The sequence below is a fragment of the uncultured Tenacibaculum sp. genome (genome assembly GCF_947502995.1).
In the GTDB taxonomy this organism is placed as follows: Bacteria; Bacteroidota; Bacteroidia; order Flavobacteriales; family Flavobacteriaceae; genus Polaribacter.
On record NZ_CANNBW010000002.1, the window covers coordinates 1 to 55,465 of the forward strand.

At 29.5% G+C, this 55,465-nt stretch carries 71 protein-coding genes and 1 tRNA gene (1 of these 72 cut by a window edge); 13 read left to right on the plus strand and 59 right to left on the minus strand.

What is annotated here, in order from left to right; all coding sequences use genetic code 11:
* Window positions 1–91: 91 nt before the first annotated feature.
* On the minus strand, window positions 92–2,056 hold the full coding sequence (locus Q1A46_RS01275; protein WP_299673187.1) for a putative porin: 1,965 nt from the start codon (window positions 2,054–2,056) through the stop codon (window positions 92–94).
* 70 nt (window positions 2,057–2,126) lie between these two features.
* On the opposite strand from Q1A46_RS01275, the gene Q1A46_RS01280 reads away from it, so the two are divergent.
* Window positions 2,127–2,732 (plus strand): ribonuclease HII, encoded by a 606-nt coding sequence (locus tag Q1A46_RS01280; protein ID WP_299673189.1) that lies wholly within the window; start codon window positions 2,127–2,129, stop codon window positions 2,730–2,732.
* Window positions 2,733–2,868: 136 nt separating this feature from the next.
* On the opposite strand, the gene Q1A46_RS01285 is transcribed toward Q1A46_RS01280, so the two are convergent.
* Both Q1A46_RS01285 and Q1A46_RS01290 read right to left on the minus strand, forming a co-directional pair.
* Window positions 2,869–3,396 (minus strand): hypothetical protein, encoded by a 528-nt coding sequence (locus Q1A46_RS01285; protein ID WP_299673191.1) that lies wholly within the window; start codon window positions 3,394–3,396, stop codon window positions 2,869–2,871.
* A 9-nt stretch (window positions 3,397–3,405) separates the two neighbouring features.
* A complete protein-coding gene (locus Q1A46_RS01290) occupies window positions 3,406–3,921 on the minus strand; it encodes a hypothetical protein (RefSeq protein ID WP_299673193.1) in 516 nt (171 codons plus the stop codon).
* Window positions 3,922–3,986: 65 nt separating this feature from the next.
* Between Q1A46_RS01290 and Q1A46_RS01295 the strand changes: the two genes are divergently transcribed.
* Complete coding sequence (locus Q1A46_RS01295; RefSeq protein ID WP_299623382.1) at window positions 3,987–5,036, plus strand: nucleoid-associated protein; 1,050 nt, start codon at window positions 3,987–3,989, stop codon at window positions 5,034–5,036.
* Between the two features lie 37 nt (window positions 5,037–5,073).
* On the opposite strand, the gene Q1A46_RS01300 is transcribed toward Q1A46_RS01295, so the two are convergent.
* Window positions 5,074–5,652, minus strand: a complete 579-nt coding sequence (locus tag Q1A46_RS01300; RefSeq protein ID WP_299673195.1) for an alkylphosphonate utilization protein — start codon at window positions 5,650–5,652, stop codon at window positions 5,074–5,076.
* A gap of 44 nt (window positions 5,653–5,696) precedes the next feature.
* Window positions 5,697–6,122, minus strand: a complete 426-nt coding sequence (locus Q1A46_RS01305; RefSeq protein ID WP_299673197.1) for a DUF4440 domain-containing protein — start codon at window positions 6,120–6,122, stop codon at window positions 5,697–5,699.
* A gap of 66 nt (window positions 6,123–6,188) precedes the next feature.
* On the opposite strand from Q1A46_RS01305, the gene Q1A46_RS01310 reads away from it, so the two are divergent.
* Genes Q1A46_RS01310 through Q1A46_RS01325 form a run of 4 tightly spaced genes read left to right on the plus strand, consistent with a single transcriptional unit; the run spans window position 6,189 to window position 7,983 of the window.
* Entirely contained in the window at window positions 6,189–6,692 is a 504-nt protein-coding gene (locus tag Q1A46_RS01310; protein ID WP_299673199.1) for a GNAT family N-acetyltransferase, read from the plus strand.
* A gap of 2 nt (window positions 6,693–6,694) precedes the next feature.
* Window positions 6,695–7,081 (plus strand): VOC family protein, encoded by a 387-nt coding sequence (locus Q1A46_RS01315; RefSeq protein WP_299673201.1) that lies wholly within the window; start codon window positions 6,695–6,697, stop codon window positions 7,079–7,081.
* A gap of 17 nt (window positions 7,082–7,098) precedes the next feature.
* Complete coding sequence (locus tag Q1A46_RS01320) at window positions 7,099–7,521, plus strand: cytochrome c (protein ID WP_299673203.1); 423 nt, start codon at window positions 7,099–7,101, stop codon at window positions 7,519–7,521.
* An 18-nt stretch (window positions 7,522–7,539) separates the two neighbouring features.
* A complete protein-coding gene (locus tag Q1A46_RS01325) occupies window positions 7,540–7,983 on the plus strand; it encodes a cytochrome c (RefSeq protein WP_299673204.1) in 444 nt (147 codons plus the stop codon).
* 27 nt (window positions 7,984–8,010) lie between these two features.
* Here Q1A46_RS01325 and rimM read toward each other — a convergent pair whose 3' ends face one another.
* From rimM to Q1A46_RS01355, 6 genes are all read right to left on the minus strand, one after another.
* Entirely contained in the window at window positions 8,011–8,541 is a 531-nt protein-coding gene (rimM, locus tag Q1A46_RS01330; RefSeq protein ID WP_299673205.1) for a ribosome maturation factor RimM, read from the minus strand.
* 15 nt (window positions 8,542–8,556) lie between these two features.
* On the minus strand, window positions 8,557–9,057 hold the full coding sequence (locus tag Q1A46_RS01335; RefSeq protein WP_299673206.1) for a 30S ribosomal protein S16: 501 nt from the start codon (window positions 9,055–9,057) through the stop codon (window positions 8,557–8,559).
* A 189-nt stretch (window positions 9,058–9,246) separates the two neighbouring features.
* The gene (locus Q1A46_RS01340) at window positions 9,247–9,438 is read right to left on the minus strand and encodes a cold-shock protein (RefSeq protein ID WP_095069748.1); all 192 of its coding nucleotides are present in this window, start codon (window positions 9,436–9,438) and stop codon (window positions 9,247–9,249) included.
* 90 nt (window positions 9,439–9,528) lie between these two features.
* Window positions 9,529–10,626 carry a DUF4407 domain-containing protein gene (locus Q1A46_RS01345; protein ID WP_299673207.1) on the minus strand — a complete coding sequence of 366 codons (1,098 nt, stop codon included), beginning with the start codon at window positions 10,624–10,626 and terminating at the stop codon, window positions 9,529–9,531.
* A 67-nt stretch (window positions 10,627–10,693) separates the two neighbouring features.
* Window positions 10,694–12,952 carry a M56 family metallopeptidase gene (locus Q1A46_RS01350; RefSeq protein WP_299673209.1) on the minus strand — a complete coding sequence of 753 codons (2,259 nt, stop codon included), beginning with the start codon at window positions 12,950–12,952 and terminating at the stop codon, window positions 10,694–10,696.
* A gap of 73 nt (window positions 12,953–13,025) precedes the next feature.
* Window positions 13,026–13,400 carry a BlaI/MecI/CopY family transcriptional regulator gene (locus tag Q1A46_RS01355; protein WP_095069754.1) on the minus strand — a complete coding sequence of 125 codons (375 nt, stop codon included), beginning with the start codon at window positions 13,398–13,400 and terminating at the stop codon, window positions 13,026–13,028.
* A 140-nt stretch (window positions 13,401–13,540) separates the two neighbouring features.
* On the opposite strand from Q1A46_RS01355, the gene Q1A46_RS01360 reads away from it, so the two are divergent.
* Together Q1A46_RS01360 and Q1A46_RS01365 are read left to right on the plus strand one after the other, a co-directional pair.
* Complete coding sequence (locus tag Q1A46_RS01360; protein ID WP_299673212.1) at window positions 13,541–14,062, plus strand: hypothetical protein; 522 nt, start codon at window positions 13,541–13,543, stop codon at window positions 14,060–14,062.
* Window positions 14,062–14,709, plus strand: a complete 648-nt coding sequence (locus Q1A46_RS01365; protein ID WP_299673214.1) for a DUF2490 domain-containing protein — start codon at window positions 14,062–14,064, stop codon at window positions 14,707–14,709. The genes Q1A46_RS01360 and Q1A46_RS01365 overlap by 1 nt, the downstream gene beginning before the upstream one ends.
* Before the next feature lie 24 nt (window positions 14,710–14,733).
* Here Q1A46_RS01365 and Q1A46_RS01370 read toward each other — a convergent pair whose 3' ends face one another.
* The 4 genes from Q1A46_RS01370 to Q1A46_RS01385 form a co-directional block, all read right to left on the minus strand.
* On the minus strand, window positions 14,734–16,674 hold the full coding sequence (locus tag Q1A46_RS01370; protein ID WP_299673216.1) for a DUF3858 domain-containing protein: 1,941 nt from the start codon (window positions 16,672–16,674) through the stop codon (window positions 14,734–14,736).
* A gap of 7 nt (window positions 16,675–16,681) precedes the next feature.
* Window positions 16,682–18,694, minus strand: a complete 2,013-nt coding sequence (locus Q1A46_RS01375; protein ID WP_299673219.1) for a transglutaminase domain-containing protein — start codon at window positions 18,692–18,694, stop codon at window positions 16,682–16,684.
* A 12-nt stretch (window positions 18,695–18,706) separates the two neighbouring features.
* Window positions 18,707–20,608, minus strand: coding sequence for a DUF3857 domain-containing protein (locus Q1A46_RS01380; RefSeq protein ID WP_299673221.1), 1,902 nt, complete (start codon window positions 20,606–20,608; stop codon window positions 18,707–18,709).
* A gap of 61 nt (window positions 20,609–20,669) precedes the next feature.
* Window positions 20,670–22,058, minus strand: a complete 1,389-nt coding sequence (locus tag Q1A46_RS01385; protein WP_299673223.1) for a dipeptidase — start codon at window positions 22,056–22,058, stop codon at window positions 20,670–20,672.
* 171 nt (window positions 22,059–22,229) lie between these two features.
* Between Q1A46_RS01385 and Q1A46_RS01390 the strand changes: the two genes are divergently transcribed.
* Both Q1A46_RS01390 and Q1A46_RS01395 read left to right on the plus strand, forming a co-directional pair.
* Window positions 22,230–22,311, plus strand: a tRNA-Leu gene (locus Q1A46_RS01390).
* A gap of 54 nt (window positions 22,312–22,365) precedes the next feature.
* Entirely contained in the window at window positions 22,366–23,649 is a 1,284-nt protein-coding gene (locus Q1A46_RS01395) for a site-specific integrase (RefSeq protein ID WP_299673225.1), read from the plus strand.
* Window positions 23,650–23,779: 130 nt separating this feature from the next.
* On the opposite strand, the gene Q1A46_RS01400 is transcribed toward Q1A46_RS01395, so the two are convergent.
* The 28 genes from Q1A46_RS01400 to Q1A46_RS01535 all read right to left on the minus strand — a co-directional run bounded on the left by Q1A46_RS01400 (window position 23,780) and on the right by Q1A46_RS01535 (window position 44,755).
* A complete protein-coding gene (locus Q1A46_RS01400) occupies window positions 23,780–24,442 on the minus strand; it encodes a hypothetical protein (RefSeq protein WP_299673227.1) in 663 nt (220 codons plus the stop codon).
* A gap of 216 nt (window positions 24,443–24,658) precedes the next feature.
* Window positions 24,659–24,799, minus strand: coding sequence for a hypothetical protein (locus Q1A46_RS01405; protein ID WP_299673229.1), 141 nt, complete (start codon window positions 24,797–24,799; stop codon window positions 24,659–24,661).
* 3 nt (window positions 24,800–24,802) lie between these two features.
* On the minus strand, window positions 24,803–25,636 hold the full coding sequence (locus Q1A46_RS01410) for a hypothetical protein (RefSeq protein WP_299673231.1): 834 nt from the start codon (window positions 25,634–25,636) through the stop codon (window positions 24,803–24,805).
* Between the two features lie 5 nt (window positions 25,637–25,641).
* Complete coding sequence (locus Q1A46_RS01415) at window positions 25,642–26,757, minus strand: AAA family ATPase (RefSeq protein WP_299673233.1); 1,116 nt, start codon at window positions 26,755–26,757, stop codon at window positions 25,642–25,644.
* Window positions 26,758–26,926: 169 nt separating this feature from the next.
* Window positions 26,927–27,346, minus strand: a complete 420-nt coding sequence (locus tag Q1A46_RS01420) for a hypothetical protein (protein WP_299673235.1) — start codon at window positions 27,344–27,346, stop codon at window positions 26,927–26,929.
* A 235-nt stretch (window positions 27,347–27,581) separates the two neighbouring features.
* Entirely contained in the window at window positions 27,582–27,908 is a 327-nt protein-coding gene (locus Q1A46_RS01425; RefSeq protein WP_299673237.1) for a hypothetical protein, read from the minus strand.
* A 272-nt stretch (window positions 27,909–28,180) separates the two neighbouring features.
* Window positions 28,181–28,681, minus strand: a complete 501-nt coding sequence (locus tag Q1A46_RS01430) for a hypothetical protein (protein WP_299673239.1) — start codon at window positions 28,679–28,681, stop codon at window positions 28,181–28,183.
* A complete protein-coding gene (locus Q1A46_RS01435) occupies window positions 28,682–28,927 on the minus strand; it encodes a hypothetical protein (protein ID WP_299673241.1) in 246 nt (81 codons plus the stop codon).
* A gap of 103 nt (window positions 28,928–29,030) precedes the next feature.
* Complete coding sequence (locus tag Q1A46_RS01440) at window positions 29,031–29,816, minus strand: toll/interleukin-1 receptor domain-containing protein (protein WP_299673243.1); 786 nt, start codon at window positions 29,814–29,816, stop codon at window positions 29,031–29,033.
* Window positions 29,817–30,100: 284 nt separating this feature from the next.
* Window positions 30,101–30,397 (minus strand): hypothetical protein, encoded by a 297-nt coding sequence (locus Q1A46_RS01445; protein ID WP_299673245.1) that lies wholly within the window; start codon window positions 30,395–30,397, stop codon window positions 30,101–30,103.
* 17 nt (window positions 30,398–30,414) lie between these two features.
* Window positions 30,415–34,902, minus strand: coding sequence for a zincin-like metallopeptidase domain-containing protein (locus Q1A46_RS01450; RefSeq protein WP_299673247.1), 4,488 nt, complete (start codon window positions 34,900–34,902; stop codon window positions 30,415–30,417).
* Between the two features lie 66 nt (window positions 34,903–34,968).
* Entirely contained in the window at window positions 34,969–35,538 is a 570-nt protein-coding gene (locus tag Q1A46_RS01455) for a glycosyl hydrolase 108 family protein (protein ID WP_299673249.1), read from the minus strand.
* 11 nt (window positions 35,539–35,549) lie between these two features.
* On the minus strand, window positions 35,550–36,035 hold the full coding sequence (locus tag Q1A46_RS01460; RefSeq protein WP_299673251.1) for a hypothetical protein: 486 nt from the start codon (window positions 36,033–36,035) through the stop codon (window positions 35,550–35,552).
* 1 nt (window position 36,036) lies between these two features.
* Entirely contained in the window at window positions 36,037–36,540 is a 504-nt protein-coding gene (locus Q1A46_RS01465) for a hypothetical protein (RefSeq protein WP_299673253.1), read from the minus strand.
* A complete protein-coding gene (locus Q1A46_RS01470) occupies window positions 36,527–36,862 on the minus strand; it encodes a hypothetical protein (RefSeq protein ID WP_299673255.1) in 336 nt (111 codons plus the stop codon). Before Q1A46_RS01470 ends, Q1A46_RS01465 begins: the two co-directional genes overlap by 14 nt.
* Complete coding sequence (locus Q1A46_RS01475) at window positions 36,855–37,364, minus strand: carboxypeptidase-like regulatory domain-containing protein (protein ID WP_299673257.1); 510 nt, start codon at window positions 37,362–37,364, stop codon at window positions 36,855–36,857. The genes Q1A46_RS01470 and Q1A46_RS01475 overlap by 8 nt, the downstream gene beginning before the upstream one ends.
* Window positions 37,365–37,377: 13 nt before the next feature.
* Entirely contained in the window at window positions 37,378–37,965 is a 588-nt protein-coding gene (locus Q1A46_RS01480; RefSeq protein WP_299673259.1) for a hypothetical protein, read from the minus strand.
* A gap of 9 nt (window positions 37,966–37,974) precedes the next feature.
* Entirely contained in the window at window positions 37,975–38,133 is a 159-nt protein-coding gene (locus tag Q1A46_RS01485) for a hypothetical protein (RefSeq protein ID WP_299673261.1), read from the minus strand.
* Window positions 38,123–39,022 carry a hypothetical protein gene (locus Q1A46_RS01490; protein WP_299673263.1) on the minus strand — a complete coding sequence of 300 codons (900 nt, stop codon included), beginning with the start codon at window positions 39,020–39,022 and terminating at the stop codon, window positions 38,123–38,125. Before Q1A46_RS01490 ends, Q1A46_RS01485 begins: the two co-directional genes overlap by 11 nt.
* On the minus strand, window positions 39,015–39,317 hold the full coding sequence (locus Q1A46_RS01495; RefSeq protein WP_299673265.1) for a hypothetical protein: 303 nt from the start codon (window positions 39,315–39,317) through the stop codon (window positions 39,015–39,017). Before Q1A46_RS01495 ends, Q1A46_RS01490 begins: the two co-directional genes overlap by 8 nt.
* Window positions 39,318–39,321: 4 nt before the next feature.
* Window positions 39,322–39,798 (minus strand): hypothetical protein, encoded by a 477-nt coding sequence (locus Q1A46_RS01500; protein WP_299673267.1) that lies wholly within the window; start codon window positions 39,796–39,798, stop codon window positions 39,322–39,324.
* Between the two features lie 68 nt (window positions 39,799–39,866).
* Window positions 39,867–40,469, minus strand: a complete 603-nt coding sequence (locus tag Q1A46_RS01505; protein ID WP_299673269.1) for a hypothetical protein — start codon at window positions 40,467–40,469, stop codon at window positions 39,867–39,869.
* 49 nt (window positions 40,470–40,518) lie between these two features.
* Window positions 40,519–40,917: a hypothetical protein gene (locus tag Q1A46_RS01510; protein WP_299673271.1), complete on the minus strand. Its 399-nt coding sequence runs from the start codon at window positions 40,915–40,917 to the stop codon at window positions 40,519–40,521.
* Between the two features lie 6 nt (window positions 40,918–40,923).
* Window positions 40,924–41,400, minus strand: coding sequence for a hypothetical protein (locus tag Q1A46_RS01515; RefSeq protein WP_299673273.1), 477 nt, complete (start codon window positions 41,398–41,400; stop codon window positions 40,924–40,926).
* 11 nt (window positions 41,401–41,411) lie between these two features.
* Window positions 41,412–42,122, minus strand: a complete 711-nt coding sequence (locus Q1A46_RS01520; protein ID WP_299673275.1) for a hypothetical protein — start codon at window positions 42,120–42,122, stop codon at window positions 41,412–41,414.
* A gap of 5 nt (window positions 42,123–42,127) precedes the next feature.
* On the minus strand, window positions 42,128–43,699 hold the full coding sequence (locus Q1A46_RS01525) for a hypothetical protein (RefSeq protein ID WP_299673277.1): 1,572 nt from the start codon (window positions 43,697–43,699) through the stop codon (window positions 42,128–42,130).
* A gap of 136 nt (window positions 43,700–43,835) precedes the next feature.
* Window positions 43,836–44,105 (minus strand): hypothetical protein, encoded by a 270-nt coding sequence (locus Q1A46_RS01530; protein ID WP_299673279.1) that lies wholly within the window; start codon window positions 44,103–44,105, stop codon window positions 43,836–43,838.
* Between the two features lie 23 nt (window positions 44,106–44,128).
* Complete coding sequence (locus tag Q1A46_RS01535; RefSeq protein WP_299673281.1) at window positions 44,129–44,755, minus strand: hypothetical protein; 627 nt, start codon at window positions 44,753–44,755, stop codon at window positions 44,129–44,131.
* A gap of 171 nt (window positions 44,756–44,926) precedes the next feature.
* Between Q1A46_RS01535 and Q1A46_RS01540 the strand changes: the two genes are divergently transcribed.
* Window positions 44,927–45,178 (plus strand): hypothetical protein, encoded by a 252-nt coding sequence (locus Q1A46_RS01540; RefSeq protein WP_299673283.1) that lies wholly within the window; start codon window positions 44,927–44,929, stop codon window positions 45,176–45,178.
* 345 nt (window positions 45,179–45,523) lie between these two features.
* The gene (locus Q1A46_RS01545) at window positions 45,524–45,661 is read left to right on the plus strand and encodes a hypothetical protein (protein WP_299673285.1); all 138 of its coding nucleotides are present in this window, start codon (window positions 45,524–45,526) and stop codon (window positions 45,659–45,661) included.
* An 848-nt stretch (window positions 45,662–46,509) separates the two neighbouring features.
* Here Q1A46_RS01545 and Q1A46_RS01550 read toward each other — a convergent pair.
* The 12 genes from Q1A46_RS01550 to Q1A46_RS01605 form a co-directional block, all read right to left on the minus strand.
* A complete protein-coding gene (locus Q1A46_RS01550; RefSeq protein ID WP_299673287.1) occupies window positions 46,510–46,887 on the minus strand; it encodes a hypothetical protein in 378 nt (125 codons plus the stop codon).
* Window positions 46,888–46,892: 5 nt separating this feature from the next.
* Complete coding sequence (locus Q1A46_RS01555) at window positions 46,893–47,141, minus strand: hypothetical protein (RefSeq protein WP_299673289.1); 249 nt, start codon at window positions 47,139–47,141, stop codon at window positions 46,893–46,895.
* A gap of 39 nt (window positions 47,142–47,180) precedes the next feature.
* Window positions 47,181–47,747 carry a hypothetical protein gene (locus Q1A46_RS01560; RefSeq protein WP_299673291.1) on the minus strand — a complete coding sequence of 189 codons (567 nt, stop codon included), beginning with the start codon at window positions 47,745–47,747 and terminating at the stop codon, window positions 47,181–47,183.
* Window positions 47,748–47,754: 7 nt separating this feature from the next.
* Window positions 47,755–48,027, minus strand: coding sequence for a hypothetical protein (locus Q1A46_RS01565; protein WP_299673292.1), 273 nt, complete (start codon window positions 48,025–48,027; stop codon window positions 47,755–47,757).
* 33 nt (window positions 48,028–48,060) lie between these two features.
* Window positions 48,061–48,294: a hypothetical protein gene (locus Q1A46_RS01570; RefSeq protein WP_299673294.1), complete on the minus strand. Its 234-nt coding sequence runs from the start codon at window positions 48,292–48,294 to the stop codon at window positions 48,061–48,063.
* Between the two features lie 11 nt (window positions 48,295–48,305).
* Window positions 48,306–48,494: a hypothetical protein gene (locus tag Q1A46_RS01575; protein ID WP_299673296.1), complete on the minus strand. Its 189-nt coding sequence runs from the start codon at window positions 48,492–48,494 to the stop codon at window positions 48,306–48,308.
* 223 nt (window positions 48,495–48,717) lie between these two features.
* Window positions 48,718–48,954 carry a hypothetical protein gene (locus Q1A46_RS01580; protein ID WP_299673298.1) on the minus strand — a complete coding sequence of 79 codons (237 nt, stop codon included), beginning with the start codon at window positions 48,952–48,954 and terminating at the stop codon, window positions 48,718–48,720.
* 140 nt (window positions 48,955–49,094) lie between these two features.
* Window positions 49,095–49,805, minus strand: a complete 711-nt coding sequence (locus tag Q1A46_RS01585) for a hypothetical protein (protein ID WP_299673300.1) — start codon at window positions 49,803–49,805, stop codon at window positions 49,095–49,097.
* On the minus strand, window positions 49,798–50,139 hold the full coding sequence (locus tag Q1A46_RS01590) for a hypothetical protein (protein ID WP_299673301.1): 342 nt from the start codon (window positions 50,137–50,139) through the stop codon (window positions 49,798–49,800). The genes Q1A46_RS01585 and Q1A46_RS01590 overlap by 8 nt, the downstream gene beginning before the upstream one ends.
* 312 nt (window positions 50,140–50,451) lie before the next feature.
* On the minus strand, window positions 50,452–52,335 hold the full coding sequence (locus Q1A46_RS01595; protein ID WP_299673302.1) for a hypothetical protein: 1,884 nt from the start codon (window positions 52,333–52,335) through the stop codon (window positions 50,452–50,454).
* 84 nt (window positions 52,336–52,419) lie between these two features.
* Window positions 52,420–52,734, minus strand: a complete 315-nt coding sequence (locus Q1A46_RS01600) for a hypothetical protein (RefSeq protein ID WP_299673304.1) — start codon at window positions 52,732–52,734, stop codon at window positions 52,420–52,422.
* 286 nt (window positions 52,735–53,020) lie between these two features.
* Window positions 53,021–53,263 (minus strand): hypothetical protein, encoded by a 243-nt coding sequence (locus tag Q1A46_RS01605; protein WP_299673306.1) that lies wholly within the window; start codon window positions 53,261–53,263, stop codon window positions 53,021–53,023.
* A 153-nt stretch (window positions 53,264–53,416) separates the two neighbouring features.
* Here Q1A46_RS01605 and Q1A46_RS01610 point away from each other — a divergent pair, with 153 nt between their 5' ends.
* Complete coding sequence (locus Q1A46_RS01610; RefSeq protein ID WP_299673308.1) at window positions 53,417–53,881, plus strand: hypothetical protein; 465 nt, start codon at window positions 53,417–53,419, stop codon at window positions 53,879–53,881.
* Here Q1A46_RS01610 and Q1A46_RS01615 read toward each other — a convergent pair.
* The 4 genes from Q1A46_RS01615 to Q1A46_RS01630 form a co-directional block, all read right to left on the minus strand.
* Window positions 53,878–54,111 (minus strand): hypothetical protein, encoded by a 234-nt coding sequence (locus Q1A46_RS01615; RefSeq protein WP_299673310.1) that lies wholly within the window; start codon window positions 54,109–54,111, stop codon window positions 53,878–53,880. The genes Q1A46_RS01610 and Q1A46_RS01615 overlap by 4 nt on opposite strands.
* 53 nt (window positions 54,112–54,164) lie before the next feature.
* The gene (locus Q1A46_RS01620) at window positions 54,165–54,863 is read right to left on the minus strand and encodes a hypothetical protein (protein WP_299673312.1); all 699 of its coding nucleotides are present in this window, start codon (window positions 54,861–54,863) and stop codon (window positions 54,165–54,167) included.
* Window positions 54,835–55,020 (minus strand): hypothetical protein, encoded by a 186-nt coding sequence (locus Q1A46_RS01625; protein ID WP_299673314.1) that lies wholly within the window; start codon window positions 55,018–55,020, stop codon window positions 54,835–54,837. Before Q1A46_RS01625 ends, Q1A46_RS01620 begins: the two co-directional genes overlap by 29 nt.
* A gap of 66 nt (window positions 55,021–55,086) precedes the next feature.
* Window positions 55,087–55,465: the 3' portion of a response regulator transcription factor gene (locus tag Q1A46_RS01630; RefSeq protein ID WP_299673316.1), read on the minus strand. It continues 254 nt past the right edge of the window; 379 of the gene's 633 nt are visible here — the last part of the coding sequence; the start codon falls outside the window, past its right edge — the gene reads right to left on this strand; its stop codon occupies window positions 55,087–55,089.

The window sequence follows — 55,465 nt, forward strand, 5'->3', positions numbered from 1 at the left end:
ACAATAAAAAACCAGAGAAGCTAGCTTCTCTGGTTTAAATAATACTTTTTAAAACTGTCAACCTATTTTAGGACGACACAGATTTTTTATATTATATAAACCAGTTCCAAACTAATCCGAAACGGATAGACATGTCTCTATATGGATAATTTGGAGCAGAGAAGAAGTTTCTACTTGGTAAAAAGTTAGAACTGATATTGTCTATTTTAAAGAAAATACGCGTTCTTTTAACTCGTGCGTTAAAAAATAAATCTAAAGAAGGGAAGCCAATTTCAGAATCATTTTGAACAGTAAATTCATTAATCACAGGATTAAATGCATTGGCTTTGTATTTGGTGAAGAAATTAAAAGTTCCACCAATTTGGACTTTTATTGGCTTTCCTTTAAACCATTCTCCTGTGTAATATAATGTGTTTCTAGTTACAAATTCTGGAACTCTAAAAACAGCATTACCACTAGATACGTTTTGATACATTAAAGTATTATCAAAAGCAAAATTTCTAAAGAATTTAAACTCTTTATTTACTTTCACTTTTAAATAGGTGATCGATTCATCAAATTGTTTCGGCAAATTATCTGAATCAAAATAAACATAATCTTCAATATTAGTAAAATCTAAACTAGCATTTCCCCATTTAGAATTAAAAGAAAAACCAATATTCCTAGTATCAACATTCTTAAAATTATTATCCCAATTATAATCATTATATGTGCTTTGAAATAATTGAGTGTTAAATCTTGGGGCTTTAGAAACTAAAAGTAAACTTCCTTTAACGGTAAACAAACTATCTTTTTCGTAGATGGCTTCTCCGCTAAAATGATTACCAGCTAAGTAACCACTTCCGGGAGTAAGATTTGCACTAGCATTTACTTTGAAGTTTTTTATACGACCATTCCAATCTGCACCAAGGGTAACAGCATCACCACTTAATTTACTTCTATTTATTAATACATTACCGTTGTATATGGTATCATAGCCATAATTAACTGTTGTATAATTTGCTTTTACTTTAAACTTACCTAGAATGTATTTTGAATTAAATTCTAAATAACCTTGGTTGTTAATTAATTTATAATCTACTCTTTCGTCTATTCCTCCTGATGCTTTACTAGCCTCTCCTAAAAAGTCAGTAGTTAAACTAGCCTGTCCAAATCTATATTCTTTATTTTCATAATGCAGAATATGTCCCACTTTTAAGTTTGTGAAGTTTTTGGTATTAGTAGAATCTTTTTTGCTAGAAAAAAGTTTAAAGTTTTGATCAGCGTAAATACGAATACCTTCAAAATTACTTTCAGCATCATTTAAATTAACATCTAGTCGAGATCTATTACTAAAGTTTGGATCTTCAGATATATAGTTTTCTAAAGCTTGAGTTGTTAATCCTCCATTTTCTTGATTAACAAAGTCTTGTGCTGTTACTTGAGCGCGGATACGATATTGATCTTTTCTAGTTCGATACGATAAAGTTGATCTAAAATTACCTGAACTAGAAAGTGAACGTCTGTACTGACCTAAGGAACGTAATCCTCGGTAAGCAAAACTTAAATTTAAACGTTTAGAAAGGTTAAAAGTAAATAAAGCATCTAGAACTTGGCCCTGTTCTTGTCCAGTTCTATACATAATAATTGTAGTTGGAGTAGGAACTTGATAGTAATCAATATCCTCAATTTTCATGTAGTTAAATTGCTTTGCATTAAAACCTATATCAGGATATTGAGAAATACTTCTAAATGAATAGCCTAGGTTATTGAATGTTTGTCCTTGGTTTTGAAAAGGTAATAATTCGAAGTTGTCCTTTCTTCTGAAGTTAAATTTATATTCTTTTCTAATTGTTAATGTAGTATCAACATAACTTGTGTCTTTTTTAAAACTAATAATTTTATAATCTGTAAACTTAGTTTTACCACTTAGTTTTACATTGATTTCATCGTTGGAAATTGTGTCTAATCTATTAATGCCTTGATTAAATCCGCCTACACCACTTCCTAATGATCTTATTTGAGCATTTATAGTAAAAGAACTAATAACGAAAAGAATACCAATGATATATTTCATAAGGGCAAATGTAAAATAATAAAACGAAAATTTATGTGAATAATATCTATGAAAACTGTTAATTTGTTTTATGTTACAAATGAATTTTAGTGGTTTTGTTTTAGAAGCAGGAACAGACGAAGCGGGTAGAGGTTGTTTGGCTGGACCTGTTGTAGCAGCTGCAGTTATTTTACCAGAAGATTTTCATCATGAATTATTAAATGATTCAAAACAAATCTCTGAGAAAAAGAGAAATATTTTACGTCCTTTTATAGAAGAGAATGCAATTGCTCATGCTGTTTGTTTTATCGATAACGAAGAAGTAGATAAATTAAATGTTTTACAATCTTCTATTGTTGGAATGCATCGATCTTTAGAGAGATTAAAAACACAGCCAGAGTTTATTATTATCGATGGAAATAAATTCAAACCTTACAAAGAGATTCCTTATGAAACTATTGTAAAAGGTGATGCTAAATTTATGAGTATAGCGGCAGCTTCTGTGTTAGCTAAAACTTATCGTGACGATTTTATGGAGAAAATTCATAAAGAATTTCCAGAGTATAATTGGAAGAAGAATAAAGGATATCCTACTAAAGAACATCGAGAAGCAATAAGGAATTTTGGAGCAACAAAGTACCATAGAAAATCATTTCGATTATTACCAGAACAAATAAAAATTGATTTTGAAAAGTAACTTTTTGTTAACTTAAAATAATTACAATGATTACTTACAAGAGTTAATTTTACATTGTAATTAGCCCGTAGGTTAAATCCCTTTTTTCCCTCAAAAAGTGCGAAGAATTAAATAAATTCAATCGCACTTTTTTGTTTTACTTAGATTTTACACCAACAAAATTGTCTGATTTCAATTTAAATAAGACATTAAAGGTTGTTAAACTTCCGTAGATTCTTGTAATATATTGTTGTAAATCAATTTTATCTTGATCGTCTAATGTTTTACTAGAGTTAATCTTTTGTTCCATAACACGTATTCTATCACGTACCATTACGATTTTATGAAAAAAAGTATCGATTGGAATTTCTTTAGAAGCCAAGTTAGCGTCTGAAGGTTCAATAATAAGTTTACCACCTTTAAACTTATCAGCAATAGGTACTACTTCAGAAACATCACTCCATTTCTTTAAAATGTTTCTAAGTGTACTTTCTACCTCATAAAAACTTATGGTATCTACTTCGTCTTCTACGGCTTCAATAACTTCAAAATCTGAGTCAAATTCTATAGTTTCTAATCCATTTTCCTGAAAAGTTACCCAATATTGTTTGCTGTCTACATTAGTAACAACTCCAAAACCATATTCAGAATGATTAATTCTAGATCCAATTCCTAATAATTTCATATTGTGATTTTATTGTATTATAATTTCATAATCCTCTGCCGGTATTCCATTCAAAACCTCAGTTTGTTGTGTACAGGTTATATCAGTTTCTGTTAAAAATATTTCATACTCTTCAATTGTATTAGTACCTGTAAAAACACCATCTTCTTCATAAATAAATTGTATAAAAAGCTTTTTGTTATTATCAATTGTTATAATAAAACAACCTAAATCACCATGCTCTTTTAAGAATTTGGAATACTCTAATGACCAATTTAAAGATTTTCCTGAACTTACTTCTGTAAAGTCATTGTTTTCTTTTGGGAGAATAGTATTTATTTCTTGAGAATATTCAACGAATATTTGATGTTCAGAAATTTTTCCTACAGCTACATTTATATTGTCATATGTGTTTTGTGTATAGTTTTTAAATTTAAATTCTATATTTTTTCTGAAGCCAGTAAAGCTATTTACATAAATTTCTTCTGCAACATCACAAGAACTAATTAAGAAAAGAGTACACAAAAAAATAAAGATTTTTTTCATAAGTTTTTTTTTAGCAAATTTCAATGACGAAAATACGTATTTTTGTGATCTAATTTTTTGAAAAAATGATTAAAAGAACTCGTGCAGAACTTACAAAGTGTATTATTCACAAGGTAGCTAATAAATACAATAGTGGTAAAAATTCATTATCAGAAAGTTTAGTTCGTTTTGATGAAGAAAGTTATGAATTGTTAATGCCTTTTTTGTTAAAACCTTTCGGAACTGTAACACAGAGTTATCGTTTTAATCATCATGCAGATGTTCGATTAAATGAAATTAATAACTATGCTTCTAAGATTTTCGAAGATGAAGAGACTTTTATAGAGCATTCAAAAAATATTGTTAACCATTTGTATGAACAGTCAAATTCAGCACAAATTAAAACAGGTGATGTTTTAGTAGTGTTGTTTGAAGGTTTAGAATATAAAGATGTCTTAACAGAAGCTGTTGGAGTTTTTAAAATTGAAAATAAAGTTGATTTCTTTCAAACGTATTTAGATGATGATAGTTTTGATGTGGTTGTACAGAAAGGAATTTCTACCAAAAAATTAGATAAAGGTTGTTTAATCTTAAATTCTTCTGATACAGAAGGAACAGTCGTGTTATCTGTAGATAATAATAATTACGATGCACAATATTGGATTAAGAATTTCTTGAATGTAAAATATGCCGATGATAGAAATTTACACACCCAACATTATTTAGAGTTATGTAGAGATTTTTCTGAAGAGATTATTAAACCTGAATATGGTAAACATGAACAAGGAAACTTCTTAGCAAATACAGTTGATTATTTTAAAGAACATGAAAGTGTAGATTATCATACTTTTAAAGATGAAATCTTTGAAGATGAAAAGCATAAAGATATGTTCGAAGATTATAAAAAACACTTTGAGAAATTAAACGATGTATTGGTAAGAAATAACTTCGAAGTTTCTGATATTGTATTAAAGAAAGAAAAAGGAAAGCTTAAAACAGAAATTAAGTTAGATACAAATATTCAGATTAAAATAGATATTGATGCACCAGATGCAGCTTCAGAATATTTAGAAAGAGGTTACGATGAGGATAAAAAAATGAAGTTTTACAAAGTATATTATAACGCAGAGAAATAATAAAAAAAGCAGCTTTTATAGCTGCTTTTTTTTTGAGTTATAATTTTTTCACATACTTAGTTACGATCACAATATTTTGTCCGTCAACTTTTCCTTCTATATATTCTGCGTTTTCAGCATCAAGAGAAATTCTTCTAACGGCAGTACCTTGTTTACAAACCATACTAGAACCTTTAACTTTTAAGTCTTTAATTAATACGACAGAGTCGCCAGCTTGTAAAATAGCTCCATTACTATCTCTATGAATTACTTTTTCACTTTCATCTAAATGCTCACCAGTTGCTTCGGCGAATCGAAGTTCATCAACTTCTAAATACATCATGTCAAGCAAATCTTGAGGCCAACCTTCTTTTTTCAGACGATTTAACATTCTCCAAGCAACAACTTTTACAGCAGAAAATTCGCTCCACATACTATCATTTAAGCAACGCCAGTGATTCGGGTCAGTTGTTTCCGGATTGTTAATTTGAGATATGCAGTGTGAACAAGCCAAAATACTTCCATCTACACCACCAGTAGAAATTGGTGGAACCTCATAAATATTCAAATCAGTTGTAGCTGCGCATAATTCACATTTATGTCCGCTTCTATCTTGTAATTCTTTTAGTAAACTCATCAATTCGCTTTATGTTTGCGAAAGTAAACTTTAATTTGAATAAGTTAGCACGAAGTATCAGCAATAATCTTCCATTCTCCTTTTATTTTTTTGAAAATCACCATAAATATTCCGTCTAATTTTCCAGTTTCTCGAGTTAAATGATACTCACCCATAACATAATAACTATTACTTTCAATTTTAGAAATCGCTCTAATTTTGAATTTTAGTTTACCTGAATCTTCGGCATATGGATAACTTTTCTTATAATTATCTAGTGTTTTTTTCCACCCATAAGTCACACCATTTTTACCTTGAAATTTTAAAGAATCCGATTTCCAATATCCTAGCATAAAACAATCTAAATCATGTCTCGACCAGTCTGATTCTTGATGTTTCATAAGTGCGATTATTTCTTTTTTATCTTGTTCTTCATTCGAAGTAGCACAAGAATAAATAATTACGATAAAGATGAGTAGTAGTTTTTTCATGATAAAAAATTAGGCTCTCAAGATATAACCTTTTTTTAAAATCGTATTATTGAGAAAAATAATAGTATGATATTAGAAAGTAAACGGTTAATTATTAAAGAAGCTGAAGTTAATGAAGCTCCTTTTTATTTTGAATTATTTAACGATTCTGATTGGATAAAATATATTCATGATAAAGGATTAAAATCTGTAGAGGCAACAGAAGTGTACTTGAAAGATATTTTAGCAAAGAATGCTAAGCTAAACGGGTTAGGTTTCTTTTCGGTATTATTGAAAGAAACAAATGAGTTTATAGGAATGTCTTCTGCTATTCAGCGTGAAAAGTTAGATTTTGTTGATGTAGGTTACGGATTTTTACCTAAAGCAAGAGGAAAAGGATATGCGAGTGAAGCTACTTTGTTAATGATAGACTATATAAAGGAAAAGTTTCAACAAGAAAAAGTACTAGCTTTTACAGCTCCAGAGAATGAAAAATCACAACAATTATTGAAGAGATTAGGCTTTGAATATGTTGGGTTAGAAACTGTTTTTGAAGGAGAGAAAGATTGTGTTTATGAATTTACATTTTGATTATGAAAATTGAACGTTTACATCATATAGCTATTATTTGTTCCGATTATAAAGTGTCTAAGCATTTTTACACAGAAGTATTGGGTTTTACAATTCAGCAAGAAATATATAGAGAAGAACGAAAATCATATAAATTAGATTTAGCTCTAGATAGTACATATTTGATAGAGTTATTTTCTTTTCCAGATCCTCCAAGTCGACCTTCGTTTCCTGAAGCAACCGGACTGCGTCATATTGCATTTGCAGTGAAAGATTTAGAAAATTGGAAGTTGTATTTGGAAAGTAAAAATATTATTGTTCAAGATATACGAGTAGATGAGTTTACAGGAAAACGCTTTTTCTTTTTTAATGATCCTGATCATTTACCTATTGAATTGTATGAAATTTAAATAAAAAGACTATGAAAATGAGCGGGAATTTTATTCTTGGAGTAATAATATCATGTATTTTATTATTCTTCATTTTTTGGATGGTAGAAATACAAACAAAAAAAGAAAAAGAAGATATAACGGATAAAGTGATTTCTGAAAAAGTGTTGAAAAGATCTATATCTAGAGGTAGAACTTTGTTTATTCAAGAAGATTGTTATAGTTGCCATAAACCAGATAAAAAAGATGGTTTTTTTCGTGTGGTTATTGATAGAGTTTCAAAGGAATGGCTGTATAAATTTATTAGAGATGAAAAAAGTTTAATAGAAGATAAAGATTCGGTAGTATTGTATTTGAGACAACGATTTAATCAGTCCAACGGAAAGCATGACAAAAAACATTTAACTGATGATCAGTTAAATGATATTTTAAGTTACTTAAATAGTTTTAAAGTGAATTAATTCATAAAGTTGTGAAATATGAAGTTATCTGGGAATATAATTTTAGGTAGTATAATATCAGTTGTCTTAGTATTAATGATCGCTTGGGTAGTACAAATTGAAACAGCGATTGATGATAGTGATGTAAACAATTTTACCTCTAAAAAAGAAGAAGTAGTTAGTGTTTCTAATTCTTTAAAACAATCAAAGGAAAAAGGGAAGAAATTATGGAGAGAAAATAGTTGTACTAACTGTCATAAAATCCATGCTCGTGATGGTCATCCTTTACCAGGGGTAAAAGACAGATATCCAAAAGAATGGTTAATTCAGTATGTAAAAAATGAGCAAGTGTTAATTGAACAAAAAGACCCTGATGTTTTAGCTCTAAATGCTGAATGGAATTCTAACAAATCAGAGCACAAAAATCCTCATCTCACTGAACAAGATATACTAGATATTTTAAATTATATAAATAGAAAATAAAAGACGAATGAACTAAATAAGTAACTGTTATTCAGTTAAATACAAGTCAATAAGTCCTTCGGGAGTTTCTACTGCTATAGTTTTATTTTCGCGATCTACCTTAATAATAAAATCATCAATCATTGGAATAAATATTTCTATTCCATCTCTATCAATTTCAAATAAAGGCTGTGCAGCTGAATCATTAATACTTGTGATTGTTCCTACGTCACCGAAATTTTTATCGGTAATAGTAAAGCCAATCACTTCATGATAATAAAATTTATTTCCAGTAAGTTTTGGAAGTAAAGTTAGAGGTAAATAAATCCCAGCTTTCATAATCGCATCAGCATCAGCTTCAGAATCTACATCTTCAAATTTAACACGAAACATCGTGCTTTTACTTAAAGATGATTTTTCTATAAAAAAAGGAACCAGATTATTGCCTAATTCGACAAAAACTGATTCCAAATTTTTATAAAGATGAGGTTCATCAGTATCTAACTTAATAATTACCTCGCCTTTAAAACTGTGTTTTTTAACGATTTTACCAAGATAAAAACAATCTTTAGTTTGCATTATCGTTATAATTTTTTACTCTTCGCTATCTCCACCTTCTTCAGTAGCAGCATCTTCGCTATCTACAACAGGAGCTTTTGCAGCAATACGAGCTTCGTTAACAGCTTTTTCAGCTTCTAAAGCTTTAGCTTTAGCATCTTCTTTAGCTTTCGCTAAACCATCAACTTTACCAGCAACTTTACCAGCTTTTTCTTCTAACCAAGCAGTAAACTTAGCTTCAGCTTGCTCTTCTGTTAAAGCACCTTTTCTAACACCTCCAGCTAAATGATGCTTTAATAAAGCACCTTTATAAGATAATAAAGCTCTTGCAGTATCAGTAGGTTGAGCACCATTTTCTAACCACTTTACAGATGCATCTACATCTAAATTAATTGTAGCAGGGTTAGTGTTAGGGTTGTACGTTCCAAGTTTTTCTAAGAAACGACCGTCTCTTTTTGCTCTTGAGTCAGCAGCTACTACCCAATAAAATGGTTTTCCTTTTTTACCGTGTCTTTGTAAACGAATTTTTACAGGCATACTTGTTAAATTTTAAGGTTCACGACCTTGATTATTAATCTATTAATTTTTTAAACTCGAAAATATTTCGAATTTTGAGTGTGCAAATTTATAAAACTTATTTGAATAAAATGCTCATTCACAGTTTTATTTACACAAAAAAGCACCTGAAAAAACAGATGCTTTTTAAAAATTAAATGTTGTTATATATTAAATTACTCTAACACTTACAGCGTTTAATCCTTTTTTTCCTTCTTTAAGTTCGAACTCTACTTCATCACCCTGTCTGATATCATCTATTAGTCCTGAGATATGTACAAAATACTCTGTTCCTGAATTTGACTCTGTAATAAATCCAAAACCTTTAGATTCATTAAAGAACTTTACCGTTCCTTGTTTCATTATAAAAAAATGTATTAAATATTAAAGCTGCAATTTAAGATTTAATTCTCAGTAAATCAGAGTTTTTTTTGACTTTATTTTTTAACTGTCTTACAATAAGCGTTTTTGGTTTTCAAAAAAGGAATCGGCTTGTAATTTCATTAGGTTTTGAGCCATTTTTTGTTTGTAATTGTAAAGTTCTTCTTCCGATTTTAAATCGTTATAAATTTCAGTATTGATATGTGTATCAGTATCCATTATTTTTTCTCTCTGATCTATCTGTTGTTGAATCCAAGTTCTTATCTCTGAAGTTCTATTTTCTAATTTATAATCATATTCACTTTTACTACTGATAAGTTTTGTGAAAATTGGAGATGTTTCTATAGCTAAAAACAATAAGAAAATAAATAAAGAAGGCATCCATGGAAGTTGATCTAAAGCATTTATTCGAGCCATTAATCCATCATAATTAGCAATAATTGGTTGAGAATTTGTTTCCGAGTCTTTTTGTTGTTGAATTAAAGAAGCGATTTCTGATTCTTTAGCATTGATTTTTTCTTGATTATTCTTTTTCAATTCAGAAAGTAGTGCCAATGAAGCATCATGTTTTTCTCTTTTTTCTTTATAAACAGGACCTTTACCTTTTAGTTTGGTTCCTTTTCTTCCTTCTGCTTCTGCTATATATGTTTCGTAAAGTTGATTGGTTTCTTGTTCTTTTAAATTAATTTCTTCTTTTAAATCTGAAATTTCAGTTTGAAGCTTTGTTATTTCAGGAGTAAACTGTGCCGCAATTTGATTTTTATTATCTAAGGTCATTTGATTCTTTTCTGTCAATAATACCTGATTAATTTCTTTTTCAAAAATCTTTAATTCCAGAGGTTTAGAAATCACTACTGCGATTATTACAGCTAATAAAAGTCTTGGGAAAGCTTGCATAAATTCCTTAACAAAGCTGTCTTTTTTTCTGAGTGTAGAAACTATGTATCTGTCTAAATTAAAGATGAGTAACCCCCAAACAATACCAAAGAATACAGCAGTATATATATTGTTAAATACGGTGTATAAAGCATAACTACTGGCTATTGTAGCCATTAAGGCAGTGAAAAATACTGTAGCTCCAATACCAGCATATTTATTTTGTTCACCATTAGAGCAATTTTGTATCAGGTCGAGATCTACACCTGAACATAAAAGAAAGAAACGTTTCATACTATTAATAACGATCTAGCTTGGTGTTTGTTACAAAAAAAAGCCTCTTTTAAGAGGCTTTTAACTATTATTTGATATTATCTGAATTCAGCAATTTCGTTAGTTTGTCTTCACTTTTGGTTAAATACATGTTTAATACACTTTTTTCTCTATTTGCATAAGCTCCTCCGATGAAGTACTCTTTTTTATTCTTTGCTAAATCATAGTACTTATTTTTTGAAATTTTTTTCTCTTCCAAGAAATAATTAGTTAAAACATTATTATTAATGTTTTCTGGAGTCTCTTTTTCTAGAATAACTTTTTTCGTTTCTTTATTTTTATATGTAGTCGGATAGACTACTTCTTTAGAAACTTGCCAAGTTTTGTTGCTCGTTTTATGTTTCGATGGTGTAGGGATGTCACTTTTTTCTCCTTTTTTAACTCTAGGATATGTTCTTTTTGGAGGAGGTGGAATATTCGTAGAATCACCTTTTCTAACTATTGCACCATGAGGTGATGAACTTTTTTCTGGTGTAATTAATTCTCCAGATTTAGTTACTTCTTGTCCGAAGCGGTTGTAGTAGGTAGTTCCATTTTCATTTTTTATAAAATAAAGTGTTTCTCCATTTTTGTCATAGAATCCTTTTTCTTTTTTATCCTTTGGTTTTGGTGGCGGCGGAATATTTGTTTGATCTCCTTTTTTTACAGTTGGATAATTTTTAGTATTTCCTTTAGTAATTAAATAGAATTGATACGGCTGAGGAAATCTTTTATTTCTAACATTTTTCTTTATATAACCTCCTGAATAATGTTTGAAATCAGTTGATTTATAGTTTTTTAATATTGAGTTTTTAGCAACTTTCCCATCGATCCAAATAGCATATTTTTTAGTATTCTGTAATTCTTTAAGTAATTTAGCACTCACTTTGTTTTTCGAAATTTTCATCGGAGGTGGAGGAGGAGGTAACATTTTTCTCTCCTCTGGAGTTAACTCTGAAAATTTTTTAGTTATTCGTTTTCCTTCTTTAGTTGAGTAGGTAAGTGTCTTCTTTTTTTGATTAACAATTCGTTTTTTTGGGATAGAATCTTTGTCTTCCCATATTTTTATAGTTTCTCCATTAGGAAGTTTACGATGTAGTGTATCTTTTTCTTGGGCTGTGAATTTAAGATTAAGATCATCGATTTTTTTTAATTCTTTTTCTAAATGTTTTTGAACTAAAACTTCATTGTAAGGAATGATTCCGTTTTGATTCAGGTATTGTTTTTTACCGTTAAGCAGTGGGAATTTAAGGTTTATCCAAGCAGTGTTTTTTAATCCAGAAAATGTAATATCATTCTCGGTTGCTTTTATAGAGAAAGCATATTCACTTCCAGGTATGCGGTTTTTATTTGTAAAACCGAAATCGGTAATAATATGTTCTTCATTTAAAGGTATAGCTAGTTTAGCCCATCTTTCACAGTTATAACATTTTAGTTTAATTTCATTACCATTTTTTTCAACGGAAGCAAGAAAAAGTTCTGAGTTTGCTTTCTTTTTTGTTTCAATTTCAACAGGATTGTTATAAGCTTCAGCCCGTTCAGCAAGTGAAAATAAAAGTCCGCATAGCAATGGAATAACACTCATCTTTTTTAGCAAAATTGCTTTGCCAGATTTTTGTTTAGTCATCATAAGTAATCTTTTTTTAGTTAAAATAAAATTCAAATTACTGGCCAAGTAATATTCTTTTGAATCAGAACTTCTCTTTAATAAAAGCTCTTGATATGTAATAGTATTGTTGTAAGTATCGATAACAGATGCGTCTGCTAAAAACTCATGATTTAATCTTATGGCTTTTTTTAGGTAAATAAAAAGCGGATTAAACCAAAAAATAGCATGTAAAAGCTCAATGAGAATAATATCGAAAGTATGATTTTGTGTAACATGAGTAAGTTCATGTGTAAAAAGTTCTTTTTCTATAGTTTTATTATGGTATTCGTTTTTATTAATGAAAATGTAGTTCCAAAAAGTATGCGGAGCTATTTCATCTTCAACCAATACAAGTTTGGCATTGTAATAGCTAATGATTTTGTTGTTTTTAATTCGGCTAAAAATATTATAAAGATTCTTTGAGAAGCGAAATAGCAAAATACCAACTACAATAATGTATATCGTTTGTAAAAGTAAAGTGAAATCAAAATAATTAATTTCTGAGTCAATTTGATTTGTTGTAAAACTTACGGTTTCTCCTGATGTTTGAGGAATTATAAGATCAGTAGTGAATGTAGGTTCTACATAAATTGTATACTCAGGAACCAGAAAAGAAAACAATAAACCTCCAATTAAAAAGAAACGATTGAAGTTGTGCATCTTTTCTTTTTGCAATACAAAATGATAAAAGATCAAAAGTATTCCAAGACAAATCGTAAACTTTAGAAGGTAATTAATCATTGTTTTGTTCTTTAATTTGATGATCTATAATCTTTCTTAATTCTTTTAATTCATCAACAGACAAATCGGTTTCTTTAGTGAAAAATGAAGCAAACTGACTGGCAGAATCATTAAAAAAGTTTTTAATCAAACCATTTACATGTTTAGAGAAATAGTCTGTTTTCTTTACTAAAGGAAAATATTCTCTAGATTTTCCATAAAGCTTATAATCAATAAAACCTTTGTCTTTCATACGCTTTAAAAGCGTAGCTAAAGTTGTGTTCGCAGGTTTTGGATCAGGAAATTCTAATAACAAATCTTTCATAAAAGCTTTGTTTAGTTTCCATAAATATTGCATTACTTGCTCTTCAGATTTTGATAATTTCATTTCTACAGAATTAGAACTTGTTCTACAAATGTAGAAAATAAATTTTATTCTACAAGTGTAGAATATGTTTTTTTGTAACAACTTTCTATTTTTGCAATATGAAATTAGTTGTTTTAATAAGCTTGTTTACTTGTTTTACAATGAGTTCTCAGTATAAATATGAGCGAGAATTTAGGTTAAATGTAGAAGAAGTTCCAATATCTGCTGTTCAATTTCTTAAGCAGTTTCAGTTTAAAAAGAAAGTAAAATGGTATGGAGAAGAAAGTCAAGATGGAAAAACTTTTGAGGCAAAAACGTATTACAATGCTAAAAAATATAGTTTAGAGTTTGATGCTAAAGGGGAAATATTAGATGTTGAAATAAAAGTAAGGGTAAATAGTTTGAACAAACCTGACCAAGAAATGATTAAAAAGGGATTACAAAAGGTTTTTTCAAAATATAAGATTAAGAAATTGCAACTTCAGTTTTCAGGAAAAGAATTGTTATCAAGAATTAAAGCATTTGAAACAAAAGGGAATTACAGTACTTGTTTTTTTGAACTTGTGGTTTCTGGTAAAATAGGGAAGGAGCGAAAACTATTCGAAATCTTAATGAATAGCAAAGGTGAGATTGTTAAAAAACTTGAATTTAAAGTTTTGAATTCAGATAATTTAGAATTTTAATGCGTAGTATTTTTATTTTCTTTTTTGTTTTATTTGTTGGGAAAATTACTAGTCAAACTAATTTTTCTGCTGGAGTTTTACCTAAAGTTGTTACTTCATTTAAAATGTCACCTAAAATAAAATGGGTGAATAGTATAGAGTCTAGAGAGTTTTTTTATGATAAAGAATTCGAACTGACGCATAGTTTGGTTGATGTCTCAACTATTTTTTCACTAAAAACAGAAATGAATAACAAGTTAAATTTTGGATTCATTTTTCGATTCAAAGATGGTGAAGTTGAGTACAGGTCGTTACAACATTATAATATTATTCATAGTCTTGAGCAATTTCAAATGGGCCATCGATTTGCTTTTGAACAGTTTTACGATGATGTGATTAATTTAAGAGGACGATATCGATTTACAATCCAACGCGCTTTGAATGGAGATAAAATTGATGTTTTTGAATGGTATTTAAAACTGTCTAATGAATATTTATGGCAATTTAATGATGAGAATTTAGAAATAAGATTAGCACCAAATTTAGGGTATCGATTAAGCAAACGTAATAAGATAGAATTTGGAGTAGAGTATAGAGCTGCAGATTTTGTTAGAGAATTAAATAAGAATCAATTATGGATGCGTTGTACAATGTACATTTCATTATAAAAAAATCCGCTGAAAAGCGGATTTTTAATTTCTTTTTAACTCGATGTAACTTCCATGAATATTAATAATATTGCTATAGAATTCTTTTAAATAATGATATTCTTGCTGATTGTAAATAGCTTTGTTCAAAAAGAATTTTGAATATATGTTTATTTTGTTTTCTGTGCTTTTTACACTTAATACAACTCTTCCTCCTTTATTAGGTAAAGAAATACCTTTACTTTCTGGGAGTTTACTAATGCTATATCCGTCTGGTACATCTATATTAATCATGTAGGAGCGTGTAAAAGCATAACCAAAATCTACAGGGTAATTTCTTTCGTTTAATTTAAAAGGATTTTCTGTTATTTGATCAACTACAAAAGGAACGAAGCGAATAATATTTTCTTTTTCAACATCAGGAATACTAACAGATAAAAAAGTTTTAAAAGTTTCTTTCCCTTCTTGTGTAGGAATGTTATTGAAGTCGTCAACTTCTAAAAAAGGATTCTTAGTTTCAAAATCTTCAATGTATTTATCTTCAGATTTAGAAGAAAGTTTCACGCGTTCACTGTAGGAATAATAGCCTCTTCGAGAAGTTACTATCTTCCCTTTTAAACCATCTTCTTCAAAACTAAGGTTAATGTTATGGGAAATAAAAGATTTAAATTTCGGTTTTATGAGTTCCCAATAACTTCCTTTGTCGAAATCTAAAACGCGTCCTTCACCGTTTAAACAGCGGAAAGGAATTTCACCAAATAATAAATCTTTATCTGTGGCGTCTAAAAAATAAACTTCATTGTTAATTACAGTTTTTATTAGCACATAATTAAACTCAGAAACAGATGGGTGAAGTTTAGTTACTATTCCATTTTTTCTTGTTGATAAAACAACTAAGTAACTTTCAATTTTTGCAGCTTTAAGTGCGTTGTATAGTGAAAGATTTATGCCATCTACACTTCCAGTTTTATCTTCGTAAACATTTCTAATTTTGATTTTATCACTAGACCATAGTTCACCATCCCAATTTAATTCTGATTGAATATGCTTGTAAATAGCTTTAGCTCTTTCTAAATCGTTTCGATTGGTAAAAAGATTTTTAGGTAGATTTCTTTTAAAGTAACTTTTCTTAGATGTTTGTCCGTCAAAGAAATTATTTTTTAAAGTTTTATCTGCGTCTTTCCAAGTTTTTGTGTACTTCTTTACTCTTCCGTCTATAGTTGTGTATGAAATAGGTTCAAAGATAATTTTGGATTTAAAATTCTCTTCGGAAAGCATGTAATCTTCTCCTTTAAAAGCAGGGACATGATCAAAACCAAATTCATAAACTAAACAGTCACCACTTAAGCCGTTAGAAAGACGTACGCAATCTTTTTCTACATGATTACTTTTACGATCTAATGGTTTATTAGCTCGTAAGCGAATATTGTATTTCCAATTTCCTAAAATAGTAGCTGTAAAATCACTTTTTATTTTAGGAATATCAGATTGAAATTCCCAATCATCTAGTTTAGAATATGGGGAAATAAGACTGTAAGTGTATTCAATTACTGAACCTTTTTTTACATTAGGTAATGTAAAACTTGTTTGAGTCCAGTTTTCTGAAAGTTTCTTTTCGTAAATATGTTGATCTGAAAGAAAAATCTTTTTTAATAAACCATCTTCAGAAGTATAAGAAATGGCTTTAATGTTTAGAACTTTTTCTTTCTTGTAAGAATTGATAGAAATTGTGGCTCTATCTACTTCAGATTGATCAAAAATTTTAACTCTTTTGTATATGTCGCGTCTAAAATAGTACTCATTTTCTTGATCAATGTATTCGTGACCTTTTTCTTCTAGAACAAGAGCTTTAGCAGTAGAATCTTTTTGATAAAAAGACATTTCTACTTCTTTTAAATCTGTTAAACCCAATTTTTGAATATCACTAGCTTGGGAATTAGCAGATAAGTTTAAAAAAAGTAGAAATAATCCAGTAATGTATCTCATAAAATACTTATTGTTTAGAGATAATAATTTTTTCGTTTTGTTTAGCTACCAATTGTTTAAAGAAATCTTTAACTGTAGGGTAATATGTTGGAGAAATTATAGCTGAATTAAATTGTAATTTAGAATTCACCTGTATTGTGTTTCCGTTTTCAGTTACCACAAATTTGAAAAAACCAAGATTATCTGGAATACCAATAGCTAATTGTTCTGGGATAAACTCAACTTTATATCCTTCAGGTATTTTAATAGAAATTTTGTTAGAGTCACTCCAAGGTGTTGCAAAATCAATAGGGAATTTTCTTTCGTCGCTTTTAAATGGATTTTGTTCCATTGTTAAGAATAAAAGTGGGTTTATGTATAATTTCCCATTAATTTCTTCTACTAAATCTTCAGAAGAAAATTTAAACATTCTACTTAATGGTTTTCCTATGTTTTTTTCATTTCTACTTTTAAAGTCGTCGATTTCTATATTGTAACTTTCTTCAAACTTAGAAATTAGTTCATCTTCTTTTAAATGATTAAAACGCTTTCTGCTTTGCATGGCAGTAAGTTTTGTTTTTGATTGTATTACAAAACCAGTGGAAGTTCCATCATCTTCAATAGTTAGCTTCACCTTGTTTTCTTCTGTAGAATGTGAAGAAGAACTTAATTTTACCCATGAAGAAGCTCCATTCTGCAATACTTTTCTACCATTCCAGTTTAATGCTCGAACAGGTAGAGAGTTAGGTAAAGAGTAAGGTTCAGTTGCGTCTAAAAGTGCGTATTTACCATTAGCAAATTCCACCATGCTAATTACATAGTTAAATCCATCTAAAGTAGGAAAAATAGGAACTCCATTAGAACGAGAACTCACTAAAACAGGGTTAGCATTTAATCCAGCACTTCTTAACATTGAAGTTAACATTAAGTTGATGTCTGCAGCATTTCCTACTCCATCTTTAAAAGCTTTTTTAACTCCTAATTCTGTATATTTTCCATAGTTTCCATTCCATTTAACTTTCGATTTTACAAGTTGGAAAATGGCTCCAAGTTTTTCGTATTCACTTTTAGCTGTACTAAGTGTAGCAGCCAATTCATCTTTATAGTAGCTAGATTTATTTAATTCGTTACCAAAGCTTCTGTATGAATAAATTTTCTTACTCACATCTTCCCAAGTTGTTGCGTAATATTTAGGAGAGCTTTCTGGCATTCTTACAAAAGATAATTCATATTTAATACCGCCTCTATAGTTATTAATATTAGAAACAAAAGGTTCAGAGTCTTTTAATGCCGGAATATCTTTAGCGTTATAGTGATCTACATTTTTTGTGTAATCAATAGAAGAGTTACTAAAACTCGTTCTTGTTACAAATCCTTCAGATCTAGATTTTGACGTAATGTTAATTTTTCCTCTTTTACGAGACGACTGTACAGGAACAGCGTAATATCCTTTAGAAGCTTTTCTAAAATTGAAGTATTCTGGAGTTTCTATAGAAACATCTAAAAGATCAACAGGAATGTCATATTGAAAATTTACAGGATCTATACTTGTGATAAAAGGAGAAGTAACTGTATACATTAAGTCGATAACAGTTCCTTCTTTTACATCTGGAAATACAACTTTTACAGAAGTGAAATTATCATTTATTTTTTCTTTAAATTGATGAGAACTTTTCAATTTTGTTTTTACAATTTTTCCGTTTTCATCGTTAAAAGCGTATCCTTTTATTTTAATGATTTTTTCTCTAGTACTTCCGTTATTGTATAAGGTAATTAAAAAAGTTCCTTTTTTTAAAGCATCTTTGGAGTACACTTTTATTCTTTTGTGAATATCTGTAGTCATCATAAAGCCATTGTTTTGATCGTACAAATAAGCGGTTCTTCTTTTGTTGTAAAGATAAGCTGCCGTAGCAGTAGAATCTTTTTGGTGTTCTTTTTGTAAAATGGCTTCTTTAGAGACTTTACCAAATTTTATTTCTTGGGCAAAATTATTACTTGTAAATGCTATTAAAAATAGCACAGATAAGATCAAGTTTTTCATAGTATTGATAAGTTAGTTTTTGTAAATAGCTATTCTCGCATTTTCTAATTTTGCGATACTTTTTCTGAATTTTCTATATGATTTATAATCTTCTTTAGGGTAAGTTCCTTCTTTTATTAAAATCGATTTATTGTATTCTAAAGTTTTATCATCGATCTTTTTTATTGATATTTTATATTCTCCAAATTTATTACTGATAGTTTTTTCTTCGGGAAGTTGTTGTATGCTAAAACCTTCAGGAATTGTTATGGTGTATTTATCTGTGTCTTTAAAACCTCTTTCTATTTGTAAAGGAAGTTTTCTGTTTCTATATCGTTTTGGAATGTAAGAGTTTCTGTTGAAAACATTAACTCTAAATAAAAATTCATTTCCATTTAAAGTAGCATAATCATTAATAGCGACATCTAATTTTTCATTAAAAACAATATTGTCTTTATCGTTATTAATGTCGATTTTATTTATGCTCATGTTATTGTTGTAATCCCAAAGATTAGATAAGTAATATTTTTCTAAATCACTTTTAGACTTTTTATCTAAAGCTTGTTTATTGTCATATTGAATTCCTTTCGATGTGATATCAATTTTACCAGATAAACTTCCATTAGAATTTAAAATAATATTAGCAGAAGTGTGTTGTGAATTAAAGTCATTTTTATAAGCAGGAGTTCTTTTAATAACACCACCTTCTGGAGTAATCACTAAAACATCACGATTGTCTGTAAAATCACCTAAAAAACCAAACGGCATAGTTTGACTAGTACATTCTAACCAAATATCTTCTCCGTTGTCATTAGGAATATTTAAAATCACATGATTACCTTGCATAGATGTAAAGTCTTTATCAATGTCTCTTCGTTCTTTAGCATAAACAACACTATAATTAGCTTTAACACCTACAGCATTTAGCAAAGCTTTAGTGTAATTTGTTAAACCTTTACAATCTCCATAACCTAATTTATCTACTTCTTCAGCAGAAATAGGTTCCCATCCACCAATTCCAACTTGTACACTTATATATCTAGTTTTGTTCTGCATATAGTTGTAAATGGCTTTGGCTTTATCAATGTCATTATCAAAATTTTTAATAAGTTCTTTAGCTTTTGCAACTGTAGCTGGAGTTAGAACTATTTTATCATTTAAAAGTTTGCTGTCCATCCATTTTCCAAATTCACTCCAGTTAGATCCGCCACCTGAAACACCTTTTAAAGTAAATTGATCTAAAGCAACCATTAATGAGGGAAACAGATCAGAAAAACCAACTGTGCTTCTTTCATATTCAGTAGCAGGTTGGTTTACTATTTTATAGTGGATTTGATTTTTAGAAACTTTTTCTATTGGGTATCCAGAAAAGTTCTTTTCTTTTCTTCTTATGGTTAAATTTTTAGGGTTGTTAATTTTATATTCTGCTTTTTGAATAGCAATGTAAAATGAACCGATTGGGTACCACCTTGGAATAAAACCTGTAGAAGATGTAGAATATTCAGATTCAAAAACAACAGTGTATGGATATTGAATAGGGGTGTAGTTGATGTATTTCATACGAGCATCAGAGTATAAAGTTCCTCCATCAACAGCACTTACGTCTATAAACTTTCCTTTACTGTATTTTTTTATTTCTTTCCCGAATTTATCATAAACTTTAGCGGAAAGTTTAGTGATTTTTGTATCGTCATCATAATTTGCATAAGTGTCAATTTCGCTATTTCCTTCTTTGTTTAAAACAGTAACAACTCTTTTTTTGTATACAGTCATTCTGTCTGAATCTTCAATGTCAACTTCAATGTAGTTTTCACGTATTACAGCATTAGCGTCTTTTGTTAATTCAGCAGGTATAGTTAGTATCGATAATTCAGCATCTTGAGCTGTTATGCTTAATTGTAAAAAGCAGAAAGCAAGTAAAATAAGTTTTTTCATAGTGTTTTTTTAGGCTGCGAATTTAATAAAAAAATAAAACCCCAAAAAGGGGTTTTAAATGCTATTTATGTAATTCGCTGAAATATTTATAAAAATAAGGTATGGTTTCGATACCTTTTAGATAATTCCATATTCCGAAGTGTTCATTAGGAGAGTGAATTGCATCGGAGTTTAATCCGAATCCCATTAAAATAGTTTTGCTTTTTAATTCTTTTTCAAATAAAGCTACAATAGGAATACTTCCTCCACTTCGTTGAGGTATTGGGGTAACTCCAAAAGTTTCTTGATATGCTTTGCTAGCAGCCTGATATCCTATGCTATCTATAGGTGTAACATAACCTTGTCCTCCATGATGAGGAGTTACTTTTACTTTAACGCTATCAGCAGCAATACTTTCAAAATGAGATTTAAATAATGTTGTTATTTCTTCCCAATCTTGATTAGGAACTAAACGCATAGATATTTTAGCGTAAGCTTTAGAAGCAATAACAGTTTTTGCTCCTTCACCAATATAACCTCCCCAAATTCCATTAACGTCTAAAGTTGGTCTTATAGAGTTTCTTTCATTGGTAGTATACCCTTTTTCTCCATATACGTCATCTATGTCTAAAGCATTTTTATATTCTTCTAAAGAGAAAGGAGCTTTAGCCATTTCATTTCTTTCTTCTTGAGAAAGTTCTTCAACTTTATCGTAAAATCCTGGTATAGTAATATGATTGTTTTCATCATGTAATGAAGCAATCATTTTAGTTAAAATATTAATAGGATTAGCTACTGCACCACCATATAAACCAGAATGTAAATCACGATTTGGTCCTGTTACTTCAACTTCTACATAACTAAGTCCTCTTAATCCAGTAGTTATAGATGGTATGTCGTTAGCTATCATACCTGTATCAGAAATCAAGATAACATCGTTGGCTAGTTTTTCAACATTTCTTGGAACAAACCAGGCTAAGCTTTCAGAACCAACTTCTTCTTCGCCTTCAATCATAAATTTAACATTACAAGGTAAATTGCCTTCAGAAGTCATATATTCTAATGCTTTTACATGCATGTACATTTGCCCCTTATCATCACAAGCTCCTCTTGCGAAAATTGCTCCTTCAGGATGAAGTTCTGTTTTCTTGATAACTGGCTCAAAAGGAGGAGAATCCCATAATTCTAAAGGATCTGCTGGTTGAACATCATAATGTCCGTAAACTAAAACTGTAGGTAAATTAGTATCAATTATTTTTTCACCATAAATAATAGGGTATCCAGGCGTTTCGCATAACTCTACTTTATCGCATCCAGCTTCCTTAAGAGATTTCATAATAGAATCAGCAGTGTTTAAAACATCCTGAGAAAAAGCTGTATCAGCACTTATAGAAGGGATTTTTAAAAGATCAATAAGTTCATTAATAAAACGTTTCTTATTTTTTTCAATATATTCTTTAACGGTGTGCATTATGTCTTTAATTATTTATGCTAAGTTACTTTTTTTCTAGAAAAAATAATTAAGAACTAGTTTGTAAAAGAGCAAATTACTAGAATAAAAAAAGAAAATTTTAGAAATACGTGTTTTTAAGTTTGAGATTTGAATAGTTTGTGTATATTTGCACACCAAATTTTAGTATTAGCGGGTGTGGTGGAATTGGTAGACACGCTAGACTTAGGATCTAGTGCCGCAAGGCGTGGGGGTTCGACTCCCTTCACCCGTACAAGTCAACAATAACAATGCTTTGAGTAATTATTTATCTCAAAGCATTTTTTTTATGACACTCAAAAAATCTAGTGAACCTGCTAATGAACCTATAAAAACATTACTTTTAGTAAGAGTAAACATTTTAAGTAAATTGTATTCAGATCCAAAAATATATAGACCCACTGAAATTGTTGACGGAAAAAAAGTCGTCACAGTTAAAAAGCTTTGGCATGTATATTATTACTACAGAAACCCTTTTACTGGTAAAATGGATAAGTTTACAGAGAGAAAAGGAATTAATAGGATAAAAACCAAAACAGGGAGGGAGCAAGCTGCTAGAAACTTACAAAGGGCTTTACGAAGATATTTACAAGATGGATTTAATCCTTTTGAAGTGGTTAAAGTTGATGCTGATGTAGAAAAAGAATCTTACACTGCTGTAGATGCTTTAAAATTGGCTTTTGAGCACAGGAAAAATACTTGGAAGGAAACAACTAAAGATGTTAATAAAAGTTACTTAGATTCTTTTATAAAATGGCTTACGGATAAAAAGATAAATGACAAGTCAATAACTGAGATTACAAAAAAGCATATCTCATTTTATTTATCAGATCTACTTAAAACTAAAACAGATTCCAATACGACCAGGAATAATCATAGGAGGTTCTTATCTTCTATGTTCACTGAATTAGTTGAAAAAGATATCATAGCTGATAATTTTATAAAAAAGATACCACTACTTAAAAGTACACCAAAAAAGAATAAACCGTTTAACACATCACAATTAGAAGATATTTTAAAATATGTTCGAGAAAATGAGCCGTATTTGTATCAGTATCTTAAAGTAATGTGGTATACATTTTTAAGACCTATTGAGATTTTAAGAATTGAAATTAATAACATTAATTTACAGGATAACGTAATTGATATAAATACAAAAACAAAAGGTAGGGAATATGTTAGAATTGTTAAGCCTTTGCAGGTTTATCTAGGTGAATTGAAACTGCAGCAGTATGAAGCGAAAATGTTTTTGTTTGGAAAGGATCAAAAACCTGGTTATTGGGTAACGCAAAAAGAAAAATCGAGAGAAGATTTTTTTATACGAAGATTTAAAAAAGTAAAAGATCATTTTAAATTAAGTTCTGAATATGGAGTGTATTCTTTTAGGCATACAGCAGCTTTAAGTTTGTATTACCAGTATACAAAACAAGGTTTAAGTGAACACCAAGCAGTTTTAAAAATACAGGCTATCATGCGACATGATAACGAACAAACTACAAGGAAATATTTGCGTGAAATAGGAGGGCAGTTGCCTGAAGATTGGAGTAAAAATTACGATTACGAAATGTTGTAATTATTTTCGCTTGTAAGTGAAATGATTATGTAACGACTATATAACTGTATTTAGTTAACGGGGGGAAACTAAATACAGTTATACAAGTTATCTTTCGAAATAAACTCTCCCACTCTTAATGAGTGGGTTTTTATTTTTTATTCGCGATAAATTCATCTCCAATGATGTAAGGTTGCCCTAAATTAAAATAATTAGAACTTACATCTTCATTTCCGAAAATCAATAATTTCGCATTAGGTCGATAAGCATAACCTTTTTTATAATCTTTAATTACGTTTTCTACTTTGAATCCAATTTCGTGTTTTTCACAGACTTCTCTGATCGGTTTAGCCAAAGGTTCAGGAATTCTAAGATTCATTTTTCTATTATTTTTGAAATGCTCTCTAACATTGAAAAAATGCTTGTTTAATTCTATCCAGTTTCCTGAATTCTGTTCGTAAGCAAAGTATAAATCTCCAATAAATTGACTCGGATTATTCGGAAACCCTTGCAATTCACATTCCAATTCGTTTTTGTGGAAAGTCCAAAGTAGTGGATGTTCATCCAAAATTCTTAGTTTGATATAAGGTAAATATTGCTCCGAGAAAAGTTTTCTGAATTTAATTGTATTATGAGTAATTAATCTCCAATATTCAACTTTACTAATGTTTCCGTAATTGTCTCGTTCTTCTAAGATAAAGTTAAACTCCATTGTTTTAAAGTATCCGATTCGACCTTTTAATTCAGTCAAATGAAAATGTCCATTTTGATAAAAATCCGTGGTATTTGTTTTCTTGATTAATTGTTCTATCATTGACTTTTTAAAATGTGTGTAACGGTCTTGCATATAACTTGTGGCGTGTATATTAGTAATTCTTTTCGGATTAAGTACAGCCAGATTTTTAAATTTTACTATTTATTTTTTATCGGAAATCGTCAAATTTAAAAATTTGGCGACCTTCCAAATATACCTTAACTTTGTTTAAGTAACTAATTACCTATGAGTTATACACGTTATTAGCAGCTACCATTATTTTCCTTTGTTGTTTGGATTTAATTGTTTTCCTCTGTTTCCTTGGACTTGTGAATATTGTTTATTCGTGCCTTTTGTTCCTTTATTAGCGTTACTTTGGTTCGCTTTATTTTGTTTGTTGGTTATTTTCTTACTCATAATTTATTTATGCTTAATTTCTATGTTTAATTTTTTTAATTGTTCTAAAACCCAATTTATTGCTTTTTTGTTAGGAACTGTTCCGCTAAATATTTCTTCAATATACAAATCTCCTTTTGTAGTAGCTTCAGCAGGATAACCATAACTACAAGCGAAGTCAGACCAACCTTCAATTTCTGCAACTGAAAACATTACTCTCCTCAGCATTGCTGGATGAGCTAAACAAAATGCGAGTTCAATCATTTCAAGTGGTTGATTCGGTTTTTTTATAGTTACATCAACCTCAAACCAACCTTTTTCTTTATGTTTCCCTTTTCGATATTCAGAGTTACTTGAAAAACTTGAAGCATCGTTGCATATTACTTCGACTCTATGACCTGCATATTCAATAGCATCTACTAAAGCACAAATTATTGCACCTCTTTGAATAATTGTTTCAGATTTTATAGCAGCTGAAAATGATATTGAACAAACTAGTGTAAATACTCTTCCAGGTGAATTATTGACGACAAATTCACGAGACACAAAACATTCTGGGTCGTTTGATAAATATCTACCAACATCTACATTATAACCAGCAACATCATAAATTTGACTTGGACGAATTACTTTTTCTGTTATCTGTGGTGTAATTTCAGTTTGATATTTTTTGACTTGTTCTAAACCATCTTGCCAACCTTGTAAAGCAAGTTTTTTTGCTTCTAACCAACTAACATTACCATTCCATTCTCGCGAATATCCACGAGATGTTTTTTTGTAAGCGTCACTTTCTCTAAATGCATATAACCAAAAATCGTAAAGGTCATCGTAAATAATATGTTTATTTATTGTATTCAAAGACCCTACAAATTATTTTTAATTAACTCAATAGTTGCATTATCTAATCCTTTCCATAAAACAGAATTTTCAACCAACTCCCGATTAAGATTATTTTCTAAAAGCTGTGCGCCAAAAAAAGAAGCTCTTGGACTAACAATATGTCTAATTTCTTTTTTCTCAATAACACGTCTTATTGATTGAACATAGTCAACCCATTTATCATTTTGGGCGAGTTTTCTTTCTAAAGTTTCGTCATATTTCCAATCGATGAAAACAAATCTGTCAATTGAAGCTGCGTCAAGTTGATTTCTACCTACGTATTGTCTATCCGCACCTTGCCCATAAGTATTGGCAGCAGCGATACAGTAAAAATTTTTATGCCTTTTTATGCGTTTATCTGGAAAATCCATATAATCATTTGCAAGCGCTGCATTGAATGCTAATACAGCTTGAGGAAAACTTCCGTCTATTTCGTCAAATAGGAAAAGACCACCTTTTTCATAAGCTTTTCGGAATTCTGTTGAAACTATTTTTCCATTAGCATCGATAAAACCTGTAAGCTTAAATTCACTTGCAATTGCACCAGTAAAATAAAAAGGAATATTTAAAGCCTCTGCACATTGATTTGCTGCTGTAGTTTTACCAGAACCAGCTGGACCTGTTAAAAATACGTTTAAACCTGTACTGACTATTGCGATCAATTCCTCAAATTGATAATGAACAATACCAACCTCAGAAGGTTTGTTGTCATTTATTTTTACATTAATAAAAGGAAGGCATTTTCTTTTAAGTAAAGAAATGTCCTTTTTATATTTCAAAGAAAGTTCAGTTAAATCTTTTAGTTTAAGTTTTATTTCATCAAGTTCATAATTGTCGTCAATTTGTTTGAGTTCGTTTTCTAATTCAGATATTTTTTGATTGATTTTTTCATTTTCAATTCTTCCAATTAGATTTTCGACTTCTTTTTTGAATTCAGTATTTTCACTTCGGATTTTTCGTACTGATTGTGAAAAAAGGTCATTTATTTTTTTATCAATATCAGCAGTTATGAATGGTCTTAACTTATCTTCAAATGGTCTGTTTTTAATGTTATACCGAGAATTTTTATTCCTTTTTGGATTATTATTTCCTTTACTCATTGTTTTTTACGAAATGTTTCTTTTGGTTGCAGCTAACGGTTTCGGCTATGAGTAGTTGCGTGTTTTAGCACGAAACTTTGCAAGTACAAACCAAACTGAAAATCCGCGAGGATTTTCAGAAATAGGCGAGAACAAGCAATTACTTATAGCCATTGTTGTAGCACGTTTTTTATTCAAATATTTTGTCGTACCATTTACCAACGTCGTCTCTAATCAAATCATAATATTTATAAATAGTTAAGGCTAATCCAAAATCAGCTCTTTTTGATTTATATTCGTTCAAAGTAAAGTATCCATAAAAATTTCCGTCCTTATCAACTACAACTGGTGAGTCATTTGAATATTCATTCCAAGGTGAGTAAGAATTATATTCATTCCCGTAAGTTCCATATTCATTCCATATTGATTTCGAGTTGTAACTATTTCCATATGTTCCGTATTCATTCCATATAGAATTTCTGTCATAACTGTTACAATTCAGACAGCCTAAATACTCATCGTGGTTTTTCCCACCGTATAAGTGTAATGTTTGTCCGAAAGAAGTTAGACTAAATGTTAGTAAAATTCCAAATAGTAAAATTTTATTCATATCGATTTTTTTTCAAATGTGCTACAACTGTGAGCATAAGAAACGTAGGGTAGCGAGTTAGCAGTAACTCCACGTTTATAACTAAGCCCAATATAATGTTTTGTGTTTATCATCAATATTGAAACACCAAATTTTATATTTGGCGGCATAGCGGATTAGCTCAAACCTTTCGAGTAATCTTAGACCGCCCTATGTTCTTTATACAGTGTTAACTGTAGTATTTTTTTATTTTAAATTAGTTAAAAAGAAAATCAACGTTATTCTTATTATCCAATGGATAAAAATCTGTTATAAAACCACAAAATAAAAGTTCAATAAGAAGCCTTTTCACTCTTTCTTCCATTTGTTTCTCACTTGTAAAAGGTCCAATTTGAATTCCATTTTGTTGGTTTATCATATCTCTCTCGAATTTTGATACCGAATAAGTCCATTCTTTTGTTTGTTCTGGAATCAATATCATTCCATCTTTTTCTATTAGATTTAATATAAAGCGATAATCTAATTTTTCTTTTACAACATTGAATTGTAGTAAATATTTTTCTGTAAAATCGTTAATATTCATATTCCTATATGAGGTGTTTTTTATTCAAATTATCTAATTCAGTTAAATACTTTTTCGTTGAATGTTTATTAATTATAAATTGCGATCATTCATTAAATAAGATTAATTTATCCATTTATTTTAGTTTCAATTATTATTGTGCTTATAAGATTAGTAGCATAGTTTAAGTTCTTCAGTGATAAATAAATCACAGATAGAAAGTTTGCGAGCAAGGACTTTCGTAAGTAGGCTCTAACTAGCAATGAATTATACAAATTGTTTTGGTGTCGTTTTTATTCACTTTTCCATTTGTTATAGATGTCAATAGTATTCCTGTATCTGGAACTTATGTCATACTTTTCTTTGTAATTATCTACTGCCTCGAAAATAGTGTCTCGATATTCAGTTCGCCAATCTCTATCTGAAAGATAATCGTGAAGAATACAATACGAAAGTCTATCTAGTGAGTTTAAATAATTCTCTTTTGAAACTTCGATTTTATCATTATAAATTTCTAAAAGGTCATTATTAATTTTTTTCTTTGAGTTTTCGAGTTCCAAATTGTATTCTCTTAATTCAAAGTTGGCTTTATCAAAACTCTCTTTTCTTTTATTCAATTCACTTTCGAGTTCAAGAACAGTCATTAGTGTATTGTTCTTTTGATTCTCCGCAAGTCCTTTTAGCTGAATTTTCACTTGCTTAAATTGATAATAAGCAACCCACAAAACTCCACCCGAAATTATTGTTGTTAAAGCACTTGATACAGCGGAAATCCAATCAGTTTCAGTATTCATTTATTCTTTTAATTTAGCCATTAGTTTTCTCATAATTTCTTGAGCTTTTCCAGCGTTTGAATGAGTCATTCTATGGTCTTGAGTTTTTGGAACAAAGTCAAAATCATTTCCACCCATTTTGAAATACATCATTATTTCAGCTGGTGAAACTCCTTGACTTTTCAGGATAGGAACTATTTCATCTAAAATTTGGTCAACTTCAGGTTCAGTTTTTGCGTATTTCAGTTTTTCTAAATATTCTTTCATTTTAATGTTTTGATGTTTGTTTCTCTAAATGCACCACAACGTTCTGTCTATGGTGTCATAGCATCCCGTAGGGTGCTATGCATTATACACCTTGTTATGGGTTTTATTCTTGTATTGTTGGTATCATTCGTATCTGATTTTCTGCTACTGCTCTCATTATCCCTTTAAATTTGATAGATGCTTCTTTCTTTGATTTTAATTTAAGTTTAATGGGGAAACCTGGCACTGTGGAATCTGAAAGTCGAAAATAAACTCCATTACACTTATAATTATCTGCAACATTAACATTTTGCATGAATTGTGGTGCTTGCATTTTAATTTGATTTGTTGTGTCAATAGAAACTTCGGTTTCTGGGTTTTCAATTAGGATAATATATTTAGAAACAGGTTCTGTATAGCTTTCCGCTCTAATTTCTAAATCAATCTCTTTATTGGTTGAAGATGGCAATATATATCCTCTAACATTTTCATAGGTCTGTTGAGTTGGGGTGAAAGTATTTTTGTTGTTTAACACATCTACAATTTGTGTCATTCCAAAATCAAGACCTTTGCCATATATGTCGATATAAAATGTCTGCATTAATATTGCGGGCATCAAGCAATCATCAAGTTTTACCGGAATCAATTTTACTTTATTTTGAGTCGCCTTGTAAAGTGCATTTTGCCATTCCAATTTTACCATATTACTAGCCAAACTGTTTTTTGAAACAAAAAACAAGAAGAACAAACAATCTGTCAAACCATCATTCATTTTATCAATTATACCATCACCTGGTTGCATCGACCAACTGTCGTAGAAGACTTTATTAATTCCATATATATTTGATAGTCTTAGAGCGATTGGCTCAACTATTGGTTTGTCTTTATAATTGTGACTTAGAAAAATCATATATCTTAATTTAATTACCCATAACTATGAATATATGTAATTACATATATTCATAGTTCTTAATGTTATTGTTATTAAGAGGTTCTACTAGTTTTTTTAAGTTAAAAACTCTATAGTAAACAAATGAAACAAAAAAAAGCCAGTTAAACAAACTGACTTTTTTAATGGGTGTTTTTCCCCTTTTTTATTTCTTATTCTTGATTAACGTGTTAAATTTTAGTAATTATTTCTTTCCTAAATTCCACTACTTTTCTCAAACACTTCTTTTATATGCGCCTCATTGTTTAAAATTTATCCGTATCTGTTTTTAGATCAGTATTAACTTCTATTTGAAGTTTATTATCAAAAGGATATACACTAAAGCACCTACCGTCGTTAAACTCAATTACAATTCCACTATCTGTAGGTAAAGTAAACTCATCAGAGTTTGACTGTGCTTTTTCTCCATTTTCTCCATACCCAACGAAAACACGTTTTACATTGTTACCAAATAAATGTTTCTTTATTTTATCATCCATTTCATAGAAAGCATCAAGTGTTTCTCTAGCGTAAGATTTAGCATCAGTATATTCTTTTTTCATAAATCGAAAATAATTATTTAAACAACAACTTCAAAGAAATCACTTGTTTCTGTTTCTTCTTCCTGTTCTAATTTATCCTGGTTATCATTACCAAATATTTCATCATATTTTTTTTGGTTGAATTTCTTTAATCCCTCTTTCCAAACTACATACTCACCAATACCATAACGACCTTGATTTTGCATTACAAAACTTTCAACCGTTATAAGTGCATCAGGTAAATGAGTCCAGCCTTGGTCACCTTTAAAATTACCACTCTTAGTAACCTCAAATATTAGTATAAATGAAATATTAGGATATTTTTTTATAAACTGATCTTCAAACTCAAAGTATTTTATTCCAGTTCTAGAAATGTAAGTATTAATCATATCTATAAATACAAAATCATACAATCCACTGGCGCACAATCTGTCTAATTCTTTTAAATCTCTTGTATCACTTAAATAAGCATTATCTTTTTTATCAAGACCTGAAAGTTTCCATAAATCCTGAGTGCTTTTATTTACGCCTTGATCTGCAAAATTATATAAGATACTTCCAAAATTTGTTAAGTAGTTCGCAAACTTGGTAGCACCAGCCGTTTTTCCATTCTTAGGTTTCCCCCAAATAGCTAGTTTTAAATTTTTAGCTGGATTTTGCATAAAATCAGCCCATTCTCCAGTAAAATTTAAAGTATCAAAATTCATATTGTTGATATCATTAGAAGATAACACTTTAGTATTTTTACCAGGTGTTCTAACTTCGGTATTATGAATTTTAGATACTTGGTTTTGAACAACCGGAACAATTGGTTTTTGAATTTCTTTTGAAGCTGAAACAACCGGAATATTGTTTTCTTTTACTGTTTTGATTATCGGTGTTTTAGGTTGAGCTAAAGTCTTAGTTTTTTCTAAATAAACTGTAATTGTATTTACTCCAGTAGGTTTAAAAGAACTTTTAAAACTACCAGGGTCATTTTTAATCATCCAACCATTATTATTTATAAATTCACTAAATTCTTTTCGCTTTTTAATACTACTATTTTCTTTATTATTGGCCATAATAGCTACTAAACGGCCACCGTCATTTAATAAAGAGTATGCATGCAATACGTGTTCGATATCCTGGTTTTTTTCGAAAGGAGGATTCATTATGATAACATCATATTTTTTTGAATGGTTTAAGAAGTTTGTGTTTAAACAATTAAATCCTTTCAATACACATATTTCATGTAAAGTATCAACTCTTTCTATAAGTGTAAGCTCATTCTTTGGGTATTCGTTTCTTATTACTTCAGCCATTGAACCAATACCAGCAGATGGTTCTAAAATAGTATCATCTTCATAGATCCTTAAATTATTTAGGATCTCCTTAGTTAATTTTTCAGGCGTAGGAAAAAAACCATCTATTTTTACCAATTGCACCTCATTTAGAAGTGATTTAAGCTTGTTTTGTTCTTTTTGTTCAGAATTATAAATGTCTACTTCTTTATATGCTTTTAAAACCTCTCTTGCAGCTTGTCTTAATAGTTTATAATTATTACTTCCAATAATATTTAAAAGTCTCTTATATCTCGTGTATGGACGTTGAATAGAATCACTAATACTCGTTTTTGATTCCTCTTTTACAATCTTATCAAAATCAGATATCAATTGAGACGGCACATAAATTGTATATTTTTCGTCTTTCAATTGTATAGCTTTTTTTAAAAGCCTTTTAGCAATCATTTTAAACCCTTTCTTTTCTTCATATTTATACATTAAACTCTGAAAGACTTGTTTGTTTAAGTTTAACAATGTAGGCTTTAAAAATTTTTGGATATCATGAAATTCAATTTCTTCTTTGATTAATTTCTCAACTTTTGGAGAAGTTGAAGTAAAAAAGTTTCTGTTTTTTTGATCTCGCATCCAGTCATAAGCAGCTCTTTCTATGACAGAAATAATACTATTTACTTCGGTTAAATGTGATAACCCCTTTAAACCAATAACTTTGTTATCTAAAATTTTATCAATTAAGTTTATAGCTATTTTATTCGCTCTTATTATTTCTTCCTGGTCATAAATAACAGAACTACTAATATTTTGTCTACGCCTAGTGTTTGTTAGCCTTGGGCGTTCAATATTTTCATAAGCCGCTGCTATCCTATCTAAACATGCTACTCTTAATTTATTTAATTTTTCTTTCTGCTTTTCTGCTTTCTCTTTTAAATAATTAGTTGAATCAAAAGGTTTATTTCCATTTTTAGTAGCTTCTAGAAAAGAATCACTTTTTTCTTTTGTTTGGAATATAAAACCAGGTATTGCTCCATTTCTTCGATAAGAACTATAATAACCACCAAAAGATCTAGCTACACTGTTTAATTTATTATAAACTTCTCTTTCAACTCTATCTACAAAAGTTAATACATGAATTTGATTTCCAGTTTTTGTATGCGTACTTTCATTATATTCAAATTGAACATTAGAGATATCTATGTTATTATTTAGTTTGCTTTTATTCTCTAGTACTTCAATTTTCTTTAACTCTAGCTTTTTGTGATAAGCTTCAACAAATAGCTTGTCGAATTTTTCTAATTGTTCTGGAGTTAATTTACTTTCCCCTCTTAATTTTACGAAATTTATAAACTCTTCTAAAGTTTCAGGATTACTTATTGATTTTTTTAAATGTTCAGATCTTTTCTTCTTCTTTTCTTCAGCTTTTCTAAGGTCATTTAAAAGTTCATCTAAGTACTTTTGATCTGCTTTATCTACAATCCTTTTTAATACGCTTTCAAAGGTTTCTTTAAATGAATAGCTAATAGTTCCATATGTGAAAAATCTTAGTAAATATTCTGAATAAAAAGCATCTACATATTCTTTCTTTCTATCTCTATTTACATAAAACATTCTCTTTAATTTATCAAGAGTATAAGTTTTATTTACATCATTCATTAAAGCTTCTTTACTATTTAGCGTAGTATTGAAAGCTTCTTTGTAATACTGTAATGAAACCTTTTCATTATAAAAAGGTTTAACCATATCTTTCCATTCCTGGTAAGTATTTATTTTTTTAGGAGGTAAAGCCTTTTGTTCTTCAGGTCCTTTTATTGAAATTTTAGAAAGCTCTTTAAAAAATAACGGTTGGCCATCTTGGTCTACTTGCAATAAATAATCAACTGCTTTTTGAGCAGCTGTAGCACTTCTCATTAAAAGAGTATTATCTTTTTCCATCATTGAAATTGCCAATAACCAATGTTTAATATATTTTTCATGGTTTTGGTGTGTGTACCATAAAATTCCAGCTTGTGCTGAAAGAAAAACAGATCCAAACTCAGCAATTAATTCTTCTTTTGCATACTTAACAGATCCAAACTTTCCACCAAGTTCTCTATCCAATCTTTTAGGGTGCGCTGTTGAGTGTATTAATTCATGAAATAAGACTCTGTAATAATCATTAGCAGAATCAAAAGCTTCAAACTTAGGCATGTTTACTGTATCGGTAGTTGGAGAGTAATAAGCTCCTTTTTGCTGATGAGAAATTTTAACTTTAGGATCAGGTAAATGTTTTAAAATTAACTCTGCTATACTGTTTTTATCTTCGTTGTGGCGAGCCTTGCTTGGTTGTACATAACCTAATTTAGCTTTTTCTAAATCTGTAAGTTTATCTAATCCAAAATCTATTCCCTCAATATCTTTTCCATTGAATACCTTATAATATTTTAGAATCGGTATTACAGATACTAATAGTTCAAATTTTTTAACATCATAACCATTAGATTTGAAAAACTCTATCATCTTTTCTTTGTTGTAAGTAGAAAAACTTTTTTTGTTTTTTGCATCTCTAAACGAGTACAATTTTGTGAAGTAAACCACAAGAGATCCTTTTGTTTTTGGTTTTACTTTTCCTTTTAGCTTTTTAACTTGTTTAAATGTTAAGAAGTAAGGGTTTTCAAATCCAGCATAAGGATTTCCGCCTTTTAGTAACAAAACGTTAACACCTCTGTATGGTTTTTTAGAGTCGAAATTATGAGGTATTAAAAAACCGCCTTTATCCTGGAACTTTTCATCCCAAGGCATTGCTGGATTTCCTTTTGCCTTATTAACTCCCTCGATAACTTTTTCAGTTATCATTTTATAAATTTCTTTAGGAGATACAGCTTTTCCTAGTGCAGTTTCTAAATCTTCGTCATCAGCTTGTATGTAATCAAATCCAGCTAATACTTCAGGTGTAATTTCCTGGTTGTCGTTTTTATTTTCAATAGGATCTGCAACACGAATAACAGATCCGTTTTTAAACACAAATCCTTGTCTTAATTCTCCTTTAGAATTTAAAGCTTCAGCTAAATTTGAATTTATAGCTGAAGCTTCATTAAATTGTTTGATACTCAAAGTAAATTCGATATCATCAGGGTTTTCATTCAGTACTTTTGAAATTCTATATACTACATTAGTGTTTTGTTCTTCTCTCGCTTCTCTCAATAAATTAGTTAAAACACTTCTTTCAACCTCTATGTTATGTAATTGGTAAAATTTACTTGTTGTTATCATCAATTTTTTTTGAATTTTCATAAATTAAATAAGCTGCAATAGCAGTACCTATAATTCCAAAAACTATTAGTTCGGTCTTTTTTTTTTAATTTCTACACCAAACTTTTTAGCTAGATCATAAACTCTAGTTCTCCATGCATGTCCGAATGTTGAATAAGTTGGTTTGGTTTTATAATCTTCTAATCGAGCAATTGACAATTTTTCAAATAACTGGTTTGAATTTACTGAGTTTATAGCCTGAACAGTTTTATTTCCAATACTTTTATCAACTATTAAATTTTTATTAAAGTACTTGTTTAGTGTGGTTTGCACTACTTCTCCAGCAGCTCCGTTACCAGCATTAATTGCATGGTCTACAATAGTTTCAGCTACAGCTTGACTGTTGATTTGATCTGCTTTTGATTTATCCCAAAACTCATTTTTAAAAAGAATATGAGCTTCAAATTTTGTAATAGCTAACATGTCTTCAACAGTAGGAGGTTTACCGATAATTTGTTCATAAAAACGTGCTGATATACCATGATTTGTTCCTACTCTTTCACCTTTAGAGTTTTTATTTCCTTCATCTTTTTTGAAATTTTGATATCCGCCCTCAGCTTGTTCAATTGAGTTCTTAAATAGTTCATAGCTTGCCATTTCTTTTTCTTTTAAAATTTTATAGTTTTAGTTACGCCTAATGCTTTCAAATCAAGCTCAAATGAAAACTTATCAATAAGATCTTTTTCTTCTTTGCTTGATAATCCATTTAATAAGTATTGCGCACCAGTAAGTGATGGTATTTCAATGTGAATTAAAGGAAGATCATAATATCCTCCACTTGGTAAATGTATTTTTGAGGTGTCCAGGTTAGAGAATGCTAATAGCTTTCCTGTTTTCTTTTCGTAAGCACGTAACACTTTAGCTTTGACAAAACCAGTGTTAATGATTAAATCTTCACTGGTAGGATTCACAGCTCTAATACCTAAATCCAATGAAAACTTTTTTAATGAAAATTTGAAGTTTTTAATACGTGCTAATTTGAACTGAAGATTATCTACTACATATTCGATTTCCTCCTTTTTGTTTAGGCCAAAAACAGCTAATCCTACTACAGCAATTCCAGCTGTAAACAAAACAATTGATTTAGTTTTCATTTTATATAATTCTTAATTTTGATAGGACATAAACTGCTACCAAACAGATTAAAAAAAGTATCAATAACCAACCAGGTAAACGATATCTAATTTTAATCTGCTCAGACTCCCTGTTAACATCTTTGTTTTGTGTGTTTTTTAGGCTATCATTTTTTTTAACCAGGGAATTTTCAGTTCCCGCAATTTCACTGGTGATATCGAAGCCTTTAGTACTTGTGTTATATTTTATTTTGTAGCTGTTTTCTCCACTTTTTTTGTACGTTGAAAAGTTTGAAAAACGTTTATGTATTACACTATCTATTTTCACATTTCCAGTTTCAATTGGAATAAACACAAAGTCATGAATTGGCTTTGTGATTGTTTTGATATCAATAGAATTACTTTTAGAGATTAACGTATCTTTTTCAATTTGAGAAGTCTTTACAAGCTTATGCTTACTTGAAGCACAAGCCGTAAAAACTAAAATAACAAGGGTAGAAAAAATGAAATTTTTAATTGTTCTCAATAGATCCAAATTTTTGTTCGTATTGTTCGAGTGTTTCTTCTTGTGTTTTGATAATCGAAAGCAATTTTATGTTTTGTGTTTCGACTTTTTTTAAGTTGCTTTCTAATAAGATATATCTAGATTCATAATCTTTTTTAAGATTTTCCAACATATCTGTTTTTAAAGCAAATTCAAGTTCGTAGGTTTCAAGCTTTTTTTTGTAGGCTAAAAATTCAGCTTCTTTTGTGTTAATTCTCCTGGTGTTACGTCCGATTATAAACATAACAATAGCACCAACTGTATTAGCTAGTGCCTGCCAATGCTCTAATAAAAATTTAAGCATTTGTTACTTTTTTATTATCGTCAGCACTCAAATAGATTACTCCAAATGTTGCAGCTAAAGCAAAAAGTGCTAAAACTCCATTTTTAGACTTCTTTTTTGATCCGATAATTACTTCGTCTAAATTTTCATTTGATTCGTTTAGAACTACTTTATCTGTTAGATCTTTAGCAACTACGATTATTTCTCCAAATCCTACATGACTAATTTTTAATTTGTCTGTGGGTTTTGCTTGTATAATAAACTGTCCATTCGCATCTGTAACAGTTCCCTCTCCACTATCCAGGTTATAAATGTGTACCTGTGTTGAAAAAGGTGTATCTGTTGAATTGTCAATGATTAATGATCCATAATCTTTTAAAATATTGTTGATAGGATCTCCGTACTTAATAGGTGGGTGTTTAACTGGTTTCATACATCCGCATTTTTTTTCTCTTGGGCTTAAAACTGGTTTAGTTAGGTGGTTTGTTTGAGGACATGCTAGTCCGTAAATAGGATTACTCATTTCTTTTTCTTTTTTAAAAAATTAGGCCAGCACTTTCTACACGCTGTTTAACAATGTTATACACTTCTCTATCCCAATAAGAATCTAATTCAGCTTTCAGCCAATAAATTAAATCGTAGGAATCTGCAAATTTTTTATCCAGGTAATGTGTAGGCGTTCCACCACCCATTCTTTTTCTAAGTCCAAATGCGTTAAAAACAAGTTTGAAGTCGTCACCAGTTTTAATTTTTTCAAAAGCTTCTTTTATCTTTTTTTCATCTGTAGCTGGAGTGTGAAACGCTGTTTTTTGGTTAAAGGCATCTAACAATGCTTTGGCTATATTAACTGCATCATTGCTAGTAATAGTTGTATTAGAGGAGGAGGGATTTATAACTGGTTTAATAAAGTCTACTTCGTCTGAAGCAAAAACTTCTCCTACAGAGTTAAACCCCTTTTGAATTTTTCTAATAGCCATATAACCAAGAATAATTCCGCCAACAACAAAAAATGCTGTTTTGTTTTCAACAATGAAATTACCAGCTGCGTTAGCTTTAACTACCGCTTTTTTTACATTTTCTTTCTTAACAATTCCCCCAATTTTCGGTATTTTTTTCTTTTTCATAGCAATATTTTATTTGTTGAGGAAACCTTTAACAACTCCGTGCTTGATAGGACATGTAAAGTATTTTAAAGCATTTTTGTTTTCCGATAGCTCAGCCATTCTAATCAATGCTTTTTCAGGTAGTTTACTTAATTTTTCTAAAGCTTCTTGACGTGTTTTAACTTTCATTATTTTCTCTTTTATAAATTAGATCTTGAATACCTTGTATTAAATCAGGTTGCCAATTTGTAAGTATGTAATTGACAATATTTGTTTGATCTTCACTAAAGTTTTGAGATTGAATAATCTGAATAGCCATTTGTTTTGTTTCAGAAACTTGTACTTGTGGATTTCCTAAAGTTGGAGCTGGAGGAACCCCTTTTTGAGCTGCAACTACATCTACAACTTTAGGTAATAACGCACCTAATGTTTCTAATACAGAACTCCCAGCTTCACTATCAAAAAAGCCTTTTCTTTCCAGTTTATCACGTTCTCTTTCTAAATCAGATTTATCTTTGATTGTAGCTAACTTTATCTCATAAGAAGAAATTTTTTCTTTTAGTATTCTATTTTCGGATTCTGAGTTCTTTAACTTTTCTTCAGCTTGTTCTGCTCTCCTTTTATAATCTTCACTTCTCCTGGCTTCAATCATACTATTGAATACTTCAGGGTTACCCATTAAAACACCTAAAGAACTGTTTTGATTATTAGGATAATTAATTGGAAATTGAGATTGATTGTTATTTTGAGCTATTGAATTTTGCTGAGTTTCCATTACTTTTTCTTCTGTTAAATCCTTTGTTATTTCTTCTATTGTGTGATAAGAGATCCTTTCGTTCTTTTTATAGCATTTTACTAAAGTGAATTTCACCTGTTTACTAAATCCTTTGTTCGGTAACTCATTTAAAAGATTATCAACACCTCCAAACTTTTCAATAATATCAGGTAGATTAAAAGCAAACTTGTTAGCTGAAGCTTTACCCTTTGATAATTTATTTTTAAAGCTCTGAACTCGAATAGCATTATTACTATCGGCTAATAAATGGTCTGATAATTTTTTTAATAAGTCGTTATTCATTGCAATACAGGTATCTTACAGTGGCTATTTTCTTTGATGTTTTATTAGATAGATTTGTTTTTTCTTGGAACTTAAATTTGAATAAACCATATTTTAAAGGAACTGGAGATTCTATTTTAAACTCACTCATATCTTCCCTGATATACTGTTTTGATCCATCATCTAGAAGTAGGGGAGTACTTTCTCTTGGAACAAAAATTTCAAGTTTGTAAATACCTTTACATTCGTTTAATTTTTGGATATCAATGGCAAAGTCATTTTCGTAAGTTTCTGATAAAAAAGCTGCTTCCTCCATAGATTTATAATTTACATTCGCAATCGTCTTGTTCTATTAAAAACACAAATTCACCGCAAATAGGAACTCTACCAATTGTTTCCCATTCAATTCGAATAACAGCATCAGAAGTGTTGTCCATATGAATGTTTTTAAATCCATCTGTATGCCCTCCTGACTTATGACGGAAGTCGCTAATATCTGTTGGTTCAGTAACTTTTCTTTTTTTAGAGTCTAAAATGGAAATATCTGTTTGAGACCAAGTGTAAGGCAATTCTAATCTTGGAGCTACAATGCCACCTCCTGGATTAGGTATTACTATTTCTTGTAATTGATATGGATTGTAAGTTACACCTACAACTTTTCCCGCTGGTAAGGTTGTTATAACATGACCTCTTAGAAAGTTTGTTATTCCAGCGGTTGGATTTTGAGGGTCAATTGAAATATTATCAGGTTCTAATAACTCACTATTGACTTTTACTCTATGATAAACTGGTAACATAATTTTTTTATTAAAAGCCTTACGTTTATAGTTCGTAAGGCTTTAGTTTTACTTTTTCTTTTTTATGATTATCTCTTTTGATAACTCTCAAAACCTCTGAAAATAACAGAGACATAGAATGCTTTATCTGCATCTAAAGTTGGAGTTTCTACTTCATCGGGAAATTCTAATTCTACTTCAACTTTTGATCCTGGAGCAATCAGTGATAAAGCAATATCTCTATATCCGCTAAAATCCTTTTTACCATTTTCAATTGATGACAATGGCATTCTAACTAAAATTTCATCTTTTTGCTTCACTAATACATTAGCAAATTGAAAAGGTATTTTTTGCTCTTTTGAGATTTCTGTTAAGTAATCTACATTGTAAGGTTTAACACCTTTTTTCCCTATACCAATGTTTACTGCGATACCATTAATTACAAAAGCTCTTCCGTCTTCTAGCTTATTTCCATCGAAATTAGTTACACCTGTTTCGTTATCAGTAGAACCAATAAGTAATGGCTTTTTTCCTCCAGCTACAGTAATTTCACGGTTCACATATAATTCAGACGGCATTGGCTTGATAACATCATCAGCATTGAAAATTTGCTTGTTATTATTTGCTGCTTGAAAAAATGATAAAGCTTTTAAAAAATCTTCTGAGTTTGAATAATAATTTAATTGTTGCATTTTCTTTTTTTATTAATTTTTATTGATTTTTATTTAATTATTTAAATGATTACATCACAAATTGTGCGTCTGTTTGATATGTGTAATCTGTTTTTGGTAAGTCTACATATCCCATTCTCCATTGTACAGGATTATCATAAGAACCAACAGGATTTCCTAAAGCTGTTGTAGCTAAAGCATTATCTTGAACTTTGTCACCAATTGCATCTTTAATCCAGTAACCGATTTGAGTTGCAGCTGCTCCCAATGCGATATCTTGTACAAAAGCTTTCCCTGGTGTTTTACGACCTACAGCAGATGCACCAACAACAGATGTTAATACAATACCACCACGCTTTAAATGTATATTGTCAGTTGGTAGTTTGTCTGCAATAATTCTAGATCCAGCAGATCCAACGGTTAAAGCTGTTGCAGTAACTAAAGTGTCTTGAATTTCTTTCTTTTTCATGTTTAATTAACTTTTCTTTTTATTATTACTAGCTAAATAGATTACACCTCCAAGTAAGACTAAAACACCAGTACCAATACCTATATACATAAGGGTGTTATCCTTATTTTCATCAGGTTTGTTATTGTTTTGTCCTAACATTTGAATTTGCATCATTTTTAAGATCTCATTTGTCGTTTTGTTTTGTTCGGCCGACATTTCCTGAAGCTTTGATATCAGAATTGGAGAAATATTTTCTTTTTGACCTCCATCACCTTGAACGTATATATCTTTTCCGTTCTTAGCTGCTTCAATTTGTGCCCAGGTCATACCTCCTTTTAATAAATTATCTAAAAGGCCGTTAAGGTTAAAGCCATCGAAAAAACCACCTCCTTTTGAGGTTGTTGTTATTGGAGTGTTTTGGGTAGTCATCCCTAAGTTTGAGTAAGAATTATTAACACCAATTGGAGATGATTCTAATTCTAAACGTTTCATATAATTCATAGTGCAATTTTTTAAGCTTCTACTTTTTTAACTGTTTTCTTTTTACTTTTCTTTGTTCGTCTGTAATGAACTACTCCAGCAGCAATTACGGCAGTGCCAGCAATAATCAGTGGAAGATTATCTTTTACTTTACCCATTAAATCACTTTTAAGAGCTTTGTCTTTTTCAGTTTGATTTTTAGCTAATTCTTTTCTTTCATTGTCTCTTTCTGCCTTAAAAACCTCTATTGCATTTTGAACTTTTTGTATTTCACCTTTTACCTGTTCAATCTTCTTTTTGTTTATTTGGATTACTTTAGCAGTCTCAACAATTCCTTGTCCTTGTTGTTTCATCAAAGTAGATAAAGCACCTTTAACAATTCCTAAAGCTTTTTCTGCTTCTCTGAGTGAAGCTTCAGCTTTTTTTCTTCGTGAAACAGCACCGTTACACCATGCACCTAAAGCTGTCATGTCAACGCCAATTCCAGCTGCAATTGCTTTTTCTTTTTCTAATTCTCTGTTTAATTCTTTTAATTCATCGTCAAGTTTTCTTACATGGTTTTTTAAGTTTTCCCATTCTGCTGCTTGTTTACCATTCTTTAGAGCTTCAATTTGACTCTGTAAATTTTTCTCTTGTGCCCAAACGCCTTTTGCTTTTCTTGTAAAATCGTCAGCAATTCCATTTGATGGGCAAAACCCATCAAACCAACCATTTAAAGTAGTGGGTGTTAAATTGTAATACATAACTTTTATTCTTTTTCTTTTTCAGGATTAATAGCAATTAATGCAGTAGCAGCCAAGGTTAATCCAATCCCTATGACTAGCTTATTTTTTTTGCGTTTCTTGGCCAATTCATTTTGATAAACTTCTTCTTCAAAACGTTTTTCGTATTCAGCTAAAGCTATTTCATTGGCTTCGTAGTTTTTCTTAGCTCTTTCTTTTAAAAATTCAATGTATTTGGTGTCGTATTTCATCCAAACATCATTCATGTTTGATTGAATAGGTTGCTCTAAATAGTACAAAGATTCACCTCCTAAATAATACTTTTCTCTTAGTGCAATTGCTTGGTTTAGCAAAGGAGTTATTTCTTTTTGATAAGCTTTTTCTCGACCGTCTTTATAAGTGTTTTGTAGATATTTTATGTTATCTGTTAACCATTGGTTTTTATTTGCTCTAAAAGCAAATATTGGTTTAATCGAATACTCGTTTTTTTCCTCTTTAATTGTTATAAAACGATACTCAGCACTAATTGGATTTGTGTCATTTTCAACAACAAAATATAAATTACGTTGGTTTACATTTGCTTGTCCATAATGTTCCGTTATTTGAAAATGAGGATAATTGTTTTTGAAGTTGATAAAATAGATGTCAACTACTTTTTTTATTTCTTCAACATATTTTAAAGCATTAGCTAGAGTTTGTGCGATACATTCGTCTCTTTGACTATATGCTGTCTCGTTTCTTAAATGAGCAATGCCTAAATCTATCTCTTTTAGTAAGTTATTAAATATATGCTCTATTCTTACAGCATTATTAATACTTATAGCATGACCTAAGTTTTCTAATCTTTTTGTTAAAGGGTTTAGGAGATCTCTTTTTAATTTTAGTTGTACTACAGGTGCATCATAAGCAGCATCAGAACAACCGAAAAGCTCATTCATTAATCCTTGAATGAGTAAGTCAGTTATTACAGTTATTACTTTAGCAGCAGAATTAGCCAAAGCTGCTGAAACTCCACCACCTAAAGTTTGATTTTCTGCAAGTATAAAAACATCGTCTTGGGCAAATGTTTTGATTTCATGTGTAAGGTTTACTGTGCCATCTATTGTGTAGTAACCTTTACTTAGATCATTTGTTATTTGATCTACTGGTACAATAACGTAAACATGACTATAGCCCTCGCCCTTATTTTGGATAACTCGCCTTAAATAATGAGAATATCCTAAATTTGAAAGTATTGTACTAGCAAAAATGCTGTAACTTTTACAATCAATTCCTTTGGATCTAGTCGACCATGAGCATGCAGGACTGCGTAATTTTTGTTTATGACCATCTAATTTATACTGAAAATGATCGTACAGAAAAATGTGGAGTTCCTTACATAGATTATTAAGAGAATATTTTTTGAATACTTCCTGGGCGAGAAGCTTAGTATGTTCTTTGTACTTATAAGCCCAAATAGCCATATTATCTATAGCTACTTTGGTATCTCCATTAGCAATAAAAACACTACTACAATCACTTTTGGGCATTAAGTGGTCATACTCAACGCCCGATTTGATTTTTCTGTGTAATAGTGCATTTATAGCTTCAGGACTCAATTTAATATGTATTAATTAATATAATTTGAGTTACAATATTACAAGTAGATTTTTCCTTGGTTTTAGACTATTTTAAGTTGATAAGACTAATTGAAATTAATACAGAATAAAGTAGTTTAATGTAAAATAAAGTAAACTATTTTTTAAAAAAATGTTCTTGTAAGTCATTTGAAATAATGAATTTTTTAGCTTCTGATACTCTAAAAGATCTAACCAGTAGAGCTTTTTCTTTTGTCATTTTTCTATTCTTTGCTACAATTTCACTCATTTCTCTTTTCATAGAATCAAACGATCCTGGAACATAGTCAATAAAAAAATTATAGAAGTCACTCTTTTTTAAGTAAGTCTTTATTTTTTCAATGTCTAATTCTTTGTTTAAATTATTTTCGGTTAAAAAACTACTCATTTTTAAAAGGGATTATTAGGTTTTTACGAATTATTTCTAGACCAGGTTGACACTTCGTAGGTATGGGTTATTTCCCCATTAGATCCGTAATTATATGTTTTTAAAGGTAGAGGAATGTTACCAGTTGTACCATTCATTAAAATATGTGAGATTTGATCTCCTGGTAAGTAATAGTAAGTAAGAATGATTTTAACAATACGATCTGTAAACTGTATTACATACTCTTCTTTATTTATTCTTCCAGATTGATCTATTTTGATTGGACTTACTGTATTACTATGTTTTTTAGCAAATTCATACATCTGTTCATAATCTCTAATAGAATCAAACACTAAACTTAATTGGTCTGTTTGTGAGCCATCGGTGTTATCTGAATTTGAAATCCTATTACCTGAAACAATTATTTCATTGTTAATTTTATTAGTAAGTGTATCGATATTATTGTAAAGATCTCCATTTACAAAAACACCTTTAGTTAAATCTGCTTCAATAGAATTAACTTCATCTTTAGAATCCCCAGATCCATTTATCATAATTGTATTTTGTTTTCTTGGATGGCAAAACACAAATAATCTAGGCATTAACGCAACAAAATTATTTTCTAAATCTTGTATTAAAATATTGCCGTTTTCTTTCTGTGATATTTTCATTATAGTTTATTTTAAATTTTTATATTTGATAATGTCTAAAAGACGTTTTAGACACTTTTTCTTTTTCATAGCAATTTTCCCACTCAATCTTTGGGTGGGTTTTATTTTTTCTGTTTGTACTTTTGTGAAATGATCGAACTTAAATATATATGTCAAGCAAAAAGTAGAGAAGTGTTCGAGTCTGCTAAAGATTCACTTCTGAATCATCCATTTGTGAATGTTAAAGTCAATCAAGGAATGATTGATGACATCATTGAATTTGAAATTAAGCAAGTTCTTGGAGGAAAAATCAGAAATGTTATTACTAAAACAGAAAGTTTGAATCATATTTTTAATTCCGATATTCTACAGCAAAAGATTTTTTTTTATCAAAAACTTGTCATTGAGACATTTATAGCTTGGACTAAATCTTATATTCATTAATTATATTTTTTTAGTGACTTTTTGAATATTATGTTGTCTTAATAACTAATCATAGTTGTTCGGGGGAGCAAGCTATTGGTTACCTATAAAATAGCCTTAATTTGTTTAAGGCTATTTCTATTTTAACTAAATTAAACTCTTGCTGTAACTATAATTTATTTTCTTGGTTCTTTATAATTCCCTAAATCATTTAGTCCTTTAGCTATTAAGTAAGCGACTACGAATGTTAGCATAATTTATACTGTTTTTTTTGTTTTAAAAAAGGCAGAAAAGAAACTTATTTTTGAATTAGGTTCAGGCTTCTAATGGACTCTAATTCCATTTGTTCAAAATCTGAACCTAAAAATGCTTTTGAATACAATTATGATTAGTAATTGTAAAGAAAAAGAATATAACACCGTAGCAATTAAAGGCGATAATATTATTGCTCCTGTTTTATTCGGTGTTGCATTAGGTTTTTTGATTGTAAAATCATTAAACTAATTTTTCACACCTGTTATCATAGGTGTTTTTTTATGAATCTTTTCTGCCAATATGTTTAAGAACTTTATCGACTGTTTTAGTAGTGTCGATTAGCTACGATTAGTTTATAATTTAATTTAAAATCAGTGTTTTACCTGTTTGCTGATTTTGATTTTTAGTTTACTTTTAAATAACTTTCTTTCCCCCGAATCTCAGCATGAGATTAGAAAGTCTCTCGAACGCACTGAGAGACTTTTTTTATCCTGTCGTTTTTTCTTCTCGGTTCATTTAATTACTGTTTTAGTATATTTTGCTTTTTGCGTTTTTGTTTGTTATTATATTATTGATAGAAAAAGAAACCGTTATATTAGCTATAGTCATTGAGCAGTAATAAGGAGCTCAATTCCTTTTTACTTAAAACTCTTTGGTAAAAATTGTATGAAACCAGTTGTGACTTATTCGCAATGCTCAGGAGAAAAATGCCAATCATTAAGTTTAGAAGGAGGTAATGTTATCATAACTTTTCTAGCAGGATTTGCAGTTTGTCTTTTGATGGTTAAAGCCATCGATTAACCTGTATAAGGTGCTGGTTGCTATGCCAGCATCTTTTTTGATTTCTTTTCTATCAATATTTTAATGAACTTTAGTTTTGACTAACTACTCTTTTGCTTTATTTTGTTTTTGCTAATTTTGAAACTCAAACAAACAATTCACTATGAAAAAAAGTTTTAGGTCCATAATGATGCTTTTATTATTAGTTTCTTTAATCCTTGTTCTTACTCATTCTACTATATTTATCTATTTAGCTTGCTCTATAGTAATAGCATTAGGAATGACATACATAAATGAAGAAAACTAAATCTACAATTTTAATGATACAAGTGTTTTAGTTCTTTTAACTTATCATCGGAGTAATCAAAAACCTTTTTTGAACATACTACCGAGTAATTACCAAGCTTGATTTCGAAACGATTCTCACTTTCTTTGCATTTCACTTCGTAAACTTTCTTAATTTTTTTCTTTGAAATTAACTCATATAAATAAGGCTCAGAATCTTTCAATCCTTCCTTTAAATTCTCTACTTCAAACAGGAAACGTTCTTTTTTGGTCAGAAAAACTCTATCGAAGTTCAGGTCACTTAGCGAAACATTATCAACTAAATGATGATATTTCGTAGGTATCATTTTTCTTTTATCATCTTTGATAAGATACCATCTAGTTTTAATCAAGCTTAGTTCTTGTATCATGATAATTACAATTTGTCTATAATTTGATTATCTATTGTTTTCAAAGGGTATTGAATTGGAAAATCAGGATTGTCTATTAAACCAATAAAAACAACTTGTTTTCTTCTATTTTTAAATTCCATAAATCGAGAATCTTTACTTAAATCATGGTTTGAGAAATCACCGTAATAAAAAATTCTCTCTTTATATGTTTCTAGACTGTCCATTTTTGTTCTTTCAACTTCAAATACACTCCAAATGTTTTTTACTTCCATGGTCTTTAGTCAAATTCTTGTTTATCTTTATTTTTTATACTACAGGTTTAATGATAAAGGTTGATACTCTTTTCCTTCATGCATAAATTCATAAGCATAAAATATTGTGTCTGCAGTCCAACCTTTTTTTAACTCCAGTACACAAGTTTGAATTTTTGTGTAGTCAAATGTTTTTCTTGGTAAAACCGTAATTGATTTTAAACCGTATCGTTTTATACTTCTCATTCTTGGATCAGAATCAGAAATTGTAAACCAAGGCATAAGCGCAATTACTGTATCAGCCATTTGCATGCATTCCCAAAGAATCATATAGCCTGCTTGCATACCTTTACCGTGAAATTTTAATGGTGCATTATCAACTATTAACGATTTTCCAGAAAATGGTGGATTCATAACAACAGCATCAAATTTTTTCTTCTCCAGTAAAAAGTAATCTTCTGGGGCTGTTACATTGTAACCTTTCAATTCTAACTCTGTTTTTATTCTACCAAGTCCTGCAGTAGGTTCTAAAACATCAACAATATCTGAAGGCAACATGTTAACCATGTACTTTGCAACATCTGTTGGTGTTTGAAAATCGTTTTTATGTTTTAATGCACTACTCACTTAACTACTATTTGTTTTTAATTTGTTTTAAGTCAATCCCCATTAAATCATCACCCCAGCCCCAAGGCATATCATCTTGGCTTTCTATGTGATCAAATTCATCCATGTTTGAACAATTCTTCAAATCATTATAGTCTAATTGATGAGCTACAGGGCAATTATAAGCGTGACATGTTTTACTTTCATTTTCTTTACAGCCATATCCGTTATTTAGATTAGTGTCTGAGGTGAAATAACCGCATTCAGCTGTTAATTCATTAAGAGTGATGATTTTCTTCATATCGTTTTGACTACTGTTTTTACGTTTTTTAATTTACGAGTGATTAAATATTAGTAGGTCTTTTTTTAGTAAATCAGAAACTTTCATTATTTCATCAATATCCCAAGCATATTTTAAGTGAACCATGTATTCCAATGCGTTTTCAGAAATTCCTGTTTTCTTACAAAATTCTTCAATGCTGTTGTTAATTATCCAAACTGAAACTTCATGGATCAAAAAGGCTTTGATATAATTTGATTTAACCTTTTCTAAATAATCGGTTCTCATAATATCTACAGTTAAATTGTTTTATAAACTCCTTCGTTATTTAAAATTGCTGATAATGTTCTTTTACTAAGAAAAAATTCAAGTGAAAGATTTTCTAAAACTGCATCATATTTCCAATGAGGAAACTTTAAGCTTATCTGATTAAAACGTTGTTTTACTTTTCGGTTTCTTAATTGAATAAGTCTATTATTTCTAGCCATGTTTCTTTAGTTGCAGTTTTATAAACTTTATATCCAACCAGTTCAATATTGATTTAAGGAATTTGAATCTTTTTTTTCTTGAGTATACAACAGTGTATATCACTTCTAAATCTTCTACGTTTGTGGTGTTTTTCATATCAAAAAAACATTAGGTTAATTATTTATAATTTGAGATAGTATTATGGATTTTGTTTTTTTAAACTTTCCCATTTTTAGTATTTAATTATCTCATTTCATCTGCTTCTAATTTTTTAGCGGTAGAACAATAGTTATGGGCTTCAATATTTCCTGAAAGATATTTAACGAATTTTCCATCAACATATAATCGATGTCCTAAATGATCTTCAGATACTTTAATATCAAAATCAGCAGATACGTGATGACAAGTGATTCCTCCTTTTATTTCTTTCTGCTCATTTTTAGTTAATACTTTACCAAGGTTGAAAATTGATTTCTTCATAATTCTTTGATTAAAAATTTTGCCTACTCTATTAGCTTTTCGGCTTTCGCTTTAAGTTTAAAAGCCTTTGTGAAGAATCATTATCTTTGGAGTCCAACGTCAAAAGTTTGGTGCTTCACTGGGCTTTTGTTTTTTTGCTCCTACGAAAGTGGGAGCTTATTTTTTATGTTTTTGGGGTTTTGTCCACAAAGAGCTGCATGTGCATCGCGAGACTTTTTATTTTTTCTAACATCTCCACAATGTGGACATGTTCTATCTTCAAGCTCTTGGTTAATAGCTTTTATTTTTTGCTCTTCTGTTGCTGTTTTTTGCTTTATGTCTGCTAAATTTTGGTTTAATTCGGTTAGCTTTTGCTTTTCTGCTGCTGTTTCTTGCTTTAAACTTGCTAAAAGAACCTTGTTATCTGCTACATTTTGCTTTTCTTGAGCTTCTTTGCGTTTTTGTTTTGTTTTTTCTACGAAAACATTATTAAGCCAGAAGCCCAAGTAGGTTACAAAAGCACAAAATGTTAAAAGGTTTGTTATATCGATCCAATTCTTTTGATTTAATAAATCGACTATCACACACAGTATTAAAAAATCAAATGCTGCTATTGAAATACTTACCCATTCAGATTTTTTAGCAACATTAGCTGTGATATTCAGCATTGCTCTTGAAATGAAATACCCAAAAAATAAAGATGGTATTACTCTTAAATATTCGTTTGAAATTAGGTTTTCAAAAAGCTTAAAGAAAAAAGCTGCTTGTTTTATGCCATAAAATATTCCATAACTAATAATTGAATAAGAAAGTGAGTTCATAGAAGTTAACGATTCATGCACCTCAATTTTTTTGTGATTTATTTTATCCATTTTTTTCAGGTGTTTTTTTGTCTAAAGCATTAATAAAACTCTGAATGTTTAACTTTAAAAGATCATTTTCTATTAGCTGAACATTATTCATTAGTACTTTTTTTAATACTATAGCTTCATGAAAAAATATTTTGATTTTTGTATTTGTGAACAGACCATTATTGCGCATTATCAACATTTTTTTTTGGTTGAGAATTTCTAATAATCTAAAACTGATTGAAGTATTAATCTTTTCCTCTACATTCAAAGATTCAAAGATTATTGAACATTTTTCCTCCAAAAACTCACAAGCTTTTAATACTTGATCTGCTTGTAATTCTATAGATAATTTCATGTTAATTTAATTTTATGCTTATTAAAAGTTCTCCAGTAGCGTTATTGTAAAAGTTTATTTTGTTGACTTTCCCCACATAAACAGAATTATTAAAGCGTCTATACATTGTATTAAACAAGTTATTATCTGTTTTTCTATTCTTAGACAGGTAGTTATACCATACAGGATTTATTCTTTTACCTCCGTTTAAAGATGGGAGTTTGAGGTCTCTATATTTATGTTTTAAAAGAATAACCATTTTAATCCTGGAACAATTAGGACAAGATTTTTTCTTTTTAAGTCCACAAGTACATTTTTTGTTGATTTCCATAATTAAGATTGATTAATTGTTTTATTATTTAATACATCTGTTAATGAAAGCAAGTATTCATGTGGCAGATTATCCTGGACGTAATTGAAAAGCTGTTTTTCATCGATTATTCCTAATTGATATTTATTTACTGCTTTAGTTAATTTAGTATGTGGAGTAGCACGTTTTCGTTTTCTTGCGTTTGCTGCGTTTTTTAATCTTGTTTTTTCTATTTCCTTTTCAGCCAGTTTAGCTTGGTGTTTTTTCCAGTGTTTATGTAAGCCGTAAAAACCAATCTCGCTTTTTTTAGTTCTGTTTACATCAAAATAAGCGTAAGGGAATAAGGCTTTTAAGTCTTTTTTGTGACTAAACCATTTTCTTGCAAAGTTTAGTTTCCATCTATATTCTTTTAACTTTTCAATTAAAACTGATTTGTTTTTGATACTAGAAAACAATTGATCTTTTAAGATGTTTATGGTTTTTTTCCATTCTCCTATGTAAACGCTGTGATTTTTCCAAATTTTAGCAGCAGATTTGATAAAATCTTGAATTAATATTTCTCTAAATTCTTCACTTGTCACATGTGCGTATTGAGAAACAGTTTTTAAATAGTCATATCTAAAACCTTTGTAATTGTCAAATTCACTTTTAGCTAAACTTTCTGCTAATACTCGATCATCTATAAGTTTTGATAGGAAGTTTTGGGTTAAGATTGCGTATTTATTTCCGTTTTGTTTCGGTTTCAAAAAAGCGGGCAAAATTTTTCTGACTTCTGCGCGCCCTGGTGAATTAAAATTTCTTATCCCTTTGGTGTAATAGTAGCCGTCCGCAGGACATACATTGTTGCTTTCGTTTTCCTCCAGCATCGAATAACATTTATTGAAATCTGTGCTATTTGCACAGTCTTGTTCTTTTTTTTCTTTTAAATAAGTAATAGTACTATCACTATTATTGTGCAATTTCTTCTCAAAAACATTGGAAAAGCTTTTATTTTCAGGGCTTTGAGATTTAGGTTCTTTTCCATCAAGAATTACTAAAATTTGAGGATTAAAATTTACTTGGATTGGCTTTTTATGGTTTATTCTAACATAGTTTATCAGAATATTAGCTTCTCTAAGTCTTTTTATGTGGTTTTGCGCCGTTTTTTTACATATTTCGATTCTTTGTATATCTTCTATGTTATGTGTGGCTAATTTTCTATGATCTATCTTTAATTGTGGTAGACAATTCTTTTTAACACTTGTTGGCCTATTCATTTCCATTAAGTAAGCGTTTCTTGTTCTCAACTGTGATGTATAGAATCCTACTAATATGTTAAATATCAATTCACTTGGATATTTTACTTTTTGAATGACCTTTTTAGGAATGATACACTCTTTTGTATTTGCATTTTCAACAAGTTTATTATAGTCTCTTACAAACAGATTACAATGTGCTCTTTCAAATTCCTTTTTGCGTTTTTTTTGCGTTTTCGATAATGAAAGATGTTGTGCCACTTTCGTGTGATTATATTTTCTTATTTCTTCGTTTTCTTCATCAGCTTTTTTATTATAAGTATTAACATATAACCTATAATTTTTCATTGTTGTTTTAATAGAGTCACGATCTAAATAAGGATAATTTATATAGGAGTAATATTTGCTAGAGGTTTGAAATTCAGTACCTTTTTTTAATAGTAAAAGACCGTGAGTGTTATTAAATTCCTCTACAGCAAGATTGTATTGAGTGTTGTTTATCCTTTTTCTTTGCGCATTATCTTTAAATAATTTTATTGTATGTTGGGTGATATAATCTAGTTTATTTAGTCTTAAATATTCTTTAACTTTTTGATTATAAATTCCAATTTCGGATAAAGTTTTTGCGTTTTTCTCTGCATTAATTGCGGAAAATTTGTTATATTTGTTCATGGATTTGTTGGTGTTTTGGCATTAACTCATTCCTTTGGTAAAAGTGGTGTAGAGGGCTCAATTTCTTTACCACTTTTTTTGTTTCTAAGAGGCTTGTTTAACTTCTGCATTTTCTATTTGTTTACAATTGTTAGCTATAGTATATAAGAAACCATTTAAAGTTTTCTTCATTTCATCGTAGTTATACTTTTTAGGTATGTTCGGATCTTTAATTGTTCCTAAGTAATCCATGAATTTTTTAAAAATTACTTCTTTACAAGTAATCAGTTTTTTAAAATTACTTGGAGGTGTATGTTCATGATTGGGTTTAACATAAAATACAGCTACATTCTCGGCATAATAAATTGATAAGGGTGATTTTACCGAACAGTTTTGATTTGAATTTTGACCTATTCTCATTTTATTTAATTTTATTGTTATAGTATTTAAGTAAATAAGTTACCAGCCAAGTATTTTGAATCTCAGCTGGTAACAACCAACCAATCTAGTATGAAAAACTACATTTAGGATTACAACTACTTAAACACATATACAAATACATTATGAACTTAATTGAAAACAACTCACAGCTTTTAAAACAATAGGTCAATTTTTTCTAAATGGAAGTGTACACTAAGTACATGCTGTGAGTTGAATAAAGACAAGTATTTATTTACTCATCCCTTTGGTTTTTTCTCGTTTTAAACTATTTAGAATGACCTTTTATTTTTGACAATCGCATTTCAACCTTTCTATTATGATTTTTTACTAAATCATTGTAAAATGAATCTTCACTATATTCATTAGGGAGTTCGATTTTTTTGCGTTTTTTTGTCTTTTTTTGCGTTTCTTTTTTTGGTGATACAACAGATAAAAACAAAGCTCTTTCTGCTTCGGAAAGATTTCCGAAATAATGCATTGTATTTGCTAAGTTTTCTGTTGCTACCACTTTAGTGTAATTTTGGCCTTATATATAGTATATTTACTATATTTGTTTTTACCATTACAAATATACTAAGATGTTAGTATTTATACTATTATATTAGTATATTTTTTGTCTATTATACAAACTTATTAGTATAATTAAAATTTATAAATAGAAATGAAGGAAGTTGCTAATAGGTTAAGATTAGTTATAAATCATATAAAATTCGTAGGAGAATATAAAACTCAGAAATCTATTTCTGAGAAAATTGATTTTGAAGCTACTAATCTATCTGCAGCACTAAATGGTAATAAAAGATACCTAACGGAGAATTTAATAGATAGATTCATAAAAAACTTTCCAGAATTTAATAAGAATTGGATAATTACTGGAAATGGAACAATGATTAAAACAGAAGAGGGTGATCAAACAGGTATTAACCCACTATCTAAATTTACGTCTAGTGAAATATTAAATTATATTATTGAAAACTTTAATGATTTCAAGGATGAAGATAATATTGATAAGGTTTTAGCTTTGTTTTACAATAGCAGAAAAGATTCTAAAATGAATGAGCTTGATGAAAAGCTTAACAAAGTAAATGAAATGATGGATAAACTAGAGAAAAGGCTAGAAAACTAAATTTCTTCACGTTTCATTAAATCATTAAATCTTTCATTTACTTTGTTGTACTTTATATCTAGCTTAGCTTCTTTTACTATAGTTTCAAGTTGTTTTTCAACATTTAAAAACTCTAATTCAATATTTGAAAGTTCAGTTTTTTCTTGAATTTTTATTTCTTTTTTTAGTAAAGACTTAAGAAAGTAAAAACCTTTATAAAATACCCTAAATACTCTAACTTTACTTATCATGTTAGATGAAAATATTATTTTTTTAGAAGTGTAAAATAGAGATATTGTATGTTTTATTTTAATGGTTGGTTTATAACTTTTGCCATTTCGTCAACTCTATCTTCATCACAATTTATCATTGCATGGTAAGATACATTAAATAATTTCTTCTTTAAAGATTTAACCAGACTTTCATTGGCTTTTAATGAAAAGTAAACAACAAAACCTAATGAATAAGATAAGAAAAGAGTTAATCCGAAATAAGTAGCTCTACTAAAATCTTGAAACTCTTGAAAGATCCAAAAATAAGTAAACATATTAGTAGACATAAAAGTAGTAATTAAAAATACTCTAGAATTAAATCTCCATTCAGGTAATCTTTTTCTGTCTTTAAAGGTGTTTACTAGAACCCAGATAGCAAAAATTAAAATACTAGTATTGCTGCCAAATTTCTCCCAGAAGAAATGAAAAGAATCAAACTCGAAGAACTTTTGATCATTAATCACTTTTACATATTTGTTGTATTTTTCTTTTTTAACCTTTAAAGCATTCTGATATTCAGAATATTCAGGAGTGCCAATAGCTAACTTTTTTACTTTAGATAAGGCAATAGTATTTTGTTTCTTAGCTTCATTAAATTCCTTTTGAGCTTCATTATAAGCTTCAGAGAATTTAGGAATAAGAATATATGAATAATACAGTCCTCCAATAAATATAGAGGAAATTAAAACAATAAGAACTCTTTTAATCTTCGTCCATATCGGGAGTGTCAACTCCTCCGCCTTCTGAAGTTCTTGAATCTGATTTGTCGATTGAGTATTGATCTGTTGTAATGACTTGTCCATCTGTTGTTGCTATTTCTTCGTTATTTCCACAAGAAATAAAACTTAATGTTAAAACTAATACTACAACTTTTAATACATTTTTCATAATGGTGTGATTTAATTTAATTTAAACCACTAAATGTACAAATTTTATAGTTTTTTAAGTTTATTTCTAGTTTGAATTAAATCTATGTTTTATCGCTAGAATTACTAGCCCAATTTTTTTCTTTACACCTAACTTTTTACTCATTCTTGAAACTAATGTATTAAAAGAACTCTTAGTAATATTCATTGTTTCACATATGTCTTCTGTTTCTACATTAGAGACTAATAATTTTAAAGCTTTAGATTCTGTAGGTGTAAGAATAGAATCTATTGAAACTCTTGTTTCTTGCTCTAATTGTCTTGCTATAATCGAATCAATAAGAATTTGACTGTAATACTTTTTACCAAGTTTTATTCGGTTTAAAGCTTCTTCTAAGTTTTGACTCAGTTCATCTTTAGTAATGAATCCGTAAGCACCTAGAATAATTGTGTCTTGTACTAAATTG

Bases quoted from the DNA above. Each gene is read 5' to 3' on its own strand.
- Q1A46_RS01275 (WP_299673187.1), bottom strand. From the start codon at position 2,056: ATGAAATATATCATTGGTATTCTTTTCGTTATTAGTTCTTTTACTATA.
- Q1A46_RS01280 (WP_299673189.1), top strand. From the start codon at position 2,127: ATGTTACAAATGAATTTTAGTGGTTTTGTTTTAGAAGCAGGAACAGAC.
- Q1A46_RS01285 (WP_299673191.1), bottom strand. From the start codon at position 3,396: ATGAAATTATTAGGAATTGGATCTAGAATTAATCATTCTGAATATGGT.
- Q1A46_RS01290 (WP_299673193.1), bottom strand. From the start codon at position 3,921: ATGAAAAAAATCTTTATTTTTTTGTGTACTCTTTTCTTAATTAGTTCT.
- Q1A46_RS01295 (WP_299623382.1), top strand. From the start codon at position 3,987: ATGATTAAAAGAACTCGTGCAGAACTTACAAAGTGTATTATTCACAAG.
- Q1A46_RS01300 (WP_299673195.1), bottom strand. From the start codon at position 5,652: ATGAGTTTACTAAAAGAATTACAAGATAGAAGCGGACATAAATGTGAA.
- Q1A46_RS01305 (WP_299673197.1), bottom strand. From the start codon at position 6,122: ATGAAAAAACTACTACTCATCTTTATCGTAATTATTTATTCTTGTGCT.
- Q1A46_RS01310 (WP_299673199.1), top strand. From the start codon at position 6,189: ATGATATTAGAAAGTAAACGGTTAATTATTAAAGAAGCTGAAGTTAAT.
- Q1A46_RS01315 (WP_299673201.1), top strand. From the start codon at position 6,695: ATGAAAATTGAACGTTTACATCATATAGCTATTATTTGTTCCGATTAT.
- Q1A46_RS01320 (WP_299673203.1), top strand. From the start codon at position 7,099: ATGAGCGGGAATTTTATTCTTGGAGTAATAATATCATGTATTTTATTA.
- Q1A46_RS01325 (WP_299673204.1), top strand. From the start codon at position 7,540: ATGAAGTTATCTGGGAATATAATTTTAGGTAGTATAATATCAGTTGTC.
- rimM (WP_299673205.1), bottom strand. From the start codon at position 8,541: ATGCAAACTAAAGATTGTTTTTATCTTGGTAAAATCGTTAAAAAACAC.
- Q1A46_RS01335 (WP_299673206.1), bottom strand. From the start codon at position 9,057: ATGCCTGTAAAAATTCGTTTACAAAGACACGGTAAAAAAGGAAAACCA.
- Q1A46_RS01340 (WP_095069748.1), bottom strand. From the start codon at position 9,438: ATGAAACAAGGAACGGTAAAGTTCTTTAATGAATCTAAAGGTTTTGGA.
- Q1A46_RS01345 (WP_299673207.1), bottom strand. From the start codon at position 10,626: ATGAAACGTTTCTTTCTTTTATGTTCAGGTGTAGATCTCGACCTGATA.
- Q1A46_RS01350 (WP_299673209.1), bottom strand. From the start codon at position 12,952: ATGCACAACTTCAATCGTTTCTTTTTAATTGGAGGTTTATTGTTTTCT.
- Q1A46_RS01355 (WP_095069754.1), bottom strand. From the start codon at position 13,400: ATGAAATTATCAAAATCTGAAGAGCAAGTAATGCAATATTTATGGAAA.
- Q1A46_RS01360 (WP_299673212.1), top strand. From the start codon at position 13,541: ATGAGTTCTCAGTATAAATATGAGCGAGAATTTAGGTTAAATGTAGAA.
- Q1A46_RS01365 (WP_299673214.1), top strand. From the start codon at position 14,062: ATGCGTAGTATTTTTATTTTCTTTTTTGTTTTATTTGTTGGGAAAATT.
- Q1A46_RS01370 (WP_299673216.1), bottom strand. From the start codon at position 16,674: ATGAGATACATTACTGGATTATTTCTACTTTTTTTAAACTTATCTGCT.
- Q1A46_RS01375 (WP_299673219.1), bottom strand. From the start codon at position 18,694: ATGAAAAACTTGATCTTATCTGTGCTATTTTTAATAGCATTTACAAGT.
- Q1A46_RS01380 (WP_299673221.1), bottom strand. From the start codon at position 20,608: ATGAAAAAACTTATTTTACTTGCTTTCTGCTTTTTACAATTAAGCATA.
- Q1A46_RS01385 (WP_299673223.1), bottom strand. From the start codon at position 22,058: ATGCACACCGTTAAAGAATATATTGAAAAAAATAAGAAACGTTTTATT.
- Q1A46_RS01395 (WP_299673225.1), top strand. From the start codon at position 22,366: ATGACACTCAAAAAATCTAGTGAACCTGCTAATGAACCTATAAAAACA.
- Q1A46_RS01400 (WP_299673227.1), bottom strand. From the start codon at position 24,442: ATGATAGAACAATTAATCAAGAAAACAAATACCACGGATTTTTATCAA.
- Q1A46_RS01405 (WP_299673229.1), bottom strand. From the start codon at position 24,799: ATGAGTAAGAAAATAACCAACAAACAAAATAAAGCGAACCAAAGTAAC.
- Q1A46_RS01415 (WP_299673233.1), bottom strand. From the start codon at position 26,757: ATGAGTAAAGGAAATAATAATCCAAAAAGGAATAAAAATTCTCGGTAT.
- Q1A46_RS01420 (WP_299673235.1), bottom strand. From the start codon at position 27,346: ATGAATAAAATTTTACTATTTGGAATTTTACTAACATTTAGTCTAACT.
- Q1A46_RS01425 (WP_299673237.1), bottom strand. From the start codon at position 27,908: ATGAATATTAACGATTTTACAGAAAAATATTTACTACAATTCAATGTT.
- Q1A46_RS01430 (WP_299673239.1), bottom strand. From the start codon at position 28,681: ATGAATACTGAAACTGATTGGATTTCCGCTGTATCAAGTGCTTTAACA.
- Q1A46_RS01435 (WP_299673241.1), bottom strand. From the start codon at position 28,927: ATGAAAGAATATTTAGAAAAACTGAAATACGCAAAAACTGAACCTGAA.
- Q1A46_RS01440 (WP_299673243.1), bottom strand. From the start codon at position 29,816: ATGATTTTTCTAAGTCACAATTATAAAGACAAACCAATAGTTGAGCCA.
- Q1A46_RS01445 (WP_299673245.1), bottom strand. From the start codon at position 30,397: ATGAAAAAAGAATATACTGATGCTAAATCTTACGCTAGAGAAACACTT.
- Q1A46_RS01450 (WP_299673247.1), bottom strand. From the start codon at position 34,902: ATGATAACAACAAGTAAATTTTACCAATTACATAACATAGAGGTTGAA.
- Q1A46_RS01455 (WP_299673249.1), bottom strand. From the start codon at position 35,538: ATGGCAAGCTATGAACTATTTAAGAACTCAATTGAACAAGCTGAGGGC.
- Q1A46_RS01460 (WP_299673251.1), bottom strand. From the start codon at position 36,035: ATGAAAACTAAATCAATTGTTTTGTTTACAGCTGGAATTGCTGTAGTA.
- Q1A46_RS01470 (WP_299673255.1), bottom strand. From the start codon at position 36,862: ATGCTTAAATTTTTATTAGAGCATTGGCAGGCACTAGCTAATACAGTT.
- Q1A46_RS01475 (WP_299673257.1), bottom strand. From the start codon at position 37,364: ATGAGTAATCCTATTTACGGACTAGCATGTCCTCAAACAAACCACCTA.
- Q1A46_RS01480 (WP_299673259.1), bottom strand. From the start codon at position 37,965: ATGAAAAAGAAAAAAATACCGAAAATTGGGGGAATTGTTAAGAAAGAA.
- Q1A46_RS01485 (WP_299673261.1), bottom strand. From the start codon at position 38,133: ATGAAAGTTAAAACACGTCAAGAAGCTTTAGAAAAATTAAGTAAACTA.
- Q1A46_RS01490 (WP_299673263.1), bottom strand. From the start codon at position 39,022: ATGAATAACGACTTATTAAAAAAATTATCAGACCATTTATTAGCCGAT.
- Q1A46_RS01495 (WP_299673265.1), bottom strand. From the start codon at position 39,317: ATGGAGGAAGCAGCTTTTTTATCAGAAACTTACGAAAATGACTTTGCC.
- Q1A46_RS01500 (WP_299673267.1), bottom strand. From the start codon at position 39,798: ATGTTACCAGTTTATCATAGAGTAAAAGTCAATAGTGAGTTATTAGAA.
- Q1A46_RS01505 (WP_299673269.1), bottom strand. From the start codon at position 40,469: ATGCAACAATTAAATTATTATTCAAACTCAGAAGATTTTTTAAAAGCT.
- Q1A46_RS01510 (WP_299673271.1), bottom strand. From the start codon at position 40,917: ATGAAAAAGAAAGAAATTCAAGACACTTTAGTTACTGCAACAGCTTTA.
- Q1A46_RS01515 (WP_299673273.1), bottom strand. From the start codon at position 41,400: ATGAATTATATGAAACGTTTAGAATTAGAATCATCTCCAATTGGTGTT.
- Q1A46_RS01520 (WP_299673275.1), bottom strand. From the start codon at position 42,122: ATGTATTACAATTTAACACCCACTACTTTAAATGGTTGGTTTGATGGG.
- Q1A46_RS01530 (WP_299673279.1), bottom strand. From the start codon at position 44,105: ATGAGTAGTTTTTTAACCGAAAATAATTTAAACAAAGAATTAGACATT.
- Q1A46_RS01535 (WP_299673281.1), bottom strand. From the start codon at position 44,755: ATGAAAATATCACAGAAAGAAAACGGCAATATTTTAATACAAGATTTA.
- Q1A46_RS01545 (WP_299673285.1), top strand. From the start codon at position 45,524: ATGCTTTTGAATACAATTATGATTAGTAATTGTAAAGAAAAAGAATAT.
- Q1A46_RS01550 (WP_299673287.1), bottom strand. From the start codon at position 46,887: ATGATACAAGAACTAAGCTTGATTAAAACTAGATGGTATCTTATCAAA.
- Q1A46_RS01555 (WP_299673289.1), bottom strand. From the start codon at position 47,141: ATGGAAGTAAAAAACATTTGGAGTGTATTTGAAGTTGAAAGAACAAAA.
- Q1A46_RS01565 (WP_299673292.1), bottom strand. From the start codon at position 48,027: ATGAAGAAAATCATCACTCTTAATGAATTAACAGCTGAATGCGGTTAT.
- Q1A46_RS01570 (WP_299673294.1), bottom strand. From the start codon at position 48,294: ATGAGAACCGATTATTTAGAAAAGGTTAAATCAAATTATATCAAAGCC.
- Q1A46_RS01575 (WP_299673296.1), bottom strand. From the start codon at position 48,494: ATGGCTAGAAATAATAGACTTATTCAATTAAGAAACCGAAAAGTAAAA.
- Q1A46_RS01580 (WP_299673298.1), bottom strand. From the start codon at position 48,954: ATGAAGAAATCAATTTTCAACCTTGGTAAAGTATTAACTAAAAATGAG.
- Q1A46_RS01585 (WP_299673300.1), bottom strand. From the start codon at position 49,805: ATGGATAAAATAAATCACAAAAAAATTGAGGTGCATGAATCGTTAACT.
- Q1A46_RS01590 (WP_299673301.1), bottom strand. From the start codon at position 50,139: ATGAAATTATCTATAGAATTACAAGCAGATCAAGTATTAAAAGCTTGT.
- Q1A46_RS01595 (WP_299673302.1), bottom strand. From the start codon at position 52,335: ATGAACAAATATAACAAATTTTCCGCAATTAATGCAGAGAAAAACGCA.
- Q1A46_RS01600 (WP_299673304.1), bottom strand. From the start codon at position 52,734: ATGAGAATAGGTCAAAATTCAAATCAAAACTGTTCGGTAAAATCACCC.
- Q1A46_RS01610 (WP_299673308.1), top strand. From the start codon at position 53,417: ATGAAGGAAGTTGCTAATAGGTTAAGATTAGTTATAAATCATATAAAA.
- Q1A46_RS01615 (WP_299673310.1), bottom strand. From the start codon at position 54,111: ATGATAAGTAAAGTTAGAGTATTTAGGGTATTTTATAAAGGTTTTTAC.
- Q1A46_RS01625 (WP_299673314.1), bottom strand. From the start codon at position 55,020: ATGAAAAATGTATTAAAAGTTGTAGTATTAGTTTTAACATTAAGTTTT.